52 protein-coding genes and 4 tRNA genes (1 of these 56 cut by a window edge) are annotated in these 55,482 nt (G+C 72.3%); 21 read left to right on the forward strand and 35 right to left on the reverse strand.

Annotated elements, in window-relative coordinates; all coding sequences use genetic code 11:
- From BSB02_RS07575 to pgsA, 12 genes are all read right to left on the reverse strand, one after another.
- Positions 1-1,020: the 5' portion of a GNAT family N-acetyltransferase gene (locus BSB02_RS07575; RefSeq protein ID WP_084957978.1), read on the reverse strand. 114 nt of this gene lie to the left of the window's left edge; the window shows 1,020 of its 1,134 coding nt (coding positions 1-1,020); its start codon is at positions 1,018-1,020; its stop codon lies off the left edge, out of view.
- A gap of 11 nt (positions 1,021-1,031) precedes the next feature.
- Positions 1,032-2,522, reverse strand: coding sequence for a sugar ABC transporter permease (locus tag BSB02_RS07580; RefSeq protein WP_143590359.1), 1,491 nt, complete (start codon positions 2,520-2,522; stop codon positions 1,032-1,034).
- Between the two features lie 16 nt (positions 2,523-2,538).
- A complete protein-coding gene (locus BSB02_RS07585; protein ID WP_084957980.1) occupies positions 2,539-3,291 on the reverse strand; it encodes a YebC/PmpR family DNA-binding transcriptional regulator in 753 nt (250 codons plus the stop codon).
- 3 nt (positions 3,292-3,294) lie between these two features.
- Complete coding sequence (gene pdxT / locus BSB02_RS07590) at positions 3,295-3,912, reverse strand: pyridoxal 5'-phosphate synthase glutaminase subunit PdxT (protein ID WP_084957981.1); 618 nt, start codon at positions 3,910-3,912, stop codon at positions 3,295-3,297.
- Positions 3,913-3,931: 19 nt separating this feature from the next.
- Positions 3,932-4,681 (reverse strand): endonuclease/exonuclease/phosphatase family protein, encoded by a 750-nt coding sequence (locus BSB02_RS43415; protein WP_143590361.1) that lies wholly within the window; start codon positions 4,679-4,681, stop codon positions 3,932-3,934.
- Positions 4,682-4,726: 45 nt separating this feature from the next.
- Positions 4,727-6,451, reverse strand: a complete 1,725-nt coding sequence (locus BSB02_RS07600; protein ID WP_084957983.1) for an alkaline phosphatase D family protein — start codon at positions 6,449-6,451, stop codon at positions 4,727-4,729.
- Between the two features lie 147 nt (positions 6,452-6,598).
- Positions 6,599-7,489 carry a pyridoxal 5'-phosphate synthase lyase subunit PdxS gene (pdxS, locus tag BSB02_RS07605; protein WP_084957984.1) on the reverse strand — a complete coding sequence of 297 codons (891 nt, stop codon included), beginning with the start codon at positions 7,487-7,489 and terminating at the stop codon, positions 6,599-6,601.
- 101 nt (positions 7,490-7,590) lie between these two features.
- On the reverse strand, positions 7,591-8,595 hold the full coding sequence (locus tag BSB02_RS07610) for a DUF3048 domain-containing protein (protein ID WP_084957985.1): 1,005 nt from the start codon (positions 8,593-8,595) through the stop codon (positions 7,591-7,593).
- Positions 8,596-8,659: 64 nt separating this feature from the next.
- Positions 8,660-9,202 carry a hypothetical protein gene (locus BSB02_RS07615; RefSeq protein WP_084957986.1) on the reverse strand — a complete coding sequence of 181 codons (543 nt, stop codon included), beginning with the start codon at positions 9,200-9,202 and terminating at the stop codon, positions 8,660-8,662.
- A 64-nt stretch (positions 9,203-9,266) separates the two neighbouring features.
- The gene (locus BSB02_RS07620) at positions 9,267-10,370 is read right to left on the reverse strand and encodes a glycosyltransferase family 4 protein (RefSeq protein WP_084957987.1); all 1,104 of its coding nucleotides are present in this window, start codon (positions 10,368-10,370) and stop codon (positions 9,267-9,269) included.
- A 7-nt stretch (positions 10,371-10,377) separates the two neighbouring features.
- Positions 10,378-11,277: a phosphatidylinositol mannoside acyltransferase gene (locus tag BSB02_RS07625; protein WP_206184560.1), complete on the reverse strand. Its 900-nt coding sequence runs from the start codon at positions 11,275-11,277 to the stop codon at positions 10,378-10,380.
- Positions 11,277-11,876, reverse strand: coding sequence for a phosphatidylinositol phosphate synthase (gene pgsA / locus BSB02_RS07630; protein WP_169729369.1), 600 nt, complete (start codon positions 11,874-11,876; stop codon positions 11,277-11,279). Before pgsA ends, BSB02_RS07625 begins: the two co-directional genes overlap by 1 nt.
- A gap of 173 nt (positions 11,877-12,049) precedes the next feature.
- Between pgsA and BSB02_RS07635 the strand changes: the two genes are divergently transcribed.
- Both BSB02_RS07635 and BSB02_RS07640 read left to right on the forward strand, forming a co-directional pair.
- On the forward strand, positions 12,050-14,185 hold the full coding sequence (locus tag BSB02_RS07635) for an elongation factor G-like protein EF-G2 (RefSeq protein WP_084957989.1): 2,136 nt from the start codon (positions 12,050-12,052) through the stop codon (positions 14,183-14,185).
- Between the two features lie 129 nt (positions 14,186-14,314).
- Positions 14,315-15,874, forward strand: a complete 1,560-nt coding sequence (locus tag BSB02_RS07640) for a glycoside hydrolase family 10-like protein (RefSeq protein ID WP_084957990.1) — start codon at positions 14,315-14,317, stop codon at positions 15,872-15,874.
- A gap of 16 nt (positions 15,875-15,890) precedes the next feature.
- On the opposite strand, the gene BSB02_RS07645 is transcribed toward BSB02_RS07640, so the two are convergent.
- Entirely contained in the window at positions 15,891-16,400 is a 510-nt protein-coding gene (locus BSB02_RS07645; protein ID WP_084957991.1) for an HIT family protein, read from the reverse strand.
- Positions 16,401-16,409: 9 nt separating this feature from the next.
- Here BSB02_RS07645 and BSB02_RS07650 point away from each other — a divergent pair, with 9 nt between their 5' ends.
- Positions 16,410-17,132 (forward strand): PIG-L deacetylase family protein, encoded by a 723-nt coding sequence (locus BSB02_RS07650; protein WP_084957992.1) that lies wholly within the window; start codon positions 16,410-16,412, stop codon positions 17,130-17,132.
- A gap of 45 nt (positions 17,133-17,177) precedes the next feature.
- Here BSB02_RS07650 and thrS read toward each other — a convergent pair whose 3' ends face one another.
- From thrS to BSB02_RS07665, 3 genes are read right to left on the reverse strand one after another with little or no spacing between them, the layout of a single operon-like run.
- The gene (gene thrS / locus BSB02_RS07655) at positions 17,178-19,142 is read right to left on the reverse strand and encodes a threonine--tRNA ligase (RefSeq protein ID WP_084957993.1); all 1,965 of its coding nucleotides are present in this window, start codon (positions 19,140-19,142) and stop codon (positions 17,178-17,180) included.
- Positions 19,143-19,187: 45 nt separating this feature from the next.
- Positions 19,188-19,793 carry a glycoside hydrolase family 25 protein gene (locus BSB02_RS07660; RefSeq protein WP_158088579.1) on the reverse strand — a complete coding sequence of 202 codons (606 nt, stop codon included), beginning with the start codon at positions 19,791-19,793 and terminating at the stop codon, positions 19,188-19,190.
- Positions 19,794-19,845: 52 nt separating this feature from the next.
- On the reverse strand, positions 19,846-20,709 hold the full coding sequence (locus BSB02_RS07665; RefSeq protein ID WP_084957995.1) for a TIGR03564 family F420-dependent LLM class oxidoreductase: 864 nt from the start codon (positions 20,707-20,709) through the stop codon (positions 19,846-19,848).
- A 45-nt stretch (positions 20,710-20,754) separates the two neighbouring features.
- Here BSB02_RS07665 and pgm point away from each other — a divergent pair, with 45 nt between their 5' ends.
- Complete coding sequence (gene pgm, locus BSB02_RS07670) at positions 20,755-22,362, forward strand: phosphoglucomutase (alpha-D-glucose-1,6-bisphosphate-dependent) (protein ID WP_084957996.1); 1,608 nt, start codon at positions 20,755-20,757, stop codon at positions 22,360-22,362.
- Entirely contained in the window at positions 22,359-22,556 is a 198-nt protein-coding gene (locus tag BSB02_RS07675; protein ID WP_420855835.1) for a VOC family protein, read from the forward strand. The genes pgm and BSB02_RS07675 overlap by 4 nt, the downstream gene beginning before the upstream one ends.
- Here the strand turns inward: BSB02_RS07675 and BSB02_RS07680 are convergent.
- Both BSB02_RS07680 and BSB02_RS07685 read right to left on the reverse strand, forming a co-directional pair.
- The gene (locus BSB02_RS07680; RefSeq protein ID WP_158088580.1) at positions 22,546-23,244 is read right to left on the reverse strand and encodes a DUF2786 domain-containing protein; all 699 of its coding nucleotides are present in this window, start codon (positions 23,242-23,244) and stop codon (positions 22,546-22,548) included. The genes BSB02_RS07675 and BSB02_RS07680 overlap by 11 nt on opposite strands.
- Complete coding sequence (locus tag BSB02_RS07685; protein ID WP_084957998.1) at positions 23,241-24,464, reverse strand: hypothetical protein; 1,224 nt, start codon at positions 24,462-24,464, stop codon at positions 23,241-23,243. The genes BSB02_RS07680 and BSB02_RS07685 overlap by 4 nt, the downstream gene beginning before the upstream one ends.
- 154 nt (positions 24,465-24,618) lie before the next feature.
- On the opposite strand from BSB02_RS07685, the gene BSB02_RS40500 reads away from it, so the two are divergent.
- The 4 genes from BSB02_RS40500 to BSB02_RS07705 all read left to right on the forward strand — a co-directional run bounded on the left by BSB02_RS40500 (position 24,619) and on the right by BSB02_RS07705 (position 27,266).
- A complete protein-coding gene (locus BSB02_RS40500; RefSeq protein WP_084957999.1) occupies positions 24,619-24,879 on the forward strand; it encodes a hypothetical protein in 261 nt (86 codons plus the stop codon).
- Between the two features lie 110 nt (positions 24,880-24,989).
- Positions 24,990-26,171: a cytochrome P450 gene (locus BSB02_RS07695; RefSeq protein WP_084958000.1), complete on the forward strand. Its 1,182-nt coding sequence runs from the start codon at positions 24,990-24,992 to the stop codon at positions 26,169-26,171.
- Positions 26,165-26,929 (forward strand): HAD family hydrolase, encoded by a 765-nt coding sequence (locus tag BSB02_RS07700; protein WP_420855837.1) that lies wholly within the window; start codon positions 26,165-26,167, stop codon positions 26,927-26,929. Before BSB02_RS07695 ends, BSB02_RS07700 begins: the two co-directional genes overlap by 7 nt.
- A 73-nt stretch (positions 26,930-27,002) precedes the next feature.
- Entirely contained in the window at positions 27,003-27,266 is a 264-nt protein-coding gene (locus BSB02_RS07705; RefSeq protein WP_084958001.1) for a DUF4031 domain-containing protein, read from the forward strand.
- Here BSB02_RS07705 and BSB02_RS07710 read toward each other — a convergent pair.
- Genes BSB02_RS07710 through BSB02_RS07715 form a run of 3 tightly spaced genes read right to left on the reverse strand, consistent with a single transcriptional unit; the run spans position 27,237 to position 29,214 of the window.
- Entirely contained in the window at positions 27,237-27,842 is a 606-nt protein-coding gene (locus BSB02_RS07710) for an HD domain-containing protein (RefSeq protein ID WP_084958138.1), read from the reverse strand. The genes BSB02_RS07705 and BSB02_RS07710 overlap by 30 nt on opposite strands.
- A 38-nt stretch (positions 27,843-27,880) precedes the next feature.
- The gene (locus BSB02_RS40505; protein WP_158088581.1) at positions 27,881-28,024 is read right to left on the reverse strand and encodes a hypothetical protein; all 144 of its coding nucleotides are present in this window, start codon (positions 28,022-28,024) and stop codon (positions 27,881-27,883) included.
- The gene (locus BSB02_RS07715) at positions 28,021-29,214 is read right to left on the reverse strand and encodes an RNA-guided endonuclease InsQ/TnpB family protein (RefSeq protein ID WP_084958002.1); all 1,194 of its coding nucleotides are present in this window, start codon (positions 29,212-29,214) and stop codon (positions 28,021-28,023) included. The genes BSB02_RS40505 and BSB02_RS07715 overlap by 4 nt, the downstream gene beginning before the upstream one ends.
- Positions 29,215-29,238: 24 nt before the next feature.
- On the opposite strand from BSB02_RS07715, the gene BSB02_RS40510 reads away from it, so the two are divergent.
- Both BSB02_RS40510 and BSB02_RS07720 read left to right on the forward strand, forming a co-directional pair.
- On the forward strand, positions 29,239-29,412 hold the full coding sequence (locus BSB02_RS40510) for a type II toxin-antitoxin system Phd/YefM family antitoxin (RefSeq protein WP_158088582.1): 174 nt from the start codon (positions 29,239-29,241) through the stop codon (positions 29,410-29,412).
- 253 nt (positions 29,413-29,665) lie between these two features.
- Positions 29,666-30,301, forward strand: a complete 636-nt coding sequence (locus BSB02_RS07720; RefSeq protein ID WP_084958003.1) for a TetR/AcrR family transcriptional regulator — start codon at positions 29,666-29,668, stop codon at positions 30,299-30,301.
- A gap of 91 nt (positions 30,302-30,392) precedes the next feature.
- Here BSB02_RS07720 and BSB02_RS07725 read toward each other — a convergent pair whose 3' ends face one another.
- Complete coding sequence (locus BSB02_RS07725; protein WP_084958004.1) at positions 30,393-31,286, reverse strand: TetR/AcrR family transcriptional regulator C-terminal domain-containing protein; 894 nt, start codon at positions 31,284-31,286, stop codon at positions 30,393-30,395.
- A 34-nt stretch (positions 31,287-31,320) separates the two neighbouring features.
- On the opposite strand from BSB02_RS07725, the gene BSB02_RS07730 reads away from it, so the two are divergent.
- Together BSB02_RS07730 and BSB02_RS07735 are read left to right on the forward strand one after the other, a co-directional pair.
- Positions 31,321-33,117, forward strand: a complete 1,797-nt coding sequence (locus BSB02_RS07730; RefSeq protein ID WP_206184561.1) for a right-handed parallel beta-helix repeat-containing protein — start codon at positions 31,321-31,323, stop codon at positions 33,115-33,117.
- Positions 33,118-33,333: 216 nt separating this feature from the next.
- A complete protein-coding gene (locus BSB02_RS07735) occupies positions 33,334-33,735 on the forward strand; it encodes a VOC family protein (RefSeq protein WP_084958006.1) in 402 nt (133 codons plus the stop codon).
- Positions 33,736-34,103: 368 nt separating this feature from the next.
- On the opposite strand, the gene BSB02_RS07740 is transcribed toward BSB02_RS07735, so the two are convergent.
- The 3 genes from BSB02_RS07740 to BSB02_RS07750 all read right to left on the reverse strand — a co-directional run bounded on the left by BSB02_RS07740 (position 34,104) and on the right by BSB02_RS07750 (position 36,506).
- Complete coding sequence (locus BSB02_RS07740; RefSeq protein WP_084958139.1) at positions 34,104-34,841, reverse strand: phosphotransferase family protein; 738 nt, start codon at positions 34,839-34,841, stop codon at positions 34,104-34,106.
- A gap of 566 nt (positions 34,842-35,407) precedes the next feature.
- Positions 35,408-36,040, reverse strand: a complete 633-nt coding sequence (locus BSB02_RS07745) for a dihydrofolate reductase family protein (RefSeq protein ID WP_084958007.1) — start codon at positions 36,038-36,040, stop codon at positions 35,408-35,410.
- Between the two features lie 391 nt (positions 36,041-36,431).
- Positions 36,432-36,506, reverse strand: a tRNA-Val gene (locus tag BSB02_RS07750).
- Between the two features lie 432 nt (positions 36,507-36,938).
- On the opposite strand from BSB02_RS07750, the gene BSB02_RS07755 reads away from it, so the two are divergent.
- A complete protein-coding gene (locus BSB02_RS07755) occupies positions 36,939-37,355 on the forward strand; it encodes an SsgA family sporulation/cell division regulator (protein WP_084958008.1) in 417 nt (138 codons plus the stop codon).
- Positions 37,356-37,372: 17 nt separating this feature from the next.
- On the opposite strand, the gene BSB02_RS07760 is transcribed toward BSB02_RS07755, so the two are convergent.
- Positions 37,373-37,957, reverse strand: coding sequence for a DUF305 domain-containing protein (locus BSB02_RS07760; protein ID WP_084958009.1), 585 nt, complete (start codon positions 37,955-37,957; stop codon positions 37,373-37,375).
- A gap of 88 nt (positions 37,958-38,045) precedes the next feature.
- Here BSB02_RS07760 and BSB02_RS07765 point away from each other — a divergent pair, with 88 nt between their 5' ends.
- Positions 38,046-39,467, forward strand: coding sequence for an LVIVD repeat-containing protein (locus BSB02_RS07765; protein ID WP_084958010.1), 1,422 nt, complete (start codon positions 38,046-38,048; stop codon positions 39,465-39,467).
- Here BSB02_RS07765 and BSB02_RS07770 read toward each other — a convergent pair whose 3' ends face one another.
- The 3 genes from BSB02_RS07770 to BSB02_RS07780 are packed head-to-tail and all read right to left on the reverse strand — an operon-like array spanning position 39,468 to position 42,182.
- Complete coding sequence (locus BSB02_RS07770; protein ID WP_084958011.1) at positions 39,468-40,301, reverse strand: aminotransferase class IV; 834 nt, start codon at positions 40,299-40,301, stop codon at positions 39,468-39,470.
- Entirely contained in the window at positions 40,298-41,299 is a 1,002-nt protein-coding gene (locus BSB02_RS07775) for a chorismate-binding protein (RefSeq protein ID WP_084958012.1), read from the reverse strand. Before BSB02_RS07775 ends, BSB02_RS07770 begins: the two co-directional genes overlap by 4 nt.
- Before the next feature lie 4 nt (positions 41,300-41,303).
- Positions 41,304-42,182, reverse strand: a complete 879-nt coding sequence (locus BSB02_RS07780; protein WP_169729370.1) for a LysR family transcriptional regulator — start codon at positions 42,180-42,182, stop codon at positions 41,304-41,306.
- A gap of 59 nt (positions 42,183-42,241) precedes the next feature.
- Here BSB02_RS07780 and BSB02_RS07785 point away from each other — a divergent pair, with 59 nt between their 5' ends.
- Entirely contained in the window at positions 42,242-43,402 is a 1,161-nt protein-coding gene (locus tag BSB02_RS07785) for a Rid family hydrolase (protein ID WP_240506258.1), read from the forward strand.
- Here BSB02_RS07785 and BSB02_RS07790 read toward each other — a convergent pair.
- From BSB02_RS07790 to BSB02_RS07800, 3 genes are all read right to left on the reverse strand, one after another.
- Positions 43,386-44,312, reverse strand: a complete 927-nt coding sequence (locus BSB02_RS07790; protein ID WP_084958015.1) for an SMP-30/gluconolactonase/LRE family protein — start codon at positions 44,310-44,312, stop codon at positions 43,386-43,388. The two genes, BSB02_RS07785 and BSB02_RS07790, sit on opposite strands and share 17 nt — an antisense overlap.
- A 91-nt stretch (positions 44,313-44,403) precedes the next feature.
- Positions 44,404-45,954, reverse strand: a complete 1,551-nt coding sequence (gene hutH / locus BSB02_RS07795; protein WP_084958016.1) for a histidine ammonia-lyase — start codon at positions 45,952-45,954, stop codon at positions 44,404-44,406.
- 48 nt (positions 45,955-46,002) lie between these two features.
- Positions 46,003-46,692: an ArsR/SmtB family transcription factor gene (locus BSB02_RS07800; protein WP_084958017.1), complete on the reverse strand. Its 690-nt coding sequence runs from the start codon at positions 46,690-46,692 to the stop codon at positions 46,003-46,005.
- Positions 46,693-46,803: 111 nt separating this feature from the next.
- Between BSB02_RS07800 and BSB02_RS07805 the strand changes: the two genes are divergently transcribed.
- From BSB02_RS07805 to BSB02_RS07815, 3 genes are all read left to right on the forward strand, one after another.
- Positions 46,804-46,875, forward strand: a tRNA-Gly gene (locus BSB02_RS07805).
- A gap of 15 nt (positions 46,876-46,890) precedes the next feature.
- A tRNA-Cys gene (locus BSB02_RS07810) sits at positions 46,891-46,961 on the forward strand.
- Between the two features lie 22 nt (positions 46,962-46,983).
- Positions 46,984-47,058, forward strand: a tRNA-Val gene (locus BSB02_RS07815).
- A 421-nt stretch (positions 47,059-47,479) separates the two neighbouring features.
- On the opposite strand, the gene BSB02_RS07820 is transcribed toward BSB02_RS07815, so the two are convergent.
- Together BSB02_RS07820 and BSB02_RS07825 are read right to left on the reverse strand one after the other, a co-directional pair.
- Complete coding sequence (locus BSB02_RS07820) at positions 47,480-48,205, reverse strand: trypsin-like serine peptidase (protein WP_240506259.1); 726 nt, start codon at positions 48,203-48,205, stop codon at positions 47,480-47,482.
- Positions 48,206-48,577: 372 nt separating this feature from the next.
- Entirely contained in the window at positions 48,578-50,065 is a 1,488-nt protein-coding gene (locus BSB02_RS07825; RefSeq protein WP_084958018.1) for an SDR family oxidoreductase, read from the reverse strand.
- A 176-nt stretch (positions 50,066-50,241) separates the two neighbouring features.
- Here BSB02_RS07825 and BSB02_RS07830 point away from each other — a divergent pair, with 176 nt between their 5' ends.
- Positions 50,242-51,900 (forward strand): PP2C family protein-serine/threonine phosphatase, encoded by a 1,659-nt coding sequence (locus tag BSB02_RS07830; protein ID WP_240506260.1) that lies wholly within the window; start codon positions 50,242-50,244, stop codon positions 51,898-51,900.
- Positions 51,897-53,060, forward strand: a complete 1,164-nt coding sequence (locus BSB02_RS07835) for a cobalamin B12-binding domain-containing protein (protein WP_084958019.1) — start codon at positions 51,897-51,899, stop codon at positions 53,058-53,060. Before BSB02_RS07830 ends, BSB02_RS07835 begins: the two co-directional genes overlap by 4 nt.
- A gap of 277 nt (positions 53,061-53,337) precedes the next feature.
- Here BSB02_RS07835 and BSB02_RS07840 read toward each other — a convergent pair whose 3' ends face one another.
- Positions 53,338-55,287 (reverse strand): family 10 glycosylhydrolase, encoded by a 1,950-nt coding sequence (locus BSB02_RS07840; protein ID WP_240506261.1) that lies wholly within the window; start codon positions 55,285-55,287, stop codon positions 53,338-53,340.
- Between the last annotated feature and the right edge of the window lie 195 nt (positions 55,288-55,482).

A 55,482-nucleotide genomic window follows, 5' to 3' on the forward strand; every position in this document is an offset into this window, starting at 1 on the left:
GGCGAAAAGCGCCGAAAGCCCGTTGAGCGTGAGGCTGGGCCCCTGTCCCGAGGCCGTCGCGACAGCCGTACCGGACCCGCCCGACACCTCCAGCCGCCAGCCGCCCAGCCCTTCCACCCGCACGAAGGCCTCCAGGGACACGCCCGCGGGAAAGCCGCGCCGCCCGATCGCGGCGGCCACGTCGAGCACGCGCAGCATCCACCGCACCCTCGTCACCTGCTCCCGGGACCGCTCGCGCAGCAGCCAGAACACCGGATCCTCCGGCGCGAGGACCGCGACGACCCGCTCGGCGACCGACGAGGAGGAGCCGACGAGCGACCACAGCGCCGCGGCCGTCTCCCGCGAGCCCGCGACGAGCGTGCCGACCCGCAGGCCGTCGCCGTCCCAGCGGTAGACCACCAGCCCGTCGTCGGCGATGTAGCGCATGTCCCCCTCGGCGCCCAGCAGCCGCCGCCAGGTGCGCTCCTCCCAGGAGACCACGCCGCTGGCGCGGTCGGCGGCGTGCAGCCGCCCCAGCAGGGCGACGACCTCGGCGGCGTCGCCCGGCCCAGCGCGGCGCAGCCCTGCCGCCCCGCCCGCGCCCAGGCGGCGCAGCGCCTCGGCCGGGAAGGTGACGTGGTGCATGGCGCCAGCGTGCTCGTAGCCGAGGCTACGGTAGATGGGCGTGGTGGCCGGATACAGGGCCGAGAGGGCGTATCCCTGCTCCCGCGCCCGCTCGATCGCGGCCCGCACGATCGCGGTGCCCACGCCGCGCCCGCGGTCCTCCGGGTTGACGACCACCCCGGCCACCCCGGCCAGCGGCTGCGGCCTGCCGTGCCACCACTGGGTGAGCCTGCGCAGCCGGGCGGAGGCGGCCAGCCGGGCGCCATCGAAGGCGCCCAGCAGACGGCCCTCGGCCATCGCGACGGCCGAGGTCTCACGCCAGACCGGCACGTCGGCGGGCGGGACCGGGCCGAAGGCTCGGGTGCGCACGTCGAGCAGGGCGTCGAGGTCGTCGGGGGTGAGCTCGCGTATCTCCACGAGAGCCCAACCTAGCGGCCGACGGTGAGGCGGAGCCGGTCGAGGTAGGTCAGCTGCGCGGCGACGAGCGCGGCGAACGCCACGGCCACCGTCAGGGGCGGCGTGGTCAGGCCCACCGGCGGGTCGGCGCCGAATCCCCGGCTGTGGAGCTGGAGCAGCGCCACCGGGGCCGACCAGTGCTCGGGCCGGGTGGCCACCAGCAGCCGCCACAGCGGCTCCTGGGCGTTGAGCAGGGTCACCGCGCCCACGAGGACGGCCGCCATGGGCAGGCTCGGCAGCACGACCGTGGCCAGGAACGGGCCGCCGCGCTCGGCCAGCCCCCGGCACAGCAGCGTCAGCACGACCAGCGCGGGCACGCTGACCAGCAGCGGGTCGACGAGCGCCACGAGGGTGTCGAGCAGGCCCAGCTCGCGGTAGGTCAGCCACAGCGCGCCCGACAGCGGCCCGACGCCGACGAACAACCAGGGCGCGAAGGCCAGCAGCAGCCACTCGCTGTGACGGCCGAGGGGACGCAGCCCGCCGATGCCGAGGGCGGCCAGGTAGGCGACGCCGACCGACACCAGCGCCCCGGCCAGGGCGGGCAGCCAGGTGTACAGGTGGAGCCGCACCGTGTCCAGCGGTGCGGGATCCGGCCGCAGGGGGTCCAGCGGCGCGGCGCCGCCCAGGAACGCCGCCGACAGCCAGGGCAGGCTGCCCAGGATCGCCAGCACGACGACCAGGACCAGCGCGACCACCCCGGGCACCCGGCTGCCGCGGGCCTCGGCCGGGCGCGGCAGGAGCATCAGCCGCGTCCGGGCCGCGACCAGGACGACGACGGCCACCAGGCCCAGGACGCCGAGGATCAGGCCCGTCACCGTGGCGAGCGCGGCGCCGTACCCCAGCCGGAAGCCGGAGAAGGCCTGCCTGAGGTGCAGCACCCCCAGGGTGGGGACGCGGCCGGCCAGCGGGTAGACCACGCCGAAGGCCTGCAGGCCCGTGGCCAGCGTGGCCAGGGCCAGCACGGCGCCTGCCACGAGCATGCCGCCCACGCTGCGCGAGGCCGGCAGGTAGGCGATGAGCGCCAGCCCGCACACCGCGCCGAACAGCGCCGCGGTGATGTACAGGGCCGTGACGAGGGGGCCGCCGCCGGGCGTCACCAGCGGCACGCCCGCCACGGCGATGGCGACCGGCGAGCACACGACGATCCACAGCGACAAGGCCACCCGGCCCGCGCGCCGCGGCCACGGGCCGCCGTGGTCGAGCGCGGCCGCCAGCAGCGGCGCCACCACCACGACGACCAGCAACGGCAGGATCGCCAGCGCGAGCGTGAAGCCCGCGGCCGCCCAGAAGCGCTCGTCGCCCAGGAGCCGCGTGTAATTCTCGGCCCCCACGGGGCGGGCCGGTCTCAGCACGGCCTCGTCGGTGAACGACATGGCGATCGTCCGCACGGTCGGCACGACCAGCGTCACGATCGCGGCCAGGAGGGCGGGGAGGGTCAATAACCAGCCGGCGACACGTTGCACGGCTGGAACTCTAGCCTCAGGCTTCGATCTTCTCCATGACCTCGTCGCTGACGTCGAAGTTGGCGTAGACGTTCTGCACGTCGTCGCTGTCCTCCAGGGCGTCGATGAGGCGGAAGACCTTCTTGGCGGCCTCCTCGTCCAGCGGCACGCTGATGCTCGGCAGGAAGCTGGACTCGGCCGAGTCGTAGTCGATGCCCGCCTCCTGCAGCGCCTTGCGCACCGGGACCAGGTCGCCGGCCTCGGAGACCACCTCGAAGGAGTCGCCCAGGTCGTTGACCTCCTCGGCGCCCGCGTCGAGCACCGCGGCCAGCACGTCGTCCTCGGTCAGGCCGTTCTTGGGCACGATGACGACGCCCTTGCGGTTGAACATGTACGACACCGAGCCGGGGTCGGCCAGCGAGCCGCCGTTGCGGGTCAGCGCCACGCGCACCTCGGAGGCGGCGCGGTTGCGGTTGTCGGTGAGGCACTCGATCAGCAGGGCCACGCCGTTCGGGCCGTAGCCCTCGTACCAGATCGTCTGCCAGTCGGCGCCGCCCGCCTCCAGGCCGCCGCCGCGCTTGCGGGCGCGCTCGATGTTGTCCAGCGGCACCGAGTTCTTCCGCGCCTTCTGGATGGCGTCGTAGAGGGTGGGGTTGCCGTCGGGGTCGGGGCCACCGGTCCGCGCTGCCACCTCGATGTTCTTGATCAGCTTGGCGAACAGCTTGCCACGCTTGGCGTCGAGTGCAGCCTTCTTGTGCTTCGTCGTCGCCCATTTGGAGTGGCCGGACATGAGTTACAGCTCCCTCAGCATCTCTACGAAGTACTCGTGCACGCGCGTGTCCCCGGTCAGCTCCGGGTGGAACGACGTCGCGAGCAGCGGTCCCTGGCGGACCGCGACGATCCTATCTCCCGTGGCGGCCAGCACATCGACACCCGAGCCGACGGACTCCACCCACGGGGCCCGGATGAAGACGGCGCGCACCGGGGAGCCGGCGAAGTCGAGGTCGGCCTCGAAGGAGTCGACCTGCCGCCCGAAGGCGTTGCGGCGCACGGTCATGTCGATGCCGCCGACGGTCTCCTGGCCGGGGACGCCGTCCTCGATCCGGTCGGCCAGCATGATCATGCCGGCGCAGGAGCCGTACGCGGGCATGCCGTTCTTGATCCGCAGCCGCAGCGGCTCCAGCAGCTCGAAGCTGTCGGCCAGCTTCCACATGGTGGTGGACTCGCCGCCCGGGATGACCAGCGCGTCGACGGCCTCCAGCTCCGCGGGCCGGCGCACGGCCCTGGCCGTCGCTCCGGCGGCCTCCAGCGCGCGGACGTGCTCCCGCACGTCGCCTTGGAGGGCCAGGACACCGATCGTGGGCACAGCGCATCCTTCCGTCGAAGGGGGTTTCCCCTGATTGAACACCATCAGGGGCCTCGCTCTTCCATCAAGGCCCTTCCATCAGGACGTACAGCGGGCGATGGTCGGAGGGCGCGTCCGCCGGGCCGAGGTGACAGCGCTTGACGCGAGCGGCGAAGAGGTAGTCGAGCTTCCTGGACGCGGCTTTCCCGGACGCGGTTTTCCCGGACGCGGTGTAGGTCCACCGGTTGCGCGGGTCGCACTCGCGGTAGGTCCGGTAGGCGCCGCGCAGCGCGGGGTGGCCGGGGGTGAGGTTGAGGTCGCCGCCCAGCAGCCCGGCCTTCAGGGCGAGGAGCTCCTCGACCTGCCTGGTCCGGTACGGCGCGCCGGGCTGCCGGTCGTCGTCGGCCCGGCCGGAGGACAGGTGGGTGCCGCAGACGCGGATCCCGGCATAGGCGGCGCACAGCGCGGCCCGCCGGACGTACCAGGGCGGCGAGCTCAGCGGGTGCGCCTCGAAGCGGGCCGCGTCCTGGGCCACCGCGACGGTGACGCTCTGGGCGCCGCGGTCGCGGCCCTGGTAGTCGGGGTGGCAGGCGTACGGCGAGCCGTCGGCGGCCACCAGCCCCCAGGACGAGACGCTCCAGGGCCGCCCGGTCAGCTCCTCCAGCCAGCGCTCCAGCGGCGCGCCCGCGCCCGAGCAGAACTCCTGCAGGAAGATCACGTCAGGCTTGATCGGCCGGCCGACGGCGTAGCGGGCGACCCGCCAGCCCAGCTCGTGCACGCCGCCGCGATACAGCGGGCAGGCCGAGTTGGTCCCGGCGCACACGTTCCACGTCATCGCCGCCACGGACGACGGGGCGGGGGGCGGGGGCGNATCCAACCACTACGGGCGCTCGGTCTCCAGGCGCACGGTCTCCTCGGCGGTGATCCCGCCCAGCGTGCTGAGGGCCGGGTCCAGCGGGCGCAGGTAGGTCTGCTGGACGCCGGGCACCCGGTCCTCCACGACGAAGGTGGCGCGGGTGTAGACCTCCGCGCCCGGCGTCTGCACCCGCGGCACCACCCTGAAGTCCGCGGTCAGCAGGTCGCGCTCGATCCGGGTGAGCACGTAGCCGCGCTGGTTGTTGTAGAACCTCAGGTGCGGGTTGATCTTCAGGAACGGGTGCGTGGCCGGGTCGGAGTCGCGCCCGTCGCCGCCGGTGCTGATGGAGGTCGTCACCAGCTCCGAGCCCACGGTGGGCCCGGTGGGGTCGTCGTAGTCGAGCTTGAGGTCGCCGGCCCAGTGGGCGTGCACGTCGCCGGTCAGCACCACCGGGTTGCGCACGCCCGCGTCGATCCAGCCCTGCGTGATGCGCCGCCGCGATGCCACATAGCCGTCCCAGGCGTCCTGGCTGGTGACCTTCTGCGGCCCGGCGTTGTTGTCGCGCTGGGCGAAGAAGACCTGCTGGCCGAGGATGTCCCAGCGGGCGCGGGAGTGGCGGAAGCCGTCCAGCAGCCAGGCCTCCTGCTCGGCGCCGGTGATGGAGCGGGCCGGGTCGAGGCTGGCCGGGCAGTCCTTGTAGCCGTCGCCGCAGCCCTGGTCGTCGCGGTACTGCCGGGTGTCGAGCATGTGGAAGGTGGCCAGCGCGCCCCACCGGATGCGCCGGTAGAGCTGCATGTCGATGCCCCGCGGGATGGAGGTGCGGCGCAGCGGCATGTTCTCGTAGTAGGCGCGGAAGGCGGCCTCGCGCCGGGACAGGAAGTTCGGCTGCGGGATCTCCGGCTTCTCCGGCACCTCGTCGGCCCAGTTGTTGTCCAGCTCGTGGTCGTCCCAGACCACCAGCCACGAGCAGGCGGCGTGGGCGGCCTGCAGGTCGGGGTCGGCCTTGTACTGGGCGTGGCGGCGGCGGTAGTCGGCCAGCGTCTCGGTCTCCGGCCCCTCGTGGTGGCGGATGTTGCCGCCGGGGATGGTGTAGGTGTTCCTGGCGTACTCGTACTGGTAGTCGCCGAGGTGGAGGACCAGGTCGGGGCGCTCCTCGGCCAGGCGGCGGTAGGCGGTGAAGTAGCCGTGCTCGTACTGGGCGCAGGAGACGAACGCCATCGCGAGCGGCCCGCCGTACGCCAGGGGGTGGGGGGCGGTCCTGGCCCGGCCGAGCGGGGAGAGGTAGGGGCCGACGCGGAAGCGGTACCAGTACTCCCGGTCCGAGCGCAGCGAGCCGACCTCCACGTGGACGCTGTGGCCCCACTCGGGGGCGGCCACGGCCACGCCGGCGCGGACGACGCGGCGGGCGTTCTCGTCGGCGTAGACCTGCCACAGCACCGGGAAGGGCCAGGGCGGCATGCCGCCCATCCCGTCCTCGGCCAGCGGGTCGACGGCAAGGCGGGTCCAGATGACGAAGCCCTCGTGGTCGGGGTCGCCGCTGGCCACGCCGAGCGTGAAGGGGTCGGCGCGCAGGCCGCGCGAGGCGAGCGACCCGGCGGTCTCGCCAGTGGGGTCGAGCTGGGGGTCGGGCTGGGGGTCGGGCTGGGGGTCGGCGTGCGCGGCGGCCGCGGGTAAGGCGGTGGCGACGCCCGCGGCCAGGCCGGTGGCGAGGCCTGTGACGAGGAAGGACCGGCGGTCGAGTCGGGACATGGGGCGCTCCCGGATGATCTAGAGGGACGCCCGTAGCCTTCCGGAACCCCCTGAATCCCCGGTGAACACCACAAGACAGCTAGCTGCGAAATATCACGAAAAAAATGAGAAAGGGGCGGCATAACGCCGCCCCTGAAGAGGATCCCTTTACCAGCCGCGCTCGGCCAGGCGGTGCGGCACCGGGATGTCGTCGACGTTGATCCCCACCATGGCCTCGCCCAGGCCGCGGGAGACCTTGGCGATGACGTCGGGGTCGTCGTAGAAGGTGGTGGCCTTGACGATGGCGGCGGCGCGCTTGGCCGGGTCGCCCGACTTGAAGATGCCCGAGCCGACGAACACGCCCTCGGCGCCCAGCTGCATCATCATCGCCGCGTCGGCCGGGGTGGCGATGCCGCCGGCGGTGAAGAGCACCACGGGCAGCTTGCCGGTCCTGGCGACCTCGACGACCAGCTCGTACGGCGCCTGCAGCTCCTTGGCCGCGACGTACAGCTCGTCCTCCGGCAGGGAGGTGAGCCGCTTGATCTCGGCGCGGATGGTGCGCATGTGCGTCACGGCGTTCGACACGTCGCCCGTGCCCGCCTCGCCCTTGGACCGGATCATGGCAGCGCCCTCGTTGATGCGGCGCAGCGCCTCGCCGAGGTTGGTGGCCCCGCACACGAACGGCACGGTGAACTTCCACTTGTCGATGTGGTTGGCGTAGTCGGCGGGGGTGAGCACCTCCGACTCGTCGATGTAGTCCACGCCGAGCGCCTGCAGCACCTGCGCCTCGACGAAGTGGCCGATGCGGGCCTTGGCCATGACCGGGATGGACACCGCGTTGATGATGCCCTCGATCATGTCCGGGTCGCTCATGCGGGACACGCCGCCCTGGGCCCGGATGTCGGCGGGGACGCGCTCCAGGGCCATGACGGCCACGGCGCCGGCGTCCTCAGCGATCTTGGCCTGCTCGGGGGTGACGACGTCCATGATGACGCCGCCCTTCAGCATCTCGGCCATGCCTCGCTTGACCCGAGCGGTACCGGTGGCTACTTCGGACACGGTTGATACACCTCACGACGCTTTTCGGATTGCGCACCCAGTGTAGGGACGCGCCAGTGGTACCCGTTAAGGGCCACTTTCGCTCCGCGGCACCAGACCACTCAGGGAATGACGGGCTTCTTGCTCGCGAGCGCGATCCACACCTGGCCGGGGGCGAAGTTCATCGGCTCGCCCTCCGGAGTGGTGAACGTCGTGCCCCCTTCCTCCGATTCCCGCTCCCAGCGCGCCTTGAAGGCCATCCCGTCGCGCAGCACGATCGCCTCGCCCTTGCCCACGGTGTGGACCAGCGGCGTGTAGCTGTCGTTCTTGTCGTGGAACTGGGAGCGCACGGTCTTGGTGTACTGCACGACGACGGTCGGCGCCGACAGCTGCCCGCCCTCGGCGGCCATGTCGCGCTTGCCGTCCTGCCAGATCAGCCACTGCTTCCTGGCCTGCGACCAGCGGAAGTCGAAGCGCGCCGCCGGCCACCTGACGGTGAAGGACTTGCGCGGCACGCCGCCCTGGGCCGGGGCCTCGCCGAAGGTGAAGCCGATGTCCTTGGCCTTGCTCGCCCTGGGCGCGCTCTGCAGGAGCTTCCTGGTGTGGGCGAACAGGTTGTAGGGCGCGTAGCGGCCCGGCTGGCGGAAGTAGGCGCCCGGCGCGCGGCTGTCGGAGACGTCGAACAGCGACGCCTTGGCGATGAACGGCAGCATCTTGGTCTGCGCCCCGGAGTAGGCGAAGGCCGGCTTGCCGAACATCGGGGTGATGTGCAGGTCGGAGATGCGGGCGCTGCGCACCGGGCCCACCTTGGGCGGCAGCTTGGAGGAGAAGATCGCCATCAGCCGCGTCAGGCCCGCCTCGACCTGCTCGATGTAGACGATGTCGGCGCTCTTCAGGCCCAGCTGCGGCTTGCCGGCCGCGGTGTTCTCGATCTTCACCGCCAGCACCGGCCTCAGCTTCCCGTCGTACGGCAGGCCGGTGAACGGGTGCGTGGCCGGCGGCGGCTGCGAGGCCGACGGGGAGGCGGTGGCCGCCTGCGGCGCGGACGCGGGCGGCTTGTCGTCGGAGCACGCCGCCACGGGCGCGAGGACGGCAAGCGCCGCCAGGATCGTCCGCACGGCTCGCACTGGCTGACTCCTCCGCTCAACGCCAATAAAACGGCAGAAGCTTACCGGCGTTTGGCAAAAGGGGTTATTCCGTGGACATGTTCTCCGGCGGGAGGTCGTCGATCTCGAAGAACTCGGGGGTCTCGGTGTGCCCGGCCAGCCGCAGGGTCCTGGCCAGCCACCGGCGCTGGGCCGCCCGCGTCACCGCCACGGCGTTGTTGTAGAAGCGCCGCGAGTAGACGACCTTGGCCACCGCCGCGTCCAGCTCCTGCAGCAGGTCGCCGCCGCCGGGCGACTCGGCGAGCTTCTCGCGGAAGCGCTCCTGGTCGGCCGCCGCGCGCAGGGCCTTGGACAGGTTGCTCTCGGCGTGCTCGCGCTCCTCCGGCCCCGCCGTACGGGCCTCGTGGGCGGCGGCGGCCAGCACCAGCGAGGTGGCCGGGTCCAGCAGCCGCGAGCCGGCCAGCTCCAGCACCACGGCCCTGCGGCGGGTCAGCGCCGCGTCCAGCGCCTCGCGGGCCAGCTCCAGGCGGATGTGCAGGCGGTCCAGCCGCCCGGCCCGCCAGGAGATGTAGACGGCGGTGAGCACCACGAGGATGCCCACCAGCAGCAGGACGATGCCCTCACTCACAGGCCCTCCTTCGTCGGACCTGTGAGTAGACTGCTGTGCTCACTGGTGCCCTCGACAAGCTCGGTCACAAGTCCTCCACCACGCGGCCGGTCCCGCCGGCGGTGACCGTCTCGTAGACCCGCACCACGTCACGCGCGACCGTGGACCAGTCGTACTTGCGCACCGCCACGCGCGCCTCGGCGGCCAGCTTGGCGCGCCGCTCCGGGTCGGCCAGCAGCGCCCTGGCCTCCTCGGCCAGGGAGGCGGGGTCGCCGTTGCGGAACAGCGCGCCGGCCTGCCCCTCCCCCAGCACCTTGCGGAAGGCCGGGATGTCGCTGGCCAGCACGGTCGCCCCGGACGCCATCGCCTCGGCCAGCACGATGCCGAAGCTCTCCCCGCCCGTGTTGGGCGCGCAGAAGACGTCGACGGAGTGGTAGGCGCGGATCTTGTCCTCCTCGCTGACCATGCCCAGCAGCGTCACCCGGTCGCGCACGTTCCTGGGCACCTTGACCTCGCCGGGGCCGGCCACGAGCAGCCGGGCGCCGGGGATGTCGGCCAGCGCCTCCAGCAGGATCGGCAGGCCCTTGCGCGGCTCGTCCACCCGGCCCAGGAAGCCGATCGTGGCCCCGTCGGGCCCCCACCCGGGCAGCGGCTCGGCCTCGGCGTAGCGGCTGACGGTCACGCCGTTGGGGATCAGCACCGCGTCGCCGCCGAACTGCTCCACCAGGCTCTTGCGCGCGGCGTCGGAGACCGCGATGCGCCCGTGCAGCTTCTCCAGCGCGCTGTGCAGCAGCGGCTCGGCGATCGCGATGGCACGCGAGCGGCTGAAGGATGCGTGGAAGGTCGCCACGATCGGGCCCTTGGCCGCCCAGCAGGCCAGCACGCCCAGGCTCGGGATCAGCGGCTCGTGGATGTGGAGCACGTCGAAGCCGCCGTCCTGGATCCAGCGCCGCACCCGCGCCGCCGACAGGAACCCGAACGACAGCCGCGCCACCGACCCGTTGTACGGCACCGGCACCGCCCGGCCCGCGCCGGTCACGTACGGCGGCAGCTCTCCGTCGTCGGCCGCCGGGGCGATCACCGACACCTCGTGGCCCTGCGCCATGAGGGCCTGGGCCAGGTCGTCGATGTGCTGCTTGACGCCGCCGGGCATGTCCCACGAGTAGGGGCACACGATGCCGACCCTCATGCGACCCTCACCGCGGATCCAGGTCGTCGAGCCACAGGCGCTGGAGCATGTGCCAGTCCTCCGGGTGCTCGGCGATGCCCTTTTCGAAGAACTCCGTCAGCCGCTGCGCCATGGCGGCGACCTTCTCCTGGCGGGTGCCCTCGCGCGGGACCGGGACCTCCTCGTGGATGCGGATGGCCCAGTCGGGGCCCTCGAACCAGATGACCGCGGGCAGCAGCGCCGCGCCGGTCTGCACGGCCAGCAGCGCCGGCCCCGCGGGCACCTTGGTGGTGGCGCCGAAGAACTCCACCTCGATGCCGTGGCGGGTGAGGTCGCGCTCGGCCGGCAGGCACACCACGCCGCCCCGCCGCAGCCGGGAGGCCAGCACGGCCACCGTGTGGCCGGGCCCGCCCGTCAGCGGCAGCACCTCCATGCCCAGGCCCTCGCGGAAGGCGGTGTAGCGGCGGAACAGCGACTCGGGCCTGAGCCGCTCGGCCACGGTGGTGAAGCGCTGGCCCCGGCCCGCCAGCCACGCCCCCGCCTGGTCCCAGTTGCCCATGTGCGGCAGCGCCAGCACCACCCCGCGGCCGGACTCCAGCGTCTTCCAGATGTTCTCGTCGCCGGTGACGTGGGTGCGCCGCTCGATCTCCTCGGCGCTCATCTTCGGCAGGCGGAAGACCTCGTGGAAGTAGCGGAAGTACGAGCGCATGCCGCGGCGGGACAGCTCGCGCAGCTCCTCGTCCTTCAGGCCGGTGACCCGGGACAGGTTGCGCTCCAGGCGCCGCACCGCCGGGCCGCGGCCGCGCCAGACCCGGTCGGCCATCCGCTCGAACGCCTTGGCGGTGAGCCGTTCCGGCAGCAGGGGGACCAGCTTCCAGCCCGCCGCGAACCCCGCGGCGACCGCGCGATCCATCATCGAGACGCTCATCACTCTCCAGTCTGCCGACGAACGTGGAGGATGCGCTGCACCACCGTCACGGCGCTCGCCACGGCCAGCAGCCACATGCCCGCGGGCAGGATGTACGGCACGCCGAGCCCGGACAGGCCCGCCGCGACCAGGCTGACCAGCAGCCGCTCCGGGCGCTCGGCCAGCCCCACGTCGCAGGTCAGCCCCAGCCCCTCGGCGCGCGCCTTGACATACGACACCAGCGCCCCGGCCACCAGGCAGAACAGCGTCACGGCCACCATGAGCAGGTCGCCGTCCAGCGCGAAGTAGACGATCAGCCCCGAGAAGATCGCCGCGTCGGCCACCCGGTCGAGCGTGGAGTCCAGGAACGCGCCCCACGTGCTGCCGCCGCCCCCGCCGAGCCGGGCCACCACGCCGTCGAGCAGGTCGAACAGCACGAACACCGCGATGGTGAAGGCGCCCCACCACAGCTGGCCCAGGGGGAACAGCACCAGGGCGGCGGCGACCGTGCCGAGGGTGCCGATCGCCGTGACGGTGTTCGGACCGATCCCCCGGTTCACCAGAGCCCTGCCCAGGGGGGTGAGGATCCGGGTCATGGCCGGGCGCAGGAGTTTCAGCATCGCGCTCCGATCGTAGGCCATTTTCTTTGGCGCTCACCTCTTGTGAGATCCGCCACACGGGTATTTGGTGAACACACCGCGTCCTTGCGGTTACCAAGCAGCCGGTGCGGGCGCGGCGTTGGAGCCGAACCGACGAAGACGCGGGCCCTTCGGGCCCAGGGAAGCGAGGCAACGTGGCCGAGAAGAACCCCGTGGGAGCCGCCGGCAGGGCACCGACGGCCGACAGGGCGGATGGAATACGCAATGTCGTCCTTGTCGGCCACTCGGGAGCGGGCAAGACGACCCTCGTGGAGCACCTGCTCACGGCGACCGGCACCATCCAGCGCGCGGGCCGCGTGGAGGACGGCACCACCGTCAGCGACTTCGACGAGGTGGAGGTGCGCCAGCAGCGGTCGGTGAACCTGGCGCTGGCCCCCCTCGTCCACAACGGCATCAAGATCAACCTGCTGGACACGCCCGGCTACGCCGACTTCGTCGGCGACCTGCGCGCGGGCCTGCGCGCGGCCGACGCGGCGCTGTTCGTGGTGTCGGCCTGCGAGGGCATCGACGGGCTGACCCAGATGCTGTGGGAGGAGTGCGCCCAGGTCGGGATGCCCAGGGCGGTCGTCATCACCAAGCTGGACCACCAGCGCGCCAACTTCTCCGAGGTGCTGGCCACCTGCCAGGACATCTTCGGCGACGGCGTGGCGCCGCTGTACCTGCCGGTCAGCGAGTCCGGGCAGGTCAAGGGACTCATCGGGCTGCTGTCGCAGAAGTTCTTCGACTACAGCGGCGGCACCCGCCAGGAGAGGGAGCCCGAGCCCGCCTACCGGGCGCAGATCGACGAGCACCGCGGCGTGCTGATCGAGGGGATCATCCAGGAGAGCGAAGACGAGTCCCTCATGGACCGCTACCTGAGCGGCGAGGAGATCGACACCAAGGTCCTCATCGAGGACCTGGAGAAGGCGGTGGCGCGCGGCAACTTCTACCCCGTGCTGTGCAGCGGCACGGGCGTGGGCGCCGCCGAGATCCTCGAGATCGTCACCCAGGGCTTCCCGTCGCCGCTGGAGCACCCGCTGCCCGAGATCACCACCATCGACGGCAAGCCGGTCCAGGACATCGCCTGCGACCCCGAGGGCCCGCTCGTGGCCGAGGTCGTCAAGACCACCAGCGACCCCTACGTGGGCCGCATCAGCCTGGTGCGCGTCTTCTCCGGCACGCTGCGGCCCGACATGACCGTCCACGTCTCCGGGCACGGCCTGGCCGAGCGCGGCCACGAGGACCACGACGTCGACGAGCGCGTCGGCACGCTGTCCAGCCCGCTGGGCAAGCAGCAGCGCACGGTGCCCAAGGCCATCGCCGGCGACATCGTGGCGGTGGCCAAGCTGGCGCGGGCCGAGACCGGCGACACGCTGTCGGCCGTGGACCGGCCGCTGCTGATGACCGCCTGGTCGATGCCCGACCCGCTGCTGCCGGTGGCCATCAGGGCCAAGTCCAAGGCCGATGAGGACAAGCTGTCCCAGGCGCTGTCCCGCCTGGTCGCCGAGGACCCGACGCTGCGCCTGGAGCACAACGCCGAGACCCGGCAGCTGGTGCTGTGGTGCATGGGCGAGGCCCACACCGACGTCCTGCTGGACCGGCTGGCCAAGCGGCACGGGGTGGAGGTCGAGCGGGTGGACCTGCGGGTGCCACTGCGGGAGACCTTCGGCGGCAAGGCCCAGGCGATGGGGCGCAACGTCAAGCAGACCGGCGGCCACGGCCAGTACGCCATCTGCCACATCGAGGTCGAGCCCCTGCCGTCCGGCGGGGGTTTCGAGTTCGTCGACAAGATCGTCGGCGGCGTGGTCCCGCGGCAGTTCATCCCGTCGGTGGAGAAGGGCGTCCGGCAGCAGATGGAGCGCGGCGTGGCCTACGGCTACCCGATGGTCGACATCCGCGTCACGCTCTACGACGGCAAGGCCCACTCGGTGGACTCCTCCGACATGGCCTTCCAGATCGCGGGGCAGCTGGCGCTGAAGGAGGCCGCCGCCAAGGTGCCCGTGCTGCTGCTGGAGCCGGTCGACGAGCTGTCGGTGCTGGTGTCGGACGAGTACGTCGGCTCGGTGATGTCCGACCTGTCCTCGCGGCGCGGCCGGGTGCTCGGCACCGAGGCGGTGGGCCGCGGCAGGACCCTGGTGAAGGCGGAGGTCCCCCAGCTGGAGATCACGCGCTACGCGATCGACCTGCGGTCGATGTCGCACGGCACCGGCACGTTCACGCGCTCCTTCCTGCGCTACGAGCCGCTGCCGTCGCACCTGACCGACAAGGTCGCCGCCGCGTCGGCCGAGTGACGGGAGGTACGGCGGGGCGCAACGCGAGGAACGCCCCGCCCCATCCTCCACTCATGTCACAGTAATATCACAAAATGATTTCGGTTTTCTGGCCAAAGCATCCCTGAGGCGATGCCACACTGGGGAACCATGCGCACAGCACGTCCCCTGCTCGCCGCCGCCGCCCTGGCCGCCGTCGCGACAGGCGTCGCCTACGCCTACGGCCCCCGCGCGGACGCGCGGCCCGACGCCACCGCGAACGCCTCGCCCGCCGCCCAGACCGCCAAGGACTGCGCGCCCGACCCCAAGGCGCCCAAGCGGCAGCTGCGGGGCGTCTGGATCGCCACCGTCAAGAACATCGACTGGCCCTCGCGCACCGGGCTGAGCCCCGCCCGCCAGCAGGCCGAATACGTCAAGCTCCTCGACGCCGCCGCCGCGCGCCGGTTCAACGCCGTCTTCGTCCAGGTCCGGCCGGCCTCCGACGCGCTCTACAAGTCCTCGATGGAGCCCTGGTCGCAGTACCTCACCGGCACGCCCGGCAAGGACCCCGGCTGGGACCCGCTGCCCTTCCTCATCCAGGAGGCGCACAAGCGCGGGCTGGAGTTCCACGCCTGGTTCAACCCCTACCGCGCCGCCTATGACACCGACCTGTCGCGGCTGCCCGCCACTCACCCGGCCCGCGTCCACCCCGACTGGCTCGTCAAGTACGGCGACCGCCTCTACTACAACCCGGGCCTGCCGCAGGTCCGCGACCACGTCACGGCCGTCGTCACCGACGTCGTCAAGCGCTACGACGTCGACGGCGTGCACTTCGACGACTACTTCTACCCCTATCCGGTGGCCGGCGCGACGTTCAACGACGCCGCCGCCTTTACAAAGTACGGCAAGGGCAGGAAGCTGGCCGACTGGCGCCGCGACAACGTCAACAAGCTGGTGGCGCAGGTCGACAAGGCCGTCCACGACGTCAAGAAGCACGTGAAGTTCGGCATCAGCCCCTTCGGCATCTGGCGCAACAAGGCCCAGGACCCCGCGGGCTCGGCCACCGCCGGCATGTCGGCCTACGACGCCATCTACGCCGACGCGCGCCACTGGATCAAGGCGGGCACGGTCGACTACGTCATGCCGCAGCTGTACTGGCCGCGCGGCTTCAAGGCGGCCGACTACCGGGTGCTCGTGCCGTGGTGGGCCAAGCAGGTCAAGGACACCGACGTCGACCTCTACATCGGCCAGGCGCTCTACCAGGTCGGCACGCGCGGCAACCAGGCGTGGACCAGGCCGGGCGAGCTGCCCGCCCACCTGACCCTCAACCGCGCCCACAAGCAGGTCTCCGGCGACGTGTACTTCAGCGCCACCCAGCTGAAGACCAACCCGCTGAGGGTCCTGGACCGGCTGGTGGCCGAGCACTACTCGCGGCCCGCGCTGCTGCCGCTGATCGAGGAGCGCGGCGGCCAGGCCCCGGCCAAGCCGTCCGGCCTGCGGGCCGACGGGTCGACGCTGCGCTGGAGCGCCTCCCCCGGCGCCCGCTCCTACGCCGTCTACCGGGTCGCCGGCCGCCCGGGCGCCTGCGCCACGGCCGACGCCCGCAACCTGGTGGCGGTGGTGACGGGCACCGAGTTCGCCGCCCAGCAGGCGGGCACCTACCTGGTCACGGCACTGGACCGGCTGCACAACGAGAGCAAGCCGGCCACGGTCACGGTCGCCCCCGCCTGACGGTCGCTCCCGGGCGTCACTCCCAGGCTTCGGCCAGCAGCCGCCGGGTGTCGGCCAGCAGCTGCGGCAGCACCTTGGTGCGCGCCACGACCGGCATGAAGTTGGTGTCGCCGCCCCACCGGGGCACGACGTGCTGGTGCAGGTGCGCCGCGATGCCCGCGCCCGCCACGTCGCCGAGGTTCATGCCCACGTTGAAGCCCTGCGCGCCGCTGGCCTTGCGCAGGGCGCGCAGCGCCCGCTGGGTGAAGTCGCCCAGCTCGGCGACCTCCTCGGCGTCCAGCTCCTCGTAGCCGGACACGTGGCGGAAGGGCACCACCATGAGGTGCCCGGAGTTGTAGGGGTAGAGGTTGAGCACTGCGTACACCGTGCTCCCCCGCGCCACGACGAGACCGTCCTCGTCGCTCATCTTGGGGATCTCGCAGAACGGGCAGCCATCGTCGGCGCTGGGCCCCGTGGGCTTGTTCTCGCCCTTGATGTAGGCCATCCGGTGCGGGGTCCACAGCCGTTCGAAAGCGTCCTCGTGCATTCTCGGATTATGACGGATGCCCTCGAACCCATGCCCACCGACTGGCAGCGCGCGCTGGCCGTCGTCGCCCACCCCGACGACCTGGAGTACGGCTGCGCCTCGGCCATCGCCGCCTGGACCGACGCCGGCAAGGAGGTCGCCTACGTGCTCGTCACCCGGGGCGAGGCCGGCATCGACACCCTCGACCCGGCCAAGGCCGGACCGCTGCGCGAGCGCGAGCAGCGGGCCAGCGCCGCGGTGGTGGGGGTGACGCGAGTGGAGTTCCTCGGCCACCCCGACGGGGTGATCGAGTACGGCCCTGCCCTGCGCCGAGACCTGGCCGCGGCCATCAGGAGGCACCGGCCCGAGCTGGTCGTCACCATCAACCACCACGACACCTGGGGCGGGACGATGTGGAACACGCCCGACCACCGGGCGGTCGGCCGGGCGACGCTGGACGCCGCCTCGGACGCGGGCAACCGCTGGATCTTCCCGGACGCCGGTCCCGAGCCGTGGAACGGCGTGCGCTGGGTGGCGGTCGCGGCCTCGCCGTACCCCACGCACGCGGTGGACGTCTCGGCCACCCTGGAGCGGGGCGTCCGCTCGCTGCTGGAGCACCGCTCCTACATCGAGGCGCTGACCGAGGAGGAGCCCGAGGCCTACTGCCGGGGCTTCCTGGAGGGCATCGCCGAGCGGGCGGGCGAGCGCTTCGGCGGCCGCCCCGCGGTGACGTTCGAGCTGTTCGCCCGCTGAGACCCCTTCGGTGGGGTACGGCGCGAGCCGTACCCCACCGGCGGGTCAGACCTGGACGCGGCGCGCCACGGCGTCGACGATCTCGGCCACGGCGGCGTCGATGGGCACGCCGTTCTTCTGCTGGCCGCTGCGGTAGCGGAAGGAGACCGCGCCGCCCGCCATGTCCTCGTCGCCGGCGAGCAGCATGTAGGGCACCTTGGCCTTCTGCGCGTTGCGGATCTTCTTCTGCATCCGGTCGTCGGAGGCGTCGACCTCGACCCGGATGCCGTGCTCGCGCAGCTTCTTGGCGACATCCTGCAGGTAGGGCACGTGGGCGTCAGCGATCGGGATGCCGACGACCTGCACGGGCGCCAGCCACGGCGGGAACGCGCCGGCGTAGTGCTCCACCAGCACGCCGAGGAACCGCTCGATCGACCCGAACAGCGCCCGGTGGATCATGACGGGCGTCTGGCGGCTGCCGTCGGCCGCCTGGTACTCCAGCTCGAAGCGCTTGGGCTGGTTGAAGTCGAGCTGGATGGTCGACAGCTGCCAGGTGCGGCCGATGGCGTCCTTGGCCTGGACGGAGATCTTGGGCCCGTAGAAGGCCGCGCCGCCCGGGTCGTCCTTCAGCTCCAAGCCCGACTCCTCGGCCGCCTGGCGCAGCGCCTCGGTGGCCTCCGCCCAGTCGGCCGGGTCGCCGATGAACTTGTCGGAGTCGTCACGGGTGGACAGCTCCAGGTAGAACTCCGACAGGCCGAAGTCGCGCAGCACGCTGAGCACGAAGGCGAGCAGGCTCTTGATCTCCCCGCCCATCTGCTCCTTGGTGCAGTAGATGTGGGAGTCGTCCTGCGTCATGCCGCGCACCCGGGTCAGGCCGTGGACCACGCCCGACTTCTCGTAGCGGTAGACGGTGCCGAACTCGCACAGCCGCAGCGGCAGCTCCCGGTAGGACCGCCCGCGCGCCCGGAAGATCAGGTTGTGCATCGGGCAGTTCATCGGCTTGACGCGGTATTCGGTGCCATCCAGCTCGAAGGGCGGGAACATGTCGTCGGCGTACCACGGCAGGTGCCCGGAGGTCTCGAACAGCTGCGACTTGGTGATGTGCGGGGTGTTGACGAACTCGTAGCCCGCCTCGGCCTGCCGGCGGCGCATGTAGTCCTCCATCTCCTTGCGGATGATGCCGCCCTTGGGATGGAAGACCGGCAGGCCGCTGCCCAGCTCCGGCGGGAAGCTGAACAGGTCGAGCTCGGCGCCCAGCTTGCGGTGGTCGCGCTTTTCCGCTTCCTCCAGCAGGTGGAGGTATTCGTCCTGCCTCTCGCGGCTCTCCCAGGCGGTGCCGTAGATGCGCTGCAGCTGCGGGTTCTTCTCGCTGCCGCGCCAGTAGGCGCCGCCGGTGCGCATGAGCTTGAACGCCGGGATGGCCCTGGTGGAGGGCAGGTGCGGGCCCCGGCACAGGTCCTTCCAGCACAGCTCGCCCGTCTTGGGGTCGAGGTTGTCGTAGATGGTCAGCTGGCCGGCGCCGACCTCGACGCTCTCCTCCTCGGCCGCGCCGCCCTTCAGGCCGATGAGCTCCAGCTTGTACGGCTCGGCGGCCAGCTCCCGGCGGGCCTGCTCGTCGGAGACGGGACGGCGGGCGAAGGTCTGGCCCTGCTTGACGATCTCGCGCATGCGCTTCTCGATGCGCTTGAGGTCGTCCGGGTGGAAGGGCTGCTTGACGTCGAAGTCGTAGTAGAAGCCGTTCTCCACCGGCGGGCCGATGCCCAGCTTGGCCTCGGGGAACAGCTCCTGCACGGCCTGGGCCAGCACGTGGGCGGTGGAGTGGCGCAGGATCGCGCGGCCGTCGTCGGATCCGATCTCGACGGGCTCGACGACGTCGCCGTCGGCCAGCACGTGGGCCAGGTCGCGCAGCTCGCCGTTGACGCGGGCCGCGATGACGGTCCTGCCGTCGGCCTCCAGTGCGTCCCCGGCCGTCGTGCCGGCCGCGACCACACGCTCGGCTCCGGCGAGGGTGATGCGTAGCTCGGCTGACACGATGGCTCCTTGGATTTGTCACGTGTGGGCGGTCGAGTTCCGATGCTATCGCGGGCGGAAGCCCAGCCTGGTCAGCTCCTTGCGGCTGCCGTGGAAGACGTTGCGGTCCACGGGGCTGGTGTCGTACTGGTGGATCGTCCAGTCGCGCCAGGGCGGCGGCACGGTCGGGTCGCCTCTGGGCCGGTGCGGGCAGGCGATCCACAGCGGGTACCGGTCCAGGCCCGCGCAGTTCCCCTCGCGGGCGAAGGCCAGGTAGGTGTAGACGAAGGGCCGCACCCGGGCGTGCCGTTCGACGAAGCGGCACCAGCGGCGGGCGTACTCGGCCACCCGCTCGGGCCGCAGCCCGTCGTCGGTCTCCAGGTCCAGGGCCAGCAGGTCGCCCCTGCGCAGGCCGCCCGCCGCCCTGATCCTGGCCAGGAAGTGCCGCGCCTGCTCCAGGGGGTCGCCCTTGGGCCTGGCGAAGTGGTAGGCGCCGCACACCAGCCAGCTCTCCCGCATGCCGGCCCAGTTGTGCGCGAACCACCTGTCGGCGTAGCCGCCGCCCTCGGTGGCCTTGGCGAAGGCGAAGGCGACGCCGGCCTTGGCGTGCGAGGGCCAGTCGACCCGGCCCTGCCAGTTGGACACGTCGATGCCGTGGAGCACGCGGTTCACCCTGGGTGAGTGTATCGACACGCTCCCGCACCGGGGCCGTGCCGCGCCGCCGTCAGGACAGCAGGGAGCGCAGCAGCCGCCGGGTGCGGTCGAACTCGGCGAACTGCGCGGCGGCGAAGTCGGTGACGCCGATCTCGGCCAGCTGCCGGATCTGGGCGCGCACGCTGTCCTCGTCGCCCACGATCGCCACGTCGCCGGGCTGGGCGGCGCCCTCCCGGTCGAGCATGGCCCGGTAGGAGGGCAGCTGGCCGTACACGGCGAAGACCTCGTTGGCCCGGGCGCGGGCGGCCTCGGGGTCGTCGGTGACGCACACGGGCAGGCCGCAGACGATGCGCTTGCCCTCCCCCAGCGCGGGGGCGACGTGCTCGGCGACCGTCTTGGGGCCGGTCATCCACAGCACGGTGCCGTCGGCCTTGTCCCTGGCCAGCTGGAGCATGCGCGGCGCGAGCGCGGCGATCAGCACGGGGAAGCCCGCGCCCGGCGTGCTGAGCGACAGGTGGCCCTGCAGCGTCTGGCCGGTGTAGTCCGCCTTGTCGCCGCGTGCGAGCGGCAGCAGGATCTCCAGGTACTCGCGCATGTGCCGGGCCGGCTTGTCGAAGCTGTAGCCGTACATGTCCTCGATGACGATCTTGTGGGACAGGCCGATGCCGAGCGTCAGCCGTCCGTCCAGGGCCGCGTTGACGGTCCTGGCCTGCTGGGCCAGCGCGGCCGGGTGGCGCGGGTAGGTGGGCACGACGGCGGTGCCGAGCTCGATGCCCGGCACCTGGCTGCCGGCCACGGCGAGGGCGGTCAGCGCGTCGACGCCGAAGATGTGCGACAGCCAGGCGGAGGCGAAGCCTTCGTCGGCGGCGCGCGCTATGGCGTCGCGCAGGGAGCGGAGGTCCTTGGGCTCGTTCAGCAGCAGTCCGACACGCATCGTTACAGAACTCCATTCGGTTCGGGCATTTGTAAGGTTAGACCCATGACCCACGAGCGCGCAGGACAGCCTGCTCAGCCGGGCGACCTGGTGGACGTCGCCAGGCTGGTGACCGCCTACTACACGCTGCACCCCGACCCGGCCGAGCCCGCGCAGCGGGTCTCCTTCGGCACCTCGGGGCACCGCGGCTCCGCCCTCACCGCGTCGTTCAACGAGGACCACATCCTGGCCACCAGCCAGGCGATCGTGGACTACCGCACGGCGCAGGGCGTCACCGGGCCGCTGTTCCTGGGCGCCGACACCCACGCCCTGTCCGAGCCCGCCCGCGTGTCGGCCCTGGAGGTGTTCGCCGCCAACGGGGTCCGCGTGCTGGTCGACAGCCGCGACGGCTACACGCCCACCCCGGCCGTCTCGCACGCGATCCTCACGCACCCCGGCTCCGACGGCGTCGTGGTCACCCCGTCGCACAACCCGCCGGCCGACGGCGGCTTCAAGTACAACCCGCCCTCCGGCGGGCCGGCCGACACCGACGCGACCTCCTGGATCCAGGACCGCGCCAACGAGATCATCGCGGGCGGGCTGAAGGAGGTGCGCCGCACGCCCTACCGCAGGGACCTGGGCGAGCCGTACGACTTCCTGGGCGCCTACGTCGACGACCTGCCGTCGGTGGTGGACGTCGAGGCCGTCAGGAACGCGGGCGTGCGCATCGGCGCCGACCCCCTCGGCGGGGCGAGCGTGGCCTACTGGGCGGCGATCGCCGAGCGGCACGGGCTGGACCTCACGGTGGTCAATCCCGAGGTGGACCCGACGTGGCGGTTCATGACGCTCGACTGGGACGGCAGGATCCGCATGGACTGCTCCTCGCCGTACGCCATGGCGTCCCTGATCGCGGGCCGTGACAAGTACGACATCGCCACCGGCAACGACGCCGACGCCGACCGCCACGGCGTCGTCACGCCCGACGGCGGGCTGATGAACCCCAACCACTACCTGGCGGTGGCGATCTCCTACCTGTTCGCCAACCGCTCGGCCTGGCCGGCCGGCGCGGCCGTCGGCAAGACGCTGGTGAGCAGCAGCATGATCGACCGGGTGGCGGCCAAGGTGGGCAGGCCGCTGGTGGAGGTGCCGGTCGGCTTCAAGTGGTTCGTGGCCGGGCTGCTCGACGGGTCGCTCGGGTTCAGCGGCGAGGAGAGCGCGGGGGCGTCCTTCCTGCGGCGCGACGGGTCGGTGTGGACCACCGACAAGGACGGGATCATCCTGGCGCTGCTGGCCTCGGAGATCCTGGCGGTGACCGGCCGGACGCCCAGCGAGCTGTACCGCGACCTGACCGCCCAGTACGGCGATCCGGCCTACGCCAGGGTCGACGCGCCCGCCACGCGCGAGGAGAAGGCCGTGCTGGCCAAGCTCTCCCCCGCGCAGGTCACCGCCGACACGCTGGCCGGTGAGCCGATCACGGCCGTGCTGACCACCGCGCCGGGCAACGGCGCGCCCATCGGCGGGCTGAAGGTCTGCACCGAGAACGCCTGGTTCGCCGCGCGGCCCTCGGGCACCGAGGACGTCTACAAGATCTACGCCGAGTCCTTCCACGGCCCCGAGCACCTGGCCAGGGTGCAGGAGGAGGCCCGTGCCGTGGTCTCGGCGGCGCTGTCGTGAGCCGCCTGTCCCAGATCGTGGTCGACAGCCGCGACCCGGCCGGGCTGGCGCGCTTCTGGGCGGCCCTGCTCGGCGGCGAGCCGGTGGACCGGGCGCGGGGCTGGTCGCATGTGGAGCCGCCCGGCTTCCCGCGGCTGGCCTTCCAGGTGATGGCCGACCCGGAAGGCAACGAGTTCTGCTTCGTCAGCGGCTGAGCTCGGCCGCGGCCCGCTCCCGCACGCCCGGGCGGCCGAGGTCGGCGCGCCGCCCGGCCTCGACGCCGTCCCGGTAGCCGGTGCCGCTGGTGGTGGGGACGCTGCGCCTGATGCGCGGATACACCCGGGCCACCGCCCGCTCCACCTCGGCCTGCCGGTCGGCCAGCACCAGGGCCGCGCCGGACGCGGCCTGCGCCTCCGCGCGCTCCTCGGCCTCGCGCAGCAGCCGGTGCACCTCGTCGGCGAAGCCCAGCAGCCACGAGCGGCGGTAGGCGCGCGGCGAGGGCTCCCCCGGCGGCGGCCGTACGGCCCGCAGCCCCGAGACCATCTGCAGCAGCAGCGACGTGGCCAGCATGTCGGCGCGTTCCAGGTCGGAGCCGAAGCCGAAGACGTGCACCCGCTGGCCGCCCTCGCCGCGCCCGATCAGCAGCGGGCGGCAGCGCACGGCCTGCGCCACCAGGCACACCAGCCGCGCCTTCTCGCGGGCCCAGGGGCCGCCGACGGTGACGATCCGGTCGCCCGGCGCGCGGCGCGCCGACTCGCCGCCGAGCATGGCCTGCTCGATGCCGTGGCGGGCCATCAGCGCCGACGCCGCGGCCATGAACGTCGCCCGCTCGTGCTCGTTGTCGGTCCGCTCGGCCTTGGCCAGCAGCTTCCTGACCCGCTGGAGCGTCCTGTCCTCGCTCAAGCGCCGGAGTGCACGGCTATCGCGGGGAAGGCGCCCGTGTCGACGATGCCGTGCTCCTGGTACAGCTGCTCGATGAGCGCGTGCGCCTTCGGCTCCAGCTTCCACAGCGCCCGCCACTCGCGCGCCATGGCCACCGACACGCCCACCTCCTGGGCGATGTCCACGGTCCGCGGCACGATCCGCTTGGCGATCTGCCGGTCCCAGTAGCGCCTGGCCTCCCGCATGAGCCTGGCCCGCTCGGCGGTGTCGAGGACCTGCGGGGTGGTGTCGAGCACCTCCACCTCCTCGTCGTCCTCCTGCACCAGCTCGGCCAGCGCCGGGGGCAGCTCGCGGGCGGGCACGGGCGTGTGGTCGGCCTTGGGCGCCCACGGCACGCGCGGGTCGGCGTCGATGAGCGCCTCGGTGTTGTACAGCGCGGCGATCTGGGCCAGCAGCGCCTCCTGGCGGGCCGGGTCGACGGCCAGCCCGGTGTGCTCCACGGCCTGGTCCATGGCCTTGTCCAGCTTGGCCAGGGCGGCGCGCACCTTCCGCTCGGGCGCGCCCTGCTCGCGCAGCGTCTTGGCCCGCTTGGCGGCCAGCGCCACCCGGGTGAGGCGGCGGTGGACGTCGACCTCGGTGGCCGTGCGGTCGCTCACCTCGGCCAGGCCCAGCCGTACCAGCATCCGCTCGGGGGTGAGCCGCCAGTTGATGCGGCCGGTGCCGCGGATGCGGTGCCGTTCGATGGCCATGCCGCGCTCCCACAGCCAGGCGGCCACCAGCGGGGCGGCCAGGCGGAAGACGGCCTCGGCGACGCTGCGCGCGTCCATGCTCGACAGCACGGCCGTCAGGCAGGTCAGCGCCCACACCGCGACGCCGTCGATGCCGGCGGAGAAGTTCTCGCGCATGTTGCGCCGGGCGCGCACGGCGCTGGTGACGATCGCGACCTCGATGAAGGCGAACAGCAGCAGCCGCAGCGGCCCGTCCAGGCCCAGCACGTCGCCGGAGAAGCGCCACATGCCCTGGGCGGACACGCCGGTGGCGATGCAGGCGGCGACGATGGTGAGCACGTCCTCGACGGGGCGCGGCTGGACGTAGCGGCGGAACAGCGTCACGGCCGCGCGCCAGGCCAGGCGGGTCAGCAGGGCGGCGATGGCCAGGGCGAGCAGGCCGAGGACGCCGATGAGTCCGGCGACGACCGGCTTGTCCGTGATGAAGGCGGCGATTTCCTCAAGTGGGGGCATCAGTGGCTGTCCGTCAGGTTCGCTCTCCGACTGTGTTTCCGAGGGGATCATCGCAGAATGTTGGGCCGTTGTACGCCAAACAGCCACTCCAGCCCCACCGGCATCACGCTGTCCTCACCTCGGAGGCACAATCGAGACGACGGTTGGAGGATCCGTGGGCAAACGATCACGCAGACGCCGAGTCCTCACCGGCGGCGCCCCGGGATGGCTCCCGGGGTTCGGCCCGGGCGAACCGCACGGGCCCGATCCGGACGATCCGGACGCGCCGCCGTTCGACCACCCGGAGGGCGGGGTGCGCGAGCCCCGCCGCCCCAAGCCGGCGCCGCCCTCCCTGGCCGCCGAGGCGCCGCTGCCCCAGCCGCCGGTCGCGGTGCGGGAGCGGGCCCTGGAAGTGACGGGTCCGACCAGGGTCTGATCCGGCTGTTCCGACTTCCGGCCGATGCCACGGTCACGACCGTTCCACCAGGATGGGACCATCAGGAGCGGATCCGATCCCCCTTCGAGGCCCCGCCAGGTAGGAATCGCATGTCAGAACAGTCTGAATTCCCCCTCGTGCAGTTCATGCGCGAGAAGTTCGACCCCGTGGGCGAGCTCGCGCGCATCCGCGCCGAGCAGCCGATCTTCCCCATGGAGATCCCGGGCGACCAGACGGTGTGGCTGGTCACCCGCCATGAGGACGTCCGGGCGGTGCTGGGCGACCACGAGAGGTTCAGCAACGACTTCGGCAACATCATCGGGCTGGGGTCCAACCAGGACGACCCGGGCGGGCTGGGCTTCCGCGACCCGCCCGAGCACACGCGGCTGCGCAAGTACCTGACGCCCGAGTTCACCATGCGCCGCCTGCGCAGGCTCGAACCCCGCATCGAGGCCATCGTCGGGGAGTACCTCGACCGGCTGGAGGCGAGCGGCTCGCCGGCCGACCTGGTGGAGTCCTTCTGCCTGCCGATCCCGTCGCTGGTGGTGTGCGAGCTGCTGGGCGTGCCGTACGAGGAGAGGGCCGACTTCCTGCGGCTGAGCACCGACCGCTTCGACTTCAGCGCCGGGCCCGAGGCCTCCATCCAGGCCATCAACGACGCCATGGAGTACCTGACGGACCTGGTGAAGCGGGAGCGGGCGGACCCGGGAGACGGGCTGCTGGGCACGCTGCTGCGCGAGCACGGCGACGAGCTGGACGACCGGACGCTGGCCAGCATGGCCGACGGGCTGCTGACCGGCGGCCACGACACCAGCACCAGCATGCTGGCGCTGGGCACCCTGTGGCTACTGGACAACCCCGAGGCGGCGGCCCGGGTGCGCCAGGACGACGCCTACGTCCCCCTCCTGGTGGAGGAGCTGCTGCGCTATATGAGCGTCGTGCAGGTGGCCTTCCCCCGCTTCGCCCGGGAGGACATGGACTTCCTGGGCCGGCGCATCAGCAAGGGCCAGATGGTGCTGTGCTCGCTGTCGGGCGCCAACCGCGACCCCGCGCTCGGGCCGGACATCGACCGCGTCCTGCCCGAGCGGGAGACCTCCTCCTCGCACCTGGCGTTCGGGCACGGCATCCACCGCTGCATCGGCGCGCCGCTGGCCCAGATGGAGATGCGCATCGCCTTCCCGGCCCTGCTGCGCCGCTTCCCGGCCCTGCGCCTGGCCGTGCCGTTGGAGGAGGTTCCGTTCAGGAAGCTTGCCATCGTCTATGGACTGGAAGCCTTGCCCGTGGCCTGGTGAAGCGTAAGTTCACGTATGTGGACCTGGACCTGACCGCGATCGGCGCCGTCGTGTTCGACACCGACGGCGTCGCCACCGACACCGCCCGCCTGCACGCCGCGGCCTGGAAGCACGTCCTGGACGGGTTCCTGCGCGGCCGGTCCGAGCCGTTCGACATCCGCGAGGACTACCTGCGCCACGTCGACGGCCGGACCCGCCTGGACGGGCTGCGCACCTTCCTGGCCTCACGCGGCATCACGCTGCCCGAGGGGTCGCCGGACGACGAGCCGGGGGCAGAGACGGTGCACGGGCTGGGCGCGGCCAAGGACCGCTACTTCCTGCGCCAGATCGACAAGTACGGCGTGGCCTCCTTCCCGTCGGCCGTCGCGCTGCTGCACGAGCTGCGGCGGCGCGGCAGCCGCACGGCGGCGGTGACCTCCAGCGCCCACGGCCGCCGCCTGGTGACGGCCGCGGGGCTGGCGCATCTGTTCGACCTGGTCGTCGACGGCCACGACGCGGCGCTGATGAACCTGCCGGGCAAGCCCGACCCGGCGATCTACCTGGAGGCGGCCCGGCGCCTGAACATCCCTCCGGCTCGCACCGCCGTCATCGAGCGGGCCCTGCCCGGCATCGAGGCGGCGCGCAAGGGCGGCTTCGGGCTGGTGGTGGCGGTGGACCTCACCGGGCAGGCGGAGGCGCTGCGCGAGTGCGGCGCCGACATCGTCGTCAAGGACCTGGACGAGCTCACCGTCCACGGGCGGGTGCGGCTGGGGGACTGAGCGGGCGGGCTTCCGTGCTTCTGGGAGTGACCGGGCAGGCGAGCAGGAGCCGGGCGGCCCTACCCTGGAGGCGATGACCGTCCTGATCGACCCGCCCAACTGGCCCGGGCCGCGTGGCCTGCTGTGGTCCCATCTCGTCAGCGACTCCTCGCTGGAGGAGCTGCACGCCTTCGCCGAACGGCTGGGCGTGCCGGCACGGGCCTTCGACCGTGACCACTACGACGTGCCCGAGACCGTCCACGCGCGGGCCGTCGCCCTGGGGGCCGAGCCGGTCGGCTCCCGGGAGCTGCTGCGGCGGCTGGTCGCCTCAGGGCTGCGCCGCCGCAAGGTCCGCTAGCTCCGCCGCCATGTTGCGCCGTGCCCGCTCCTCCCACCGCCGGTGGGCGGCGTCGGTGCGATACAGCCTCGGCGCCGCCAGCAGCCGGGTCAGGACGGCCCGGCGGCCCCGGCGGAAGGCCTCGTCGGGCACGTGGCGGTACTCCTCGCGGATCGCCCGGGCGTAGGCGTCGTAGTCGTCGCCGGCCAGCACCGCCAGGTCCGCGTCGCACAACGCCTCGCCGTTGCGGTCGCCGGGCCGTACCCGGTCGTGCGCGGCGGTCAGCCGTACGAGCCTGGCGACCTCGCGGACCCGCCCGGGCGGCACCCCCAGCCGCGGCAGCCTGGCCTGGGCCAGCTGGGCGCTGCGTTCCTCGTCCCAGCCGGGGCGGCCCTCGTAGACGGCGTCGTGGAACCAGGCGGCCAGCCGTACGGCCTGCGGGTCCTCGGCTTCGAGCGCGTCGAGGGCGTGGAGGACGGCGAGCAGGTGATCGAGGGTGTGGTAGCGGCGGTGCGGCTCGGCCCAGCGGGCCACGAGCTCGGCGCCCACCGCCGCGGCGGCCGGGCTCCGCCCCGCCAGTCCGGTCCAGGCGCGCATCGCCTCGCGCGGGGTCACGCGGTCTGTCACGCGGTCTGTCACGCGGTCTCCGTCCCCTCGGCGGCCTCCTCCTCCGGCCCGTGGAGCGAGGCCAGGCCGACCAGCTCGGCCACGTCCTCGATGTCGCGGCATTGACGCGCTCCCCGGCCTTCAGGCCGGGGATGCAGCCCGTGCCGCGTCATGCGGCACCTCTGCGGCTTCCTTCACCGGGCCGTGCCACCGCAAGCGGTGGTCTTACCGGCCCTCCACAGGCGTTTAGCCTGTCCGCCCGCCCGGCGGCCAGGATGTTCTTCACGGCGTTGACGTCCCGGTCGTGGACCGCCCCACACAGGCAGATCCACTCCCGGACGGCAAGCGGCATCGACTCGGCGACGGCTCCGCAGGTCGAGCACAGCCTGGAGGAGGGGAACCACCGGTCGATCCGGTGGAAGACCCGCCCATACCGGGCGGCCTTATACGCCAGCATGCCGACGAAGGCCGACCAGCCCGCATCGTGCACGCTCCTGGCCAGCCTGGTGCGCGCCAGCCCCGCCACGGCCAGGTCCTCCACGTAGATCGCTTGGTTGTCGCGGATCAGCTGCGTGGACAGCCGGTGGTGGAACTCCCGGCGCGCATCGGCGACACGTGCGTGCCGGCGGGCCACCGCCAGGCGGGCCTTGGCCCGGTTGGCCGACCCCCTCTGCTTACGGGACAGCGCCCGCTGCAGCCGCCTGAGCTTCTTCTCCGCCCGGCGCAGGAACCGCGGCGCGTCGATCTTCCGCCCGTCCGCCAGGACCGCGAAGTGCCCCAGCCCCAGGTCGATCCCGGTCTCGGCCTCCACCGGCGGCAGAGGCTGTGCGGCGACCTCGACCACGAAGGAGGCGAAGTACCGCCCGGCCGCGTCCTTGACCACCGTCACGCTGGACGGCTCGGCGGGCAGGGCACGCGACCAGCGGACGGGGATATCCCCGATCTTCGGCAGGCGCAGCTTCCCACCCGGCGTGACGGCGAAGCGGGCGTTGCGGGTGAAGCGGATCGCCTGCCGCCTGTCCTTGCGCGCTCGGAAGCGAGGCGGGGCCACCTTCGGCCCCTTGCGCCTGCCGGTGAGCGAGGCGAAGAAGTTGCGATACGCCTGGTTCAGGTCGGCGAGCGCCTGCTGGAGCACCACCGCCGACACCTCACCCAGCCACGCCCGTTGCGGGGTGGTCTTCGCCCGGGTGATGACCCGCCTGGACAACTGGCCGTCGCCGACGTACGGCAGGCCCTGATCGTAGGCGTGCTGCCGGATGCGCAGCCCGTCGTTGAACACCACCCGCGCGCACCCGAACGCCCGCGTCAGCGCTTGACGCTGACCGGCGGTCGGGTGGAGGCGGAAGGCGTATCTGAGCTGCACGGTAACAAGTGTACCATTCGATCTATGGATGTTCGCATGGGTATTCGAGAAACCAGGGAACGACTCGGCGATCGGGTCAATGCCGCCCACTACCTCGGCGAGGTCACCATCATCGAGCGCAACGGCACACCGTTCGCGGTCCTGATCCCCTACCAGTGGTGGACCGACCGGCAAAGCCAACTCGACACCGCCGAGTGACGCCGATCCGCCTTGGCGGCGAATCGGCTTTCCCCGCCCCGCTATACGGCGAGTCCGCTTCACCCCCGGGCCTGAACTGAAGGTCGGAGCACTGCGGACGAACCCGGTAGCTCGCGGGAGCCGTCTGAACCAGCCTCGCCGGAGGCTTCGCGCCACCGGGTGCGGCACCTGGACGGCGATGCGGATGGCGGGAGTGGCTGTCCTTTGACGCCACATTGCCCTGATCTGGGAGTTGAGTCCGTAACGTTTTCCCATGGCTCCTGAGCGTGATCAGCTCGTTCTCGACGCGGCGACGCGGTTGTTCGCCGCGCTCGGGTTCGACGGCACCTCCATGGAGCAGATCGCCCAGACGGCCGACACGCCCGTGCAGGAGATCAAGCGTCTGTTCGGCGGCAAGCGGGAGCTCTACATCGCGACCGTGGAACGGGTCTACCAGGCGCAGATCGCGGCGATGCAGGCCGAGGTGCGCAACGTCTCGTGCGAGGACGCCGAGTCCACCACCCGTTCGGTCCACCGGCTCATCGACGCCTATCTCGACTTCGGCGCGGAGCATCCGTACATCAACGCGCTGTGGGTCCACCGGTGGCTGTCGGACGCCGTCGACATCGCCGAGATCGAGTCGCGCTATGCCCGGCCCATCTACGACGCGGTGCTGGGGGCGCTGCGGCCGGCGGTGCAGGCAGGCTACATCGACCCCGGGATGGATCTGGTCTACGTCCTGCACATCATGGCCTGGAGCGTGCACGGCTTCGGCCAGGGCGGGGTGACGGGGCGGGACGGCGTGCGCCGTGGCCTGTCCGACCTTCAGGAGACCCGGCGCTTCCGCTCGGCCCTGCACCGGGTGATCCACCGGGCGGTCCGCCTGCCAGGGGACTACGAGCCGGAGTGATGACCGGCCGCCTCGCGGCGCAGGGACGACCGCTCAGGGACGGCCGCCCGCCTCCCATGGTTCGGGAGGACCCGGCTCGCCGCGGCCCGCGTCACCCGGCCGGGCGGCGGCTGCGGTAGGCGCGCTGCCGGCAGGCGCGTGAGCAGTACGTGCGGGGCCGTCCCGACGGCGGCTGCTGCACCGGGTTGCCGCACACCCGGCACGCCGTCACCGCCACAGCCTCACCCCGAGTTTCGTCACGAGTTTCGTCACGACCTTCGTTGCGACGCCGGATGAGGAGCTCGATGCCGTCGAGGAGGCGCGCCAGGCCGAACTCGAAGGAGTCCTCAGGCCGGTCCCAGCCGCCCGCCTCCCACAGGGCGCTGATCGTGGGGTAGCGGTCGAGCCGGTCGAAGAGCGAGCCCCGGGCGCTCCACCACTCCTCGTCGCTGACCCCGCTGCCGCGCTCCTCCCGCGCCGCCTCCACCAGGGCCAGGGCCTCGGCGTCGACGAAGCGGCCGACGAGCCCGACCGCCGCGATGACCTCGGCGGGGGAAAGCCCGGTGCCGGCCAGCGCGGCCAGCATGCGTTCGTAGGAGGCCACCGCGTTGGGGCCGGGAAGGCGGCGGGTGCCCCGCGCCTCGGCCAGCCACGGGTGCCGCCTGCGCAGCTCCCAGCCCTGCCGGGCGAACGCCTCCAGCCGCTCCCGCCACCCGCCCTCGACCGGCGGAGCGGGCAGCGCCGGCGGCTCCCCGATGACGGCGTCGCGCATGAGGTCGACGAGCTGGTCGCGGCCGGGCACGTGCCGGTACAGCGACATGGTGGTGAAGCCCAGCCGTTCGGCGACCTTGCGCATAGACAGCCCGGCCAGGCCCTCGGCGTCGGCCACCTCGACGGCGGCCGCCACGATCCGCTCCAGGCTGAGCCCGGGCCTCGAAGGGCCCGCTCCGCCGTCCCACAGCAGCTCGACCGTCTGGTCGGGGTCGCCCGCCCTGCCTCTCGCCATGTCGCGCCTCCTTGTTTATGGTATATACCTGTTTATGCCATACACACGAAAGGCGGGTACGGCCATGGCCGAGTTCTACGTCTCCCCTACCGGGGACGACACCGCGCCGGGCAGCCTGGAGCGGCCCTTCGCCACGATCGAGCGCGCGCGGCGGGCCGCGCGGCAGGCCGCCGGCGACGTCGTGGTGCACCTGCGGGCCGGCACGCACGTGCTCGCCGAGCCGCTCCACCTGACCGGGGACGACTCCGGCCGCGACGGCCACCGGATCGTCTACCGGGCCCACGGCTACGGCACCGACCGGCAGGAGCACGCCGTCGTCAGCGGCGGCCGCGAGATCACCGGCTGGACCGAACGGCAGGGCGTATGGCTGGCCGAGGTCGGCGACCTGGACACCCGCCAGCTGACGGTGGACGGCCGCCGTGCCGAACGCGCCGGCGTCGACGCCCTGCCCGGCGACGCCCGCCGTACCGTCACGGGTTACGTCACGGACAGCGCCGCCCCGCTCGCCTGGCGGCTGCCGGGCGTGGAATTCGTCTACCGAGGCGTCTACCCGTGGACCGAGGCCCGCTGCCCCGTCGCGGCCGTCGACCGCGACGGCGGCTCCACCGCGATCACCATGGCGCAGCCCGCCTTCGGCTGGGCGATCGACCTGTACAACTCGGCCTGGGAGGGGCAGGTGACGGCGGGCCCCGGCCTGCCGACCCGGGTGGAGAACGACCCGTCCTTCCTCACCGAGCCCGGCACGTTCGTCCTGGACCGTTCGCGCCCCGGCGACCACGTCCTGCACTACCTGCCCAGGCCCGGCGAGCACCCCTCGCGCACCCGCGTGGTGGCCCCCGTGCTGGAGACGCTGCTGCGCGCCACCGACACCCGCGACGTCTCCTTCCTGGGGATCGTCTTCGCCGACGCCACCTGGCTGCGGCCCGGGACCGAGCGCGGATTCCTGCACTACCACGGCAGCGGCTACTACGACGGCGAGGGCGACATCGACAAGGTGGTCATCGTCGAAGGGCAGGCGTGGGTCACCGTGCCCACCCGGACGCGGACGATCCCGGCCGGGGTCGTCCTGGAGGACACCGCCGGGATGCGGTTCGAGGGCTGCCGCTTCACCCGGCTGGGCGCCACGGCGCTGGGCGCGAGCGGCGGCTCGGACCTGACCGTGCGCGGCTGCGACTTCGACACCCTCGCCGCGTCCGCCGTCACGATCACCGGCACCCGCCGGGCGCTCATCGAGGACAACCTCATCCAGCGCGCCGGCCTGGACTACTCCGGCTCGCCCGGCATCGCGCTCCTGGACACCGTCGGCTGCACGGTCGCGCACAACCACGTCACCGACGTTCCGCACTGCGGCATCGCCGCGGGCCCCGGCCGCGGCACCCGCATCACGCGCAACCTCCTCACCCGCACCATGGGCGTGCTGGCCGACGGCGGAGGTGTCTACGTGGCGGGACCGCAGGGCGACTCCGCCGACACCGGCGCCGTCATCAGCGGCAACGTCATCGAGGACACGCTCACGCCGTACAACTTCGGCCTCTACACCGACTACGGCGCCGCCTGGGTGAAGGTCGAGGGCAACGTGGTCGCCCGGGCGGACAACACCGCCGTCCTGCACGTCAGCCCGCCTCTGGAGCACGTCGTCTACCGGGGCAACGTCTGGGACGCCGACCCGTTGGGCGGCGACGACGTGCCCGCGGGTGTCACGTACGAGGGCAACGCGACGCCGGCGGACGAGAAGGAGTTCGACGCCGCGGCCGCCGGGATCCGGGCCGCGGCGGGGCTCCTGAGGGGTGGCAGGACGACACGTCCCAGGACGGGGAGCGTCCACGGCTGAGGATCCGTCCCGGCTTGGTCCTTGGGCGGCGCTGGAGTCCACGCCGTACGGCCTGCGCCGGGTTGTCGCCCCGGCGCAGGCCGTACGGGACGAACCCATGCGTCCGGCGCGTGCCCACTGCGCAAATTCCTCGGCTCCGCTTCGCCAATTCGGGGCGGATGTCCGCCGTGTTCGGGAACGATGGGGGTGACCCAGGACACACCGAGGAGGCAGCCGATGACCTCACGTCTCAACCCTTACATCAGCTTCGACGGCGACGCCCGCGAGGCCATGGAGTTCTACAAGGAGGTCTTCGGCGGCGAACTGGTCGTCAACACCTTCGGGGAGTTCGGCATGCAGGAGGCGGCCGACAAGGTCATGCACGCCATGCTCGAGACGCCCAAGGGCTTCACGCTCATGGCCGCCGACACCCCGCCCGGCATGGAGTACCGCCCGGGCTCGGCCATCGCCATCTCCCTGAGCGGGGACGACGGCGACGAGCTGCGCGGCTACTGGGAGAAGCTCTCGCAGGGCGGGAACGTCACGATGCCGCTGGAGAAGCAGATGTGGGGGGATGTGTACGGCGCGTGCACCGACCGGTTCGGCGTCGAGTGGATGGTCAACATCTCCGAGGGCTGACCGTCCCAGGGTGGGTGCCGTGTCCCCTTCCCGGCACCCGCTCCGGCACCGGGACACCGCTGCGCGCCGGGCATTCCGTGCCATCGCCAGGACGGCGGAGTCCGGAGACATCGACGAAGCCACTACCTGTGACAACAAGCTAGAGATCAGTAAGAGGCCTTTTTCGTCCTGGGCCTCTTCGAGGCAGTCGCCGCTCCTCATCTGAGGCGCATCTTCGACTCGAATCCTGCGTCGGCCTCCGATGTCGCCGATCGGCTGCCCGGGATCTTCGAGGACATGACCTCGTCGGTCCGGAAGACGACGCGCTCCAGGAGATGGCCCGCTCGATGCGGCGGAACGGCACTCGTAGCCGTCGGGCTCGTCCGGCCTCACATCCGAGATCTCAGCACGTCGACCTCGCAGCCTGGCGAGGACGGATCAAAGCCGTGTTCGACCAGCCAGCGGACCGCCAGCAGGCTTCGCAACGACCACCACGCGCGGATCACGTCGAGGTCGACGTCGGTGCCGTAGCCGGCGACGACGTCGCCAAGGCGCTCCTCGTGTCCGAGCGTCAAGGTGGCGAGGTCGAACAGGGCATCGCCCTGGGCCGCCTCGGACCAGTCGATCACGCCGGTGATCTCGTCAGTGTCGACGAACACGTGGCTGACCTGCAGGTCGCCGTGCGTGAACACCGGTGTCCACGGCCGGAGCGCAGCCTCGGCAACCCGGCGGTTGCGCGTGACCAGGTCGGTGGGCAGGACGCCGTTCGCGACGAGCCACTCGCATTCGCCGTCGAGGCGCGATGCGATCTCGTCGAGGCTCCGACCGGGCCATGGCGGCAGCGGCGCGTCGTGCAGCATCCGTGCGGCGGCACCCGCCGCGGCCCACGCCGCCGGCGACGCGGTCGACGGCTCGCCGAGGCGGCCGAGTGCCGTCCCTGGGAGGGCGGCGAGCGCGAGCACGGGCGGTTTCCGCCACATAACCTCCGGAGTCGGGATCGGCGCCATGGCCATCGCCTCGACCTCGACATCGGTGCGCGTCTGATCGGCGTCGATCTTCAGGAACACGTCGCCGACGCGCAGGGTCGCGCGCTCGTGATGGGCGACGACGACCTCGACCTCCTCCACGCCGGCCATTATCGCGGGATGATCGTCGGCGTCGCCACGGGTTTGTCGCGTGCGACTGCCCGGCTGACCGCGTCCCGCTGCCCGGGGGCCTCGTGCACGACACCGACCGCTGACGGATCGAGCAGCGATCGTCCTCGATGGCGTGCAGGACCGTGATGGCCTGCACGGTTACCGTGATGCGGTGCGGGCGACGCCGTGTCTCTGCCGAGCCTCTCACGCCGGCTTGCATCTCCAGCAGGGGGAGCCACCAGGCTTGATCAACGGCTGGCCGGCGCCGGAGGCTCTGAGGCCGTCGCTCGGCTGGGCCATCCGGGCCATCCGCGCTCGGCGGTGAAGCCTTGGCTGTTGCGGCCCTGGCGGGAGGGGGACGTCTGTGCCCTGGTGGCGGCGTTCCGGGACCCCGCGTTGCGCCGCTGGACGCAGGCCCCACTGGAGGACGAGGCGGCGCGCTGCGGTGGCAGCGGGCGGCATGGACGGCCGGATCGAAGGCTTGTGGCCCAACCGTCCCGTCAACGTCCCCGAGGCCCTGTTCGACCCGACACGAGCCACCTTGCGCGGGGCGGGCTTCAGGCGCCGCGATCGGGTGCGCTCATGTCCCCCGTCCCGGGCGTGCCATCGGCGAGCCCGTAGCGCAGGTACACGATGCCCTTCGGACTGGCCACCGGCGGTTGGAGGAGTTCGACGTTCGTGGGCACCGCGCCACCGTCGAACACCTTCTTCCCGACGCCGAGCACGATCGGGTGCACCCAAAGGTCGAGACGGTCGAAGAGCTTCTCGCGCAGGAGGCTCTGCACCAGGTTCAGGCTCCCGACGACCTTCACGTGCTCGTGCCGGTCGCGGATCTCGCGCACCGCGCCGGCCAGATCCGGGCCGAGCTGCGTGGACCCGGCCCACGAGAGGTCGGGCTTGCCGCGGGAGGCCACGTATTTCGGGACGCTGTTGAAGAGCGTGGCGATCTCGTTGTCCTGGCCGCCCTCCTGGTACGGCCAGGAGGCGGCGAAGATGTCATACGTCCGCCGGCCGAGCAGGAGGGCGTCTGTGCCCTCGTACGCGGCACCGACCTGCGCCCCGGTGACCTCGTCCAGCAGGGGCGCCTGCCAGCCGCCGAACGGGAACCCCACCGGGTCCTCGTCGGGGCGGCCGGGCGACTGCCCGACGAGGTCGAGGGTTGCGAACAGCTCGATGTGGATGAGGCCCATGCCGTACTCCCCGATGAGTTGGCTGTCTCGGTCGGGGAGGTAGACCTGTGAGCGCCGGCAGACTCATCGCTGCGACGGCGACCGGCTTCGTCCTCGTCGGCCGCCTCGCCCGGTGCCCTGCTCACGTCACCGGGCCGGGACGCCGCACCGGCACTCCCCACTCACGATGGATCACAGGCCGCGCCCACCCTGGGTGGCTGCTCCGCGTCCAGCGTCACCGCGGGTCACCGGCGCGATCTACGGCTGTGGTGCCGGCCCCTGTCGCTCTCGCTGCGGATGCTCGCCGCAAGACGCGGAGGCTGCCATCCTCGCCGGCATGGAGAGCACACGGTTCACACGGCAAGAGGCCGAGATCGCATCTGCGCGACTCGGCCTCTGACCTGGGTGAACGTGGTGGGCGATACTGGGATCGAACCAGTGACCTCTTCGGTGTGAACGAAGCGCTCTCCCGCTGAGCTAATCGCCCGGGATCCGCCGGCCCCTCGCGGCGCCGACGGAGAAAACCATACCGCACTCCGCGACCAACTGGCGAAGCGAAGCCGCGACGCGGGGAAGATTCGGGGCAATGGCGGTGGTTAGCCACCAGCATGGCGGCTCGTCGCATAGCATCGTGCTGTCCCGGTAGGGGCTGATGGTGATCTTTCGTCGGGAAGATGCCGGAGGCGGCCGGTCGGGACGAAGCTCTACAAGACGCAAAACCCTTGCAAACACGAACCGATAACCGATGTTTCGCCAGGTAGATGGCTAAATGTCCAGCTGTGATGTGCGTTACAGAAGGGCCTGGGAGCGGAATCTCTCCAACAGGTTTCTTCGTTCGGCGTCATAGCTCAGGGCGAAGTCCGTCAGAGCAGTGCAAGCCCCGCAGAGGGGACCGTTCGACGAAAAGGTTTGGCTGACGATGAACAGCACCACCGTCTCCGCCGAGCTTGGCCTTCGGCTTGTGGTCCCCGACCGAACCACCGTCCCCCTGCTCGCCGGGCTCAGCTACACGGCCGACGACCCGTACGCCATCCGCATGGCCTTCCACGTGGGGAACGACGAGCCGGTCGAGTGGATCTTCGCCAGGGAGCTGCTCACCGTGGGCATCGTGCGCCGGGTCGGAGACGGCGACGTGCAGGTGTGGCCCGCCCGCCACGACGGCGAGCGCACCCTCCACATCAGCCTCACCTCGCCCTTCGGGCAGGCGCTGTTCGAGGTGCCGCTGGCTCCGCTGACGGAGTTCCTGCATCGCACCTACGAGCTGGTCCCCGCCGGCCGCGAGACGGACTTCATGGACCTGGACGCCGAGCTCACCAACATGCTCTGGCCCTCCTGAGCAACCCCGCAAGACCCCTAGGATCCGGCCAGCTCGCGCATGCGGGTGATCTCGATGGCCTGCTCGGAGTACACGTCCTTGGCCATGAGCAGCATCTGCTGATCCCGGCCCGCCGCCAGCTCCTCCTTCGCCATCCGCAGCGCCCCCTCGTGGTGCCGGATCATCAACTCCAGGAACAACCGGTCGAACTGCGCGCCCCGCGCGGCTCGCAGGGCCTCCATCTGCTGCGGCGTCGCCATGCCGGGCATGGACGCCGCCGAATGCCCCGCGTGGTCCGGCGTACGGCCCAGCGCCGCCAGCCACTCGGTCATCCGCCGGATCTCCGGCTCCTGGGTGAGCGCGATCCGCTCGGCCACCTTGCGTATCGCGGGCGTCGTGGTGCGGGCCGCGACCAGGCCGGTCATCTCCAGCGCCTGGCGGTGGTGCGGGATCATCTGCTCGGCGAAGCGCACGTCGGCCGCCACCGGTTCGGCCGAGGTCTGCAGGCGTTCGCCCGGCGTCGCCGTACGGCCTGGGGAGCCGGGGGCGTCCGGGACGATCACCGGGGGGCCCGTGCCGACGACGCCCGCCGTCGGCTCGGAGCAGCCTGCCAGCCCAATCATCCCGATAAATGTGACAATAGCCGGACCCATCCTGAAACTTCGTGCCATAGCTTCCATAGTGGTGCAGTCGTCCTCAAGGGGGAGCCAGGTGACCTCGGCCAAGTTGACCGCAGCCGCGTGCGCGGCCCTGCTGCTCGTGTCGGCCTGCGCCGGCCAGGGCACCGCGGGTTCGCCCACCGACCGGCCGCAGAGCGCCACCCAGCCCTCCGTGACCTCGGAGCAGACCCCCGCGCAGACGCCCGCGCAGACCCCCGCCCAGACGGCCGCCACCGGCGAGATCACCCACAGCGACAACGTCAGGCTGGTGGCCAACCTCCCCCGCCAGGCGCCGCTCAACGGCGCCATGGACTGGAACTCCGACCTGGCCTTCCAGGGTGAGTACGCCTACGTGGGCAACTTCGGCGGCTTCTCCGTCGTCGACATCGGTGACCCCGCCAAGCCGAAGGTCGTGAGCGTCGTGCGCTGCCCCGCCCAGCAGAACGACGTGTCGGTCTACGGTGACCTGCTGTTCCTGTCGGTGGACGAGACGCGCAGCGACGCGACGTGCACCTCCAAGCACGGCGACGCCTGGGAGGGCATCCGGATCTTCGACATCAAGGACAAGAAGGCCCCCCGCTACGTCGGCGCGGTGGCCACGCAGTGCGGCTCCCACACCCACACCATGGTCCCCGGCAAGGACCCGGACACGCTGTACATCTACGCCTCCTCCGCGGGCCCCGAGCCGGAGTCGAAGACCTGCCGGCCGCCGCACAAGTCGATCCAGGTGGTGGAGGTCCCGCTGAAGGACCCGGCCCGCGCCAGGGTCGTGGCCCAGCCCGACATCTTCCCCCTGGGCCAGAAGGACTCCTTCTTCACCGGCTGCCACGACGTGACGGCCTTCCCCGAGAAGAACCTGGCCGCCGCGGCCTGCTACGGCGACGGCGTGCTGCTCGACATCTCCGACCCGGTCCGCCCGAAGGTCCTCCAGCAGGTCCGCGACGAGCAGAACTTCGACATCTGGCACTCGGCGACCTTCAACAACGACGCCACCAAGGTCGTCTTCAGCGACGAGTTCGGCGGCGGCGGCATGGCGACCTGCAACAGCCGCATCCCCAGGACCAAGGGCGCCAACGCGATCTACGACATCGTGGACGGCAAGCTGGAGCGGCGCGGCTACTTCAAGATGCCCAGGGAGCAGACGGCCAGGGAGAACTGCGTGGCCCACAACGGCTCGCTGCTGCCGGTGAAGGGCCGCGACATCATGGTCCAGGGGTGGTACCAGGGCGGCGTGTCCGTCTGGGACTTCACCGACTCGGGCAACCCGCGGGAGATCGGCTTCTTCGACCGCGGCCCGTCCACCGCGCGCACGCCGATCGCGGGCTCCTGGTCGGCCTACTACTACAACGGCTACATCTACTCCAGCGACATCCTCCAGGGCCTGGACGTCATCGAGATCACCGACCCGCTGACCGATCCGGCCAGGAAGGTGCGGATGGACGACTTCAACGTCCAGACCCAGAAGACGTACTAGCTAGCGGGGGTCCAGGTCCTTGGCCGAGCGCTCGGCGAAGACCTCCATGGCCTGGCGGGTGACGGGGCCGGGGGCGGCGGGCAGCACGGTGTCGTCGACCATCCTGATCGGCTGCACGTCGCGGGTCGTGGAGGTCAGGAACGCCTCCTCGGCCTCGTACAGGGCCCGCAGCGGCACGTCGGCCTCCTCGCCGCCGTACCACTCCAGCACCAGCGCCCGCGTCACGCCGGCCAGGCAGCCGGAGTCCAGGGTGGGGGTCAGCAGCCGCCCGTCCTGGACGATGAAGACGTTGGAGCCGGTGCCCTCGCACAGGTTGCCCGCGAGGTTGCCGAAGATCGCCTCTCCGCCGCCGCGCGCCTTGGCGTAGGCCAGGGCCTTGGCGTTGTCGCCGTAGGAGGTGGACTTCACCCCGGCCAGCGCGCCGCGCTCGTTGCGTGGCCAGGGCACGACGGTGACGTTGGCCGTCGGGGGGAAGGGCGGCTGCTCGTCGACGATGACCACGGTGGTGGTGCCCTGCGTGCCGCGGTCGGAGCCGAGGGGGCCCGGGCCGCTGGTGTAGGTGACACGGATGCGGCCGAGCGCCCACCTGGGGGCCGCGGCCAGCAGCTTGCGCACGCCGTCGGCGATGGCCTCCAGGTCGGGTTCGGGCAGGTCCATGCGCCGGGCGCTGAGCGCGAGCCGGTCGAGGTGGCGGGTAAGCGCGAAGGACTCCCCGCCCACGATCTTGATCGTCTCGAACACGCCGTCGCCGACCATGAGCCCGTGGTCCCACACCGAGACCTTGGCCTCGGCGGGGGCGAGCAGTTCCCCGTTGACCCAGACGGGAACGTTCATATGACACCTTCCGAAGCTAGTGCGATCAGCCGCGAAGCCTTCAGCTCGGTCTCCAGCCACTCGCGCCGGGGGTCGCTGCCCCAGGTGATGCCCGCGCCCGTGCCGAAGCGGAGCACCTGGGAGGAGATCCAGAACGTGCGGATGCCCACGGCCAGCGCCGCCGTGCGCCGGTCGGCGTCGACCCAGCCCACCGCCCCACAGTACGGCCCGCGCGGCACGGGTTCGAGCTCATTGATGATGCGCAGGGCCGAGGATTTGGGCGCCCCGGTCACCGAGCCGGGCGGGAAGGTGGCCGCGAACAGTTCCGGCCAGCCCACGCCGTACGGCAGGCGGGCCCGGACGGTGGAGACCAGGTGGACCAGGCCGGGGTGCTGCTCCACCGCGCACAGCGCGGGCACCTCCACCGAGCCGACCTCGGCCACGATGCCCAGGTCGTTGCGGACCAGGTCGACGATCATCACGTTCTCGGCGTAGTCCTTGGCCTGCAGGTCGGCGGCCGTCCTCCCGGTGCCCTTGATGGGGCGGGACTCCACGACGTCGCCGTCCCTGCTCAGGTACAGCTCCGGGGAGGCCGACACGACGGTCAGCCCGGGCAGGCCGACGAAGGCCGCGTGGGGGGCGGGGTTGCCCTCGGCGAGCCGGTGGGCCAGCGCCAGCGGATCGGCGCCGGGCGGCAGCGGGGCGCTCAGCACCCGGCACAGGTTGGCCTGGTAGACCTCGCCCTGCTCGATGTAGTGCCTGATGGTGTCCACGCCGCGCTCGTAGGCGGCCTGGTCGAGCGAGCTGCGCCACCGCTCGGGGCGGGGGCCGCGCCAGGGGCCGGCGGGCGGCGGCAGGGGCGCGGGCCGTACCCGGTCGAAGCGGGCGCAGGTCACCTTGCCCTCGTAGTCGACGACGACGGCCCACCAGCCCTCGCCGTCGAGGGCGGCGAGGTCGGTCGTGACGTCCCGCAGGCCGGTGGCCAGCAGTCCGCCGACGTGGGCGAGGCTGTCGTGCACTCCCCTATTGTCCCAGGACTTCGACGAGCTCCAGCGCGGCGGGGAGCGGGTTGCCGGGCAGCGCCGCGTAGACCTTGCGCCGCGGCCCGCCGCCCGTCAGCGGCCTGATCACCACGCCGTCCGGTACGGCTCGCGCCGCCAGCCGGGGCACGAGCGTGACGCCCAGCCCGGCGGCCACGAAGCCGAACTTGCCCGACCACTCGGCCACCCGGGGGCCGCGCAGCGGGGTGAACCCGGCCGCGGCGCAGGCGGCGACCAGTTGCGTGGGCTGGCCGCGCGGGGCCGCCTCGATCCACCGCTCCTCCGCCAGCTGCCGCAGGTCGAGCACGTCCTCATCGGCCAGGGGGTGGCCGGCGGGCAGCGCCACGAGCAGGTCGTCCTCGCGCAGCTCCACCAGCGAGGCCGGGGCGACGGCGCCCACCTGGCCGGAGGGGTAGTCGCTGACCACCGCGACGTCGAGCGCCCCGGAGTGCAGGCCCTCCAGCAGGCGGCCGCTGAGCGCCTCGGTGAGCCTGACCTCCACGTCGGGGCGGCGCGCGGCGTACTCCTTCAGCGCCCTGGGCACCAGGTCGATGTTGGCCGTGGCGAACGCCCCCACGCGCAGGGTGCCGCCGAGCCCGGCGTGGATGGCGGCCAGTTCCTCCTCGGCGCGGTCCAGGCGCTCCAGGACGGCGGTGACGTGCCGGTGCAGGGCCGCTCCCGCGGGCGTCAGCCGTACTCCCCTGGCCAGCCGTTCGAACAGCGGCCCGCCGGCCTCCCGTTCCAGCGCGGCCATCCGCCGCGAGACGGCCGACTGGGTGTAGCCCAGCAGCTCGGCGGCGGCGGTGAAGGACCCGGTGCGGGCGATCTCGTCGAACAGGCGGAAGGCATTCGCGTCAAGCATGGCTGGCATGCAATCTAGTCGTTTGTGGAATGCCTCGCGAATCCGCTTTGCTGGGACACGTGATTGCATTCCTGGGACAGGGGCGGATGGGTGTCCCCATGGCCCGGCGGCTGGCCGAGGCGGGACACGAGGTGACGGTGTGGCGGCGCGGCGCCGGGATCGGCCCCGCGCAGGCGGTGGCGGGCGCGGAGCTGGTGATCACCATGCTGCGCGACCCGGCCGCGGTGCGCGAGGTGCTGGCCGCGGCGCTGCCCGGCCTGCGGCCCGGCGCGACGGTGGTGGAGATGTCCACGATCGGCCCGGAGGCCGTCAGGGAGTTGCGGGCGCTGCTGCCGGAATCGGTGGGTTTGGTCGACGCGCCCGTGCTGGGCAGCGTCGGGCCCGCACGAGAGGGCACGCTGACCGTGCTGGCGGGCGGCGACGTGTCGGGCTGCCGGGAGGTGCTGGAGGTGTTCGGCACCGTGCGCGAGCTGGGCCCGCTGGGCGCGGGCCAGGCGATGAAGCTCGCCGTCATGAACGTGGTCGTGCCCGCCCAGGTGCTCGTCGCCGAGGCCATGGCGTACGGCGGGGCGCACGGCTTCGCCCCCGCCGACGTGCTGGACGTGCTGGCGGCGATCCCCCTGGGCGGCCTCGCCGAGCGGTTGCGCGAGCCGTCGCGGGAGACGCGCTACGCGCTGGCGCTGGCCGCCAAGGACCTGCGCCTGGGCGCCTGGCCGGGCGGCACGCTCGCCTCGGCCGCGCTGGGCCGGCTGGAGGAGGCCATGGCCGCCGGGTACGGCGAGCGGGACCTGACGGCGATCGCCACGCACGTGACCGGGTCGGCGGCGCGGCCCCGCGCGGTCCCGGTCAACCCGCCCGCCGTGCCGGCGACCAACGGCATGTACTCCCACGCCGTCCGCGCCGGCTCCACCCTCTACATCTCCGGGCAGGTCGCCCTCGACGAGAACGGCGAGGTGATCGGCGAGGGCGACATGGGGGCGCAGGCGGAGGCCGTCTTCGCCAACATCGCCAAGATCCTCGCCGACCAGGGCGCCACGTTCGCCGATATCGCCTTCATCCGGACCTACCTGACGGACATGGACCGGCGGGCGGAGTACGGCAAGGTACGGCGCCGCTACATCACCGGCACCCCGCCCGCGAGCACGACCGTCGAGGTGTCCCGGCTGTTTATGCCGGGGCTGCTGCTGGAGGTCGACCTGGTGGTCAGCCTCGCCGCTTGACCGCCACGACCGTGTAGGGCGTGTCCGGCGTGGGCGTGGTGGTGAAGCGGGCGTTGGGCAGGTAGAGCCGCCCGTGGAAGGCCGCCACGGTGGTGGGCACGTCGAAGCGCGGGTCGGTGATCCGCGTCTGGACCTCTCCCGAGGAGCCGTCGGCGGCCAGCTTGAGGACGGCGACGGTGTTGAGGCGGTTCTGCACCACGTAGAGGGTGGTGCCGCGCAGCAGCAGGCCGTCGCCGTTGGCCAGCGACTCCCCGCCGATGTCCACCTCCGTGGTGGCGCCGGTGCCCGTGTCGACGCGGAACAGCTTGCCGGTGTTGGACTGGACGACGAGCAGGCCCCTGCGATCGGGGGTGGGGGCGATGCCGTTGGCGTTGACGCCGGTGCCGTACCGGATGGCGCCGGTCAGCGGGAGCCGTTCTGCGGCCTCGGGCAGGGCGCCGCGCGGGCCGAGGGGCAGCTTGTAGAGCACGGGGTTGGTGGAGTCGGTGAACCAGGCGGCGTCGCCGGTCAGGACGACGTCGTTGACGAACGCCGCGCCCTCGGCCAGGCGGTAGGTCTTGAGCAGGGCGCGGGTGCGCAGGTCGTAGACCCGGGCCTCGACCGAGACCCCGCCGGCCACGAACAGGCGGCCGCGGGCGTCGGTCTTCAGGCCGACGGCGGGCCTGTCGCCGGGGCCTTCGACGGCGACCTCGCCCTTGCCGCTGCGCAGGTGGATGCGGTAGACGGAGCCGGTGGCCAGGGAGCCGACGTAGGCCACCGGGCCCGGGCCGATCGCGATGCCCTCCGGACGCCAGCCGTTCGGGAGGGGGATCGTGTCGGGGAAGGACCTGCCGGGGTCGGCCTGCGCGGGGGCGCCCAGCGGGGCGACCAGGAGGGCGCAGGCCGCGGCGAGAATGATCCTGAGCCTCATGCGGCCACGATGCCGTGCGGCTCGTGGATCTCGTCAAGGGGGCGGCGGGCGGCTCCCAGGAAGTTGGCAGGATCCGTTCACGACGGTGACGTCAGGCCAGCGGCCCCGTCACCGCCTCCACCGCGGCCACCACCGAGCCGTCGGCCACCAGGCGCACCGCGGCCTCGATCTCCGGCGCCAGGAACCGGTCGGTCCCCGGGCCGGGGACGCTGTCGCGCAGCAGCCGGACCACGGCGCCGGTGGCCGGGGCGGGGTCGAGCGGGGCGCGCAGGTCGATGGCGCGCGCCGCGGTGAGGATCTCGATCGCCAGCACCCTGGTGAGCCCGTCGACGGACCGGCGCAGCTTGCGCGCGGCGTTCCAGCCCATCGAGACGTGGTCCTCCTGCATGGCCGAGCTCGGGATGGAGTCCACGCTGGCGGGCACGGCCAGGCGCTTCATCTCCGAGACGATCGCCGCCTGCGTGTACTGCGCGATCATGTGGCCGGAGTCGACGCCCGGGTCGTCGGCCAGGAACGCCGGCAGCCCGTGGTTGCGCGCCACGTCCAGGAAGCGGTCGGTGCGCCGCTCGGCCATGGAGGCGACGTCGGCCGCGACGATGGCCAGGAAGTCCAGCACGTACGCCAGGGGCGCGCCGTGGAAGTTGCCGTTGGACTCCACGCGGCCGTCGTCGAGCACGGCCGGGTTGTCGACGGCGCTGGCCAGCTCGCGGGAGGCGACCTGGGCGGCGTGGGCGACGGTGTCGCGGGCGGCCCCGGCGACCTGGGGGGCGCAGCGCAGGGAGTAGGCGTCCTGGACGCGCGTGCAGGCGGCGGGGTCGCGATGGCTGGCCATGATGCCGGAGCCGGCGAGGATCTTGACCATGTTGGCGGCGGCGAGCGCCTGGCCGGGGTGCGGGCGCAGGGCCTGCAGCTCGGGGGCGAAGACCCGGTCGGTGCCGAGCAGGGCCTCCACGCTCATCGCCGCGCCGATGTCGGCGGTCTTGAGCAGCCGGGTGAGGTCGTCGATGGCCAGGATCAGCATGCCGAGCATGCCGTCGGTGCCGTTGATGAGCGCCAGGCCCTCCTTGGCGGCCAGCTCGACCGGCTCGATGCCGGCCTGCTTGAGCGCCTCGGCCGCCGGGACGACATTTCCGGATTTGTCGCGCACGACGCCTTCGCCCATGAGCGTCAGCGCCACGTGCGCGAGCGGCGCCAGGTCGCCCGAGCAGCCCAGCGAGCCGTACTCGTGGACGACCGGGGTGATCCCGGCGCTGATCAGCCCGGCCAGCGCCTTGGCGGTGGTCGGCCGGACGCCCGTGTGGCCGGTGGCCAGCGTGTGCAGGCGCAGCAGCATCAGCGCGCGCACGACCTCGGTCTCCACCTCGGGCCCGCTGCCCGCGGCGTGTGAGCGCACCAGGGAGCGCTGCAGCTGGGCGCGCAGGGCCGGGTCGATGTGGCGCGTGGCCAGCGCGCCGAACCCCGTGGAGATCCCGTAATGCGGGACCGGGCTCTCGGCCAGCTCCTCCACCCGCTGCCGGGCCGCCGCGATCGCGGCCACCGCGTCCTGCGTCAGCTGGACGGCGGCGCCCCCTCGCGCCACCCTGATCACATCGGTGAAGCTCAGCGGCTCGGGACCGACGTTCACGACTCCGTTGTCGCGCATCTTCGCACTCTCTCGCTTCAGGTAACCGGCGTATGCGATGTTAGCTCCTTACAGCCGGCCGCCGACAGCCGGCTCCTCGCAGGCGAACGTCGCCGCCAGCCCCTCCCTACCCTCCTCCGTCACGACCACCGCGCGTGGCGTCCTGCCCCTGACCAGCCAGCCCGCCGCCATCAGCGCCTCGGTGACGGCGGCGCCGAGGGCTCCGCCCAGATGCGCGCGCCGCTCGGTCCAGTCCAGGCACTCGGGCGCGAACCGCCGGCGCGACCGCCTGGCCTTGGCGACGTCGACCCCGAGGTCGGCCAGCACCCGCTCGCCGCGGTCGGTCAGCTCGCCGTGCCGCAGGTAGCCGCGCTCGCGCATGCCGTCCAGCAGGGCCACCCCGGCGCGGCCGGCGAGGTGGTCGTAGCAGGTGCGGGCCTCCGCCAGCAGCCTGGCCTGGCGCGACTGGCGCAGCGACGTGACCGGCGTGCGGCGGCTGATGCCCGCCAGCGTCTCGAGCACCTCGGCGACCTCGTGCCCGGCCAGGCGGTAGTAGCGGTGGCGGCCCTGCCGTACCGCCTCCACCAGGCCGCCCTCCAGCAGCTTGGCCAGGTGGGAGCTGGCGGTCGCCGGGCTTACCCCCGACAGCCGGGCCAGCTCGCCCGCGGCCAGGGCGCGGCCGCCCAGCAGGGCGTTGAGCATGGTCGCGCGCGAGGGGTCCGCGATGAGCGCCGCGACCGGCGCGATGTCGGCTTCCATGCCCCTGACGGTACGCCGGGGACCTTTCGGCCGGCGTCGAAGAGTGAATCCGGTTTGGGGAGTCGGCCGGGATTCGCTAGAGTTCTCTGCGTCGCCTCCAACGGCGGTGACGCGGAAGTGGCTCAGGGGTAGAGCATCACCTTGCCAAGGTGAGGGTCGCGGGTTCGAATCCCGTCTTCCGCTCGGAGCTTCCGGCTCGGTGGAGTGGCCGAGAGGCGAGGCAGCGGCCTGCAAAGCCGTCCACACGGGTTCAAATCCCGTCTCCACCTCAGCGCCGGCACGACGGCGCGCGGACGATTAGCTCAGCGGGAGAGCGCTTCCCTGACACGGAAGAGGTCACTGGTTCAATCCCAGTATCGTCCACCAGGTCAGAGGGGCTCTTCGGGGCCCCTCTTCGATCTTCGAAGTCGATGGGAGCCCATCGGGGAACCACCTCAGGCGGACGCTGCTTTCCGGCTGCGCCGAAGGCGGTCCCGAGCCCCGCCGCATTGGTGATCTTGCGGAAGCTCCGCCGGACGTTCGCGGCGTCCAACGATGTTCCGGCGCTGGTGCGGAACACCAGGCCGTGATCCTGCCATGCCTCGCCCGCCTCGAGCCTGTCGGCGGCCTGGCGGGCGTGATGGCGCCTCGAACCCGATCCGATTGACACGGCCCATACGACGGCTCGGGAGATCGAGGAAGAAACGGGACAGTCCGCCTCGTGTCGCGTCGTCTGTAAACACGAAAGCCCGAAGCGATGATTCGCTTCGGGCTTTCGTGCCGGTCACGAGCGGTGGACGGCGGCCGTCTATGCGATGGAGCCGGTCCAGTGCTGGGCGGCGGCGTCGTAGACCACGCGCACCTCGCCGTCGAAGTACGGGGAGACGCCGGTGTCGTAGCGGTTGTCGCCGTCGGTGTCGGAGACACTGATCGTGATGCCGCTGAGGTAGCCGATGCGGTTGTCCTTGCTGTAGCGGTACAGCCAGGACGAGCCGAGAGAGCCTTCACCGGCGAACGGGGAGTCGACGCCGATGGGCTGCTCGGCGGGGAGGTCGACGAGCTGCATGGCGAATGTCGAGCCGGTGGACCATTCGAGGCTCTGGCCTGTGGAGGGCCGGGTTCCGTCGGGGTTGGAACCGGCCGGGCAGCCGCAGACGTCGACCGAGGAAAACGTCGTCTGGTTGTAGGCGAGGCCCTGCCCGCCGACGTTGTCGGCCGGCCTCCCACTGTCGGTCGGCACACCGGAGGAAGACGAGACGACGCCGTTGTGCACGTTCACGAAGGCGAAGTCGCGGTCGTAGTCCGCGTACGTGCCGAAGTCGTAGTGGGCGACGGCCCGCTTTCCGACGTACAGGCCCCACGGGGTCGCGCCCTCGGAGTAGCCGGGAACGAAGACCCGGTTGCCGAGTGTGGCGCCATAGCGCCGGGTGTCGTACACGCAGTGACCGGCCGTGGCGACGAGGTTGCGGTAGGCCGACTGTATGGCGGTGCCCGTACACCAGTGCGGCCGGCCGTCGGCACCGACGAAGAACACCTTGCCCGAGGTCGTCGGCAGTTCCCCTTCGGCGAAAGCGGGCCCGGCACCGGCGGGACGTAGCCGGGCTTGGTGTCCGGGACAGGCGGGGTGGACGCGCGTTCCCCGTGGACCACGGTCTGCACGGCATAGGGTGTGGCGTTCTTCAGATTGGCGCCCCCGTCCGCGAGCCAGAACGCCGCAACCTGCTGAGCGGTCGCCGCATCGGAGGCCAGAGGGGCCGTCACCACGCTCGCGGCCTGAAGCGGCGCGGAAACGGCGGTCGTACGTCGGATGTAGAGAATTCGACCAGGTCCACCGGCGCGGGCCAGGGCAACCGGAACCGTACGGTTACCGGACGCACCCGAAGGCGGGAGCATCGGCAAGCGCGGGTCAGGGCGCGTCGAGGGATCGGCCATGCGCGGCGGCGGCGACGTTTCCCGGCATGCGGCCGAAGATCCAGCTGTGGAAGGGGGAGATCAGCCACCAGTACAGGTGGCCGAGCAGCCCGTGCGGGTGGAACAGCGCCCGCTGCCGATACCAGGTGCCCCCACCCTCCGCACCCGCGCCGCCCTCTGTGCCCACGCTCAGCTCCAGCCAGGCCAGCCCGGGCAGCCGCATCTCGGCGCGCAGCCGCAGCAGGTGGCCCGGCTCGACCTCCTCCACGCGCCAGAAGTCGATGGCGTCGCCGACCCGCAGCCGCCGGGGGTCGCGCCGGCCGCGCCGCAGCCCGACCCCGCCGACCAGCCTGTCCAGCAGGCCGCGCACCCGCCAGGCGACGGGCAGCGAATACCAGCCATTCTCGCCGCCGACGCCCTCGATCACCTCCCAGAGCGCCTGCGGGCCGGCGTCCACGCGGATGCTGCGCTCGTCCACGTAGAGGCTGCCCCCGGCCCAGTCGGGGTCGGTGGGCAGCGGGTCGCTGGGCGCGCCAGGCGTCGAGGCGGAGGACCAGCGAGTGGCCACGTCGGCCTCCTTGATCTTCTGCAGGGCCAGCGAGACGGCCTGCCGGAAGCCGATCAGCCCACCGGGCGGGTCGGGCACATAGGCGGCGATGTCGTGCTCATGGCAGGTCGCCTGCCCGCGCAGCGACTCCACCAGCGGCCTGGCGATGCTCGCCGGCACCGGCGTCACCAGCCCCACCCAATGGCTCGACAACCACGGGCTGAGCAGGGGCACCGGGATGATCACCCGTCGCGGCAGCCCCGCGATCTCGGCGTACCCCTGCATCATGCCGGCGTAGCTGAGCACGTCAGGACCGCCGATGTCGAAGGATCGGTTCACCTCGTCCGGCAGTCCCGCCCAGACGACCAGGTAACGCAGCACGTCACGGACGGCGATCGGCTGGGTCAGGCTGCTCACCCAGCGCGGGGTGGTCATCACCGGCAGCCGCTCGGTCAGGTAGCGCAACATCTCGAAGGAGGCCGAACCCGACCCGATGATGACCGCCGCCCGCAGCACCACCGCCGGGACCGCGCCGTCCAGGAAAATGTCCGCTACCTCGCCGCGCGAGCGCATGTGCGGCGAGAACGTCGGCCCCGCGCTCAGCCCGCCCAGGTACACGATCCGCCGCACCCCGGCGGCCGCGGCGGCGGCCGCGAACGACCGCGCCGCCTCTCGATCAACGGCGGCGAAGTCCCGGCCCTGGGCCATGGTGTGGATCAGGTAGTACGCGACCTCGACCCCCTCCAACGCGGCTCTGGTCGCCTCGGGGTCGCGGGCGTCGGCCTCCACGATCCGTGTACGGGACGCCCACGGCAGGTCACGCAGGCGGGCCGCCGAGCGCGCCATGCAGCGGACCTCGTGCCCGGCGGCCAGCAGCTCGGGCACCAGGCGGCCCCCGACGTAGCCGGTCACCCCCGTGACCAGGCAGCGCGCCATCCCCGTCCCCCTGTCCGTGACCTGCCCTCCGACCTGGAGCCAACGTTCCCCCACCCCCGCCCCTCATGCGCCCCGGCTCGGCTTCCGCTCCGGCGCGGCTCGCATACAGTGGCAATGAGACCATGTAACGGATTTGTGATGTTGGGAGGCAGAGCCCGTCCGCCGGGCTCGCCGTTGTGACGGATCTGACCAGCAGACTCGGGCTGGACGACACCGGATCGGTGTGGCGCGGCGCCCCCTATCCGGTGCTGGTGGTGAGCGCTGCGGGCGTCATCGCTCAGGCCAACGACGCGGCGCTGCGGCTCCTCCCCGGCGCCGTCCCCGGCGCGCCGCTGGCCGACGCGGTGCCCGCCTGGCTGTCCCGCGCCCATGCCCAGGTCCACGACCCGGCCCATGACCCGGTCGCCCGGGATGCCGCCGGGACGTCGGCGCGCGGCCCGATCGGCGCCGCCACGTTCGAGGCGCGGCCGGTGCGCGACGGCGACGCGGTCGCCTGGTGGCTCACTGACGCCACCGACCTCGAACGCGCCACCCAGGCCCTCCGCGTCGAGCGGGAGCGCACCGCGTTCCTGGACAGGGCCTCCAGTGAGCTGCTGTCCTCGCTCAACCTCGACCGCTGCATGGAGGTCACCGCCCGCCTGGCCGCCCGCCACCTCGCCGACGCCGCGCTGGTGATCCTCCCTCCGGCCCGCCGCCGCCACCCGGTGGCCTACTGCGGCCCCGACGGCACGGTCGTCCGCGAGGAGCTGGTCGTCGACCCCGAGAGCGTGCCCGGCCTGGCCGAGGCGCTGCAGGGCTACCCGCCCCCGCCCTCCCGCTGGATCTGCCCCGCCGCCGCCCCCGGCTGGCTGGCCCGCGACGGGCACGTCGAGGTGGGCTCGATGGTGGTGACGGCCCTGCCCGGCCACGGCGTCCCGGCCGGCGCGCTCGTGCTGCTGCGCGGCAGCGGCCATGCGCGCTTCTCCGAGGGCGAGGAGGTGTTCGCCCGGCTGTTCGCCGCCCGCGCGGGCGCCGCGATGTCCGCCGCCCGCCTGTACGCCGAGCAGGCCGGCATCACCGAGACCCTCATGCGCGAGCTGCTGCCGCCCCGCATCTGCGACCTGCACGGCGTCGAGGTGGCCGCCCGCTATCGGCCCTCCGAGCACACCGCCCGCATCGGCGGCGACTTCTACGACATCCACCCGCCGGCCGAGCCCGGCCAGGAGTCGCTGATCGTGCTCGGCGACGTGGCCGGCAAGGGCCTGGAGGCCGCCGCGGTCACCGGCAAGATCCGGCACACGCTGCAGGCGCTGCTGCCGCTGGCCGGCGACCACCAGCGGGTGCTGGAGCTGCTGAACGGCGCGCTGCTCACCGGCGGCGGCCATACCCGCTTCGTCACGCTCGTCCTTGCCTCGATCCGGTGCGCGGGCGACCGGGTCCGGCTCCGGCTCACCAGCGCCGGGCATGCGCCGCCGCTGATCATCCGGACCGGCGGCCGCGTCGAGGAGGCCCGCACCGAGGGCACCCTCATCGGGGTGCTCGACCACATCACCAGCGTCACCGACACGGTGGTGCTCGACCCTGGCGAGACGTGCCTGCTCTACACCGACGGCATCACCGAGGCCATGGGCGGCCCACTGGGTGACGAGATGTTCGGCGACCAGCGACTGCTGGAGGAACTACGGCGGTGCGGCGGCATGCCGCCCGAGGCGCTCGCTGAACGGGTGGAGATGTTGTCCTCCCAATGGGTAGGTGGCGGCGACCACGATGACATGGCCGTCATCGCCATCACCGCACCTCGCTTGGCCCACTTGAGCGCGGTGGGAGGACACGGACGGGGAGGGTTCACCGCATGACCGGCGCAGACGGCCTCTCCGCCTGGCGTGACAAACTCTGGCACGCGGCGGTGGCCGGCGACGAGTACGCCGCCGCCGACGCCGCGCTCGCCGCCCTCGACCACGACATTTCGATGGAGACCTTGCTGCTGGAGGTCGTCGCCCCCGTGCAGGCCCGCGTCGGCCTCGAATGGGAGGCCAACCGGATCACCGTGACGCAGGAGCACACCGCGACCGCCGTCAACGAGCGGGTGCTCGCCGCGCTCGCCCACCATCCCGTCGCCCGCCGCGCCGCCGCCGCGCGGGAGCCGGGTGCCGGGCGGGTCGCGGTGGCCTGCGTCGACGGCGAGTGGCACGCCATGCCGGCCCGGATCCTGGCCGAGGTGCTGCGCCTGCGCGGCTGGCGGGTCGACTACCTCGGCGCCCAGGTGCCGGCGCCGCACCTCATCGCGCACGTGCACCGTACGGGCTGCGACGTGGTGGCGCTGTCGAGCTCCATCCCCACCCGGCTGCCCGCCGCGCACGCGGCCATCACGGCCTGCCAGGCGACCGGCACGCCGGTGATCGTGGGCGGGGCCGCGTACGGGCCGGACGGCCGCCACGCCCGCCTCCTCGGCGCCGACGCCTGGGCCCCGGACGGACGGACCGCCGCCGACCGGCTGGCGGCGGGCCCGGCCGCCGCCGGCCAGGCCATGGACTACCTGCCGCACCTGGACGACGAGGCGTACACCATGGTCAGCCGGTCGGCGCGGCGCCTGGTCAGGCACGTCATGAGCGGTCTGGAGGAACGCATCCCGGCCATGGCCTCCTACACCGCGCAGCAACGCCACCACACCGCCGAGGACGTCGCCCACATCGTTGACTTCCTGGCCGCCGCGCTCTACGTGGACGACCCCGAGCTGTTCGGCCGCTTCCTCACCTGGACGGCGGGCGTCCTGACCGCCCGCGGAGTGCCGGCCGGCACGCTGCTGCCGGCCCTGGACCTCCTGGCCGGGCGGCTGGAGGACTTCCCGCGTGCCTCGGCCTTGCTGGCGCACGGGCACGCCGCCGTCAACGCCGCCGGCTCCGAGAGCTTGCACCCGGCCACGGAAAGACCACATGACCGCCTTCGTCCCAAGCCCGCTGAGGCTCGTCCTGTCCACGCCGCACGCGGGCATGCCGCGCATCTCCATTCAGGGTGACCTGGACTTCGACACCGCCGAGGAGCTCCCAGTTCAAGATCAGCCGCCCGCGAGTCCGGCTTGCGCCTGCTGCCGTTGCCGCACGCTGACGGCGCGGATCTCGGTCGAGCCGCGGAAGCTCGCAGGGTAGCGCCGGAGGACGAGACGTGGCAGTCCCTCCCGGAGGAGATCCGGCAGTGGTCCGCCGCGGCCGGCCCGGCGGCCCTGACGGCGATGCGCGGCCACGGCCGGACCTCGGCGAGGACCCCTCGTCCTGGGCGAGCAGCACCTGGCCGGGTCAGACCTTCGTGATCCGGACCGCGTCGGCGATCACGTAGCCCGTCGTGGAGGTCCACCGGCTCACCCCCACCACGTTGGACGTCCCGGCCGCCAGCGTGAAGGTGCCCAGCGAGCGCCACTGGCCGCCGCCGGTGCGCTGGTCGACGTTGATCACCTGGTTCCCGCCCGAGGCCGCCACGATGTACGGCGTGGCGCTGTTGTAGCCCGAGTTCGACGGATACCACACCTCCACCCGATACGTCCCCGAGCTGGGGATGGCCGCCCGGAACCACGCCGGGTCGCTGGCGGCGACCGGGCTGGCGAAGCGGTAGTCCGAGCCGTGCAGCTGGGAGGAGTACGACGAGGTGCCCCACGCCGAGCCTGCGGTGAAGCCGGGGTCGGCGTTGTCGATGACGACGCTGAAGGAGCCGGACGAGCCGACGGTCCTGCCCGCGCTGGGTGAGCTTTCCCGGTGTTCCCTGCTGAGCGCGGTGACGTAGTAGGTGTAGGTTCCCGAGGCGGCCGAGGCGTCGGTGAAGGTGGTGCGGCGCGTGGTGGTCACCAGGTGGCGCGCGTCGGCGAAGAAGCAGGGGTCCGCGGCCGGGGGCGCGCCGGCGACCCGGTAGACGGCGTAGGAGACGGGCGAGCCGGAGGGCTGCCAGGACAGGGAGACGCCGCCGGGGCCCTGGGTGGCCGAGGTGATGGAGGGCGTGGCCGGGGCGGTTCCCGAGCCGCGCGCGGGCAGCAGCGCGGGCCTGGTGTAGTGGGCGGCGGCGAGGGTGGAGAAGCCGCCGATGCGGTCGGCCCTGACGTCCTTGGCGCTGAAGTAGACGTCGCCGACGACCTCCGGGTGCCCGCGGTTGACGTGCAGGTGGTCGCTCAGCTCGGCCGGGTCCTGCCAGGCGGCGTCCTGGCCGCTCGCCCCGGCGCGGTAGGCGGCCTGGCCGATCACCAGGTGCACCGCCGTACCCCTGACGACGTCGGACCACCAGGCGGTGAGCACCTCGTAGGCGGCCGGGCCGTACCCGATGTGCCAGTAGATCTGCGGCGCGATGTAGTCGACCCAGCCCTGCTTGACCCACAGCCGGCTGTCGGCGTAGATGGCGTCGTAGGACTGCAGGCCGGAGGTGGCCGAGCCGAGCGGGTCGGTGGCGGCGTTGCGCCAGATGCCGAAGGGGCTCACGCCGAAGGACACCCACGGCTTGGCCGCGTGGATGCGCTGGTCGAGCTCGCGGATGAGCAGGTTGACGTTGTTGCGCCGCCAGTCGCCGATGGTGGCGAAGCCGCCGCCGTAGCGGGCGTAGGTGGCCGAGTCGGGGATGGCCTGGCCGCTGACCGGATAGGGGTAGAAGTAGTCGTCCAGGTGGACGCCGTCGATGTCGTAGCGGGTGACGGCGTCCATGATGGCGTCCTCGATGAAGTCGCGGACCTCGGGGATGCCGGGGTTGTAGTAGAGCTTGCCGCCGTAGGCGAAGCGCCAGTCGGGGTTCCTGCGCGCCGGGTGGCTGGAGACCAGCCTGCTCGGGTCGTCGTGGTTGGCGATCCGGTAGGGGTTGAACCAGGCGTGCAGCTCCAGGTTGCGGGCGTGCGCCTCGCTCACCATGAAGGCCAGGGGGTCGTAGCCAGGGTCGGCGCCCTGCGTGCCGGTCAGCCACTGGGACCAGGGCTCGTGCGGCGAGGGCCAGAAGGCGTCGGCGGTGGGCCGGACCTGGACGATCACCGCGTTCATGCGCCTGCTGACGGCCAGGTCGAGCCAGGCGCGGAACTCGGCCTGCTGGGCCGAGACGCTCAGCCCCTGCCGGCTGGGCCAGTCGATGTTGGCCACCGTGGCGATCCACATCGCGCGCAGCTGGCGCTTGGGGGTCGCGGGGTCGGTCGCGCAGGCGGCGGCCCGCGCGCCGGAGGGAATCGCAACGATGCTCAGCAGGGCGGCTAAGACCGCCAGAGCGGTACGCGGAAGCGCGGTCACGAAAGAAAGCTTCAGTCCACTCCGACCCAAGCGCAATAGTCTTCACACCGGACGGGGGGCCCAATTCTCTCCGCGAACCCGTCCCGCCCGCCCGCGACCAGCCCCGGCATCGCGTCCGCCCAGGTCACGACATTTCCCGGACCCCGGAGGCCGTCCGAACTGAGCATTTCACCGCCTGTAAACGGCCAACCACAA

Source organism: Thermoactinospora rubra (genome assembly GCF_002093975.1).
Lineage (GTDB): Bacteria > Actinomycetota > Actinomycetes > Streptosporangiales > Streptosporangiaceae > Nonomuraea > Nonomuraea rubra_A.

Excerpts from the sequence above, each read along its gene's own strand:
- BSB02_RS07645 (WP_084957991.1), bottom strand. The coding sequence starts at position 16,400 with ATGCACGAGGACGCTTTCGAACGGCTGTGGACCCCGCACCGGATGGCC.
- pgsA (WP_169729369.1), bottom strand. The coding sequence starts at position 11,876 with ATGCTGAAACTCCTGCGCCCGGCCATGACCCGGATCCTCACCCCCCTG.
- BSB02_RS07745 (WP_084958007.1), bottom strand. The coding sequence starts at position 36,040 with ATGGGCCTCATCCACATCGAGCTGTTCGCAACCCTCGACCTCGTCGGG.
- BSB02_RS07800 (WP_084958017.1), bottom strand. The coding sequence starts at position 46,692 with ATGGAAGCCGACATCGCGCCGGTCGCGGCGCTCATCGCGGACCCCTCG.
- BSB02_RS40505 (WP_158088581.1), bottom strand. The coding sequence starts at position 28,024 with ATGACGCGGCACGGGCTGCATCCCCGGCCTGAAGGCCGGGGAGCGCGT.
- BSB02_RS40510 (WP_158088582.1), top strand. The coding sequence starts at position 29,239 with ATGGATGTTCGCATGGGTATTCGAGAAACCAGGGAACGACTCGGCGAT.
- BSB02_RS07650 (WP_084957992.1), top strand. The coding sequence starts at position 16,410 with ATGACGGATGCCCTCGAACCCATGCCCACCGACTGGCAGCGCGCGCTG.
- BSB02_RS07625 (WP_206184560.1), bottom strand. The coding sequence starts at position 11,277 with ATGAGCGTCTCGATGATGGATCGCGCGGTCGCCGCGGGGTTCGCGGCG.
- BSB02_RS07730 (WP_206184561.1), top strand. The coding sequence starts at position 31,321 with ATGCCATACACACGAAAGGCGGGTACGGCCATGGCCGAGTTCTACGTC.
- BSB02_RS07735 (WP_084958006.1), top strand. The coding sequence starts at position 33,334 with ATGACCTCACGTCTCAACCCTTACATCAGCTTCGACGGCGACGCCCGC.
- BSB02_RS07720 (WP_084958003.1), top strand. The coding sequence starts at position 29,666 with ATGGCTCCTGAGCGTGATCAGCTCGTTCTCGACGCGGCGACGCGGTTG.
- BSB02_RS07725 (WP_084958004.1), bottom strand. The coding sequence starts at position 31,286 with ATGGCGAGAGGCAGGGCGGGCGACCCCGACCAGACGGTCGAGCTGCTG.
- BSB02_RS07755 (WP_084958008.1), top strand. The coding sequence starts at position 36,939 with ATGAACAGCACCACCGTCTCCGCCGAGCTTGGCCTTCGGCTTGTGGTC.
- BSB02_RS07600 (WP_084957983.1), bottom strand. The coding sequence starts at position 6,451 with ATGTCCCGACTCGACCGCCGGTCCTTCCTCGTCACAGGCCTCGCCACC.
- BSB02_RS07685 (WP_084957998.1), bottom strand. The coding sequence starts at position 24,464 with ATGCCCCCACTTGAGGAAATCGCCGCCTTCATCACGGACAAGCCGGTC.
- BSB02_RS07770 (WP_084958011.1), bottom strand. The coding sequence starts at position 40,301 with ATGAACGTTCCCGTCTGGGTCAACGGGGAACTGCTCGCCCCCGCCGAG.
- BSB02_RS07640 (WP_084957990.1), top strand. The coding sequence starts at position 14,315 with ATGCGCACAGCACGTCCCCTGCTCGCCGCCGCCGCCCTGGCCGCCGTC.
- BSB02_RS43415 (WP_143590361.1), bottom strand. The coding sequence starts at position 4,681 with ATGACGTGGAACGTGTGCGCCGGGACCAACTCGGCCTGCCCGCTGTAT.
- BSB02_RS07760 (WP_084958009.1), bottom strand. The coding sequence starts at position 37,957 with ATGATTGGGCTGGCAGGCTGCTCCGAGCCGACGGCGGGCGTCGTCGGC.
- BSB02_RS07695 (WP_084958000.1), top strand. The coding sequence starts at position 24,990 with ATGTCAGAACAGTCTGAATTCCCCCTCGTGCAGTTCATGCGCGAGAAG.
- BSB02_RS07780 (WP_169729370.1), bottom strand. The coding sequence starts at position 42,182 with ATGCTTGACGCGAATGCCTTCCGCCTGTTCGACGAGATCGCCCGCACC.
- BSB02_RS07585 (WP_084957980.1), bottom strand. The coding sequence starts at position 3,291 with ATGTCCGGCCACTCCAAATGGGCGACGACGAAGCACAAGAAGGCTGCA.
- pdxT (WP_084957981.1), bottom strand. The coding sequence starts at position 3,912 with ATGGTGTTCAATCAGGGGAAACCCCCTTCGACGGAAGGATGCGCTGTG.
- hutH (WP_084958016.1), bottom strand. The coding sequence starts at position 45,954 with ATGCGCGACAACGGAGTCGTGAACGTCGGTCCCGAGCCGCTGAGCTTC.
- BSB02_RS07705 (WP_084958001.1), top strand. The coding sequence starts at position 27,003 with ATGACCGTCCTGATCGACCCGCCCAACTGGCCCGGGCCGCGTGGCCTG.
- BSB02_RS07835 (WP_084958019.1), top strand. The coding sequence starts at position 51,897 with ATGACCGGCGCAGACGGCCTCTCCGCCTGGCGTGACAAACTCTGGCAC.
- BSB02_RS07710 (WP_084958138.1), bottom strand. The coding sequence starts at position 27,842 with ATGCGCGCCTGGACCGGACTGGCGGGGCGGAGCCCGGCCGCCGCGGCG.
- BSB02_RS07790 (WP_084958015.1), bottom strand. The coding sequence starts at position 44,312 with ATGAGGCTCAGGATCATTCTCGCCGCGGCCTGCGCCCTCCTGGTCGCC.
- pgm (WP_084957996.1), top strand. The coding sequence starts at position 20,755 with ATGACCCACGAGCGCGCAGGACAGCCTGCTCAGCCGGGCGACCTGGTG.
- BSB02_RS07825 (WP_084958018.1), bottom strand. The coding sequence starts at position 50,065 with ATGGCGCGCTGCCTGGTCACGGGGGTGACCGGCTACGTCGGGGGCCGC.
- BSB02_RS07665 (WP_084957995.1), bottom strand. The coding sequence starts at position 20,709 with ATGCGTGTCGGACTGCTGCTGAACGAGCCCAAGGACCTCCGCTCCCTG.
- BSB02_RS07620 (WP_084957987.1), bottom strand. The coding sequence starts at position 10,370 with ATGAGGGTCGGCATCGTGTGCCCCTACTCGTGGGACATGCCCGGCGGC.